Source organism: Microbispora rosea (assembly GCF_900156315.1).
GTDB classification, from domain to species: Bacteria; Actinomycetota; Actinomycetes; order Streptosporangiales; family Streptosporangiaceae; genus Microbispora; species Microbispora rosea.
The window spans coordinates 1-56,900 of sequence record NZ_FTNI01000004.1 but is presented as its reverse complement, the minus strand read 5'-3'; the positions used below and the strand labels follow the sequence as shown (position 1 = coordinate 56,900).

General features: G+C 71.9%; 50 protein-coding genes and 2 tRNA genes. 32 read left to right on the top strand and 20 right to left on the bottom strand.

Translation table 11 applies throughout. The features are described 5' to 3' along the window. Positions 1-25: 25 nt before the first annotated feature. A complete protein-coding gene (locus tag BXA11_RS07510; RefSeq protein ID WP_076433866.1) occupies positions 26-658 on the bottom strand; it encodes a TetR/AcrR family transcriptional regulator in 633 nt (210 codons plus the stop codon). A gap of 46 nt (positions 659-704) precedes the next feature. Here BXA11_RS07510 and BXA11_RS07505 point away from each other — a divergent pair, with 46 nt between their 5' ends. Both BXA11_RS07505 and BXA11_RS07500 read left to right on the top strand, forming a co-directional pair. Then, positions 705-1,556, top strand: coding sequence for an ABC transporter ATP-binding protein (locus tag BXA11_RS07505; protein ID WP_076433865.1), 852 nt, complete (start codon positions 705-707; stop codon positions 1,554-1,556). Continuing rightward, positions 1,543-2,340, top strand: coding sequence for an ABC transporter permease (locus BXA11_RS07500; RefSeq protein WP_076433864.1), 798 nt, complete (start codon positions 1,543-1,545; stop codon positions 2,338-2,340). The genes BXA11_RS07505 and BXA11_RS07500 overlap by 14 nt, the downstream gene beginning before the upstream one ends. Here the strand turns inward: BXA11_RS07500 and BXA11_RS07495 are convergent. Continuing rightward, complete coding sequence (locus tag BXA11_RS07495; RefSeq protein ID WP_076433863.1) at positions 2,337-3,044, bottom strand: Uma2 family endonuclease; 708 nt, start codon at positions 3,042-3,044, stop codon at positions 2,337-2,339. The genes BXA11_RS07500 and BXA11_RS07495 overlap by 4 nt on opposite strands. A gap of 441 nt (positions 3,045-3,485) precedes the next feature. On the opposite strand from BXA11_RS07495, the gene BXA11_RS07490 reads away from it, so the two are divergent. Next, positions 3,486-4,217: a hypothetical protein gene (locus BXA11_RS07490; protein ID WP_143734137.1), complete on the top strand. Its 732-nt coding sequence runs from the start codon at positions 3,486-3,488 to the stop codon at positions 4,215-4,217. 4 nt (positions 4,218-4,221) lie between these two features. Here BXA11_RS07490 and BXA11_RS07485 read toward each other — a convergent pair whose 3' ends face one another. From BXA11_RS07485 to BXA11_RS07470, 4 genes are read right to left on the bottom strand one after another with little or no spacing between them, the layout of a single operon-like run. Next, positions 4,222-5,316: a type III PLP-dependent enzyme domain-containing protein gene (locus BXA11_RS07485; protein WP_076433861.1), complete on the bottom strand. Its 1,095-nt coding sequence runs from the start codon at positions 5,314-5,316 to the stop codon at positions 4,222-4,224. Continuing rightward, positions 5,313-6,944: an IucA/IucC family protein gene (locus tag BXA11_RS07480; RefSeq protein WP_076433860.1), complete on the bottom strand. Its 1,632-nt coding sequence runs from the start codon at positions 6,942-6,944 to the stop codon at positions 5,313-5,315. Before BXA11_RS07480 ends, BXA11_RS07485 begins: the two co-directional genes overlap by 4 nt. Positions 6,945-6,947: 3 nt before the next feature. Further along, positions 6,948-8,582 carry an IucA/IucC family protein gene (locus BXA11_RS07475; protein ID WP_239105223.1) on the bottom strand — a complete coding sequence of 545 codons (1,635 nt, stop codon included), beginning with the start codon at positions 8,580-8,582 and terminating at the stop codon, positions 6,948-6,950. Beyond that, on the bottom strand, positions 8,567-9,724 hold the full coding sequence (locus BXA11_RS07470; protein ID WP_076433858.1) for an ATP-grasp domain-containing protein: 1,158 nt from the start codon (positions 9,722-9,724) through the stop codon (positions 8,567-8,569). The genes BXA11_RS07475 and BXA11_RS07470 overlap by 16 nt, the downstream gene beginning before the upstream one ends. A gap of 129 nt (positions 9,725-9,853) precedes the next feature. Between BXA11_RS07470 and nudC the strand changes: the two genes are divergently transcribed. Next, the gene (gene nudC / locus BXA11_RS07465; protein ID WP_373320661.1) at positions 9,854-10,753 is read left to right on the top strand and encodes an NAD(+) diphosphatase; all 900 of its coding nucleotides are present in this window, start codon (positions 9,854-9,856) and stop codon (positions 10,751-10,753) included. Between the two features lies 1 nt (position 10,754). Here the strand turns inward: nudC and BXA11_RS07460 are convergent, their stop codons facing one another. After that, the gene (locus BXA11_RS07460) at positions 10,755-10,994 is read right to left on the bottom strand and encodes a mycoredoxin (protein WP_030507399.1); all 240 of its coding nucleotides are present in this window, start codon (positions 10,992-10,994) and stop codon (positions 10,755-10,757) included. A 76-nt stretch (positions 10,995-11,070) separates the two neighbouring features. Next, the gene (locus BXA11_RS07455; RefSeq protein WP_076433857.1) at positions 11,071-12,072 is read right to left on the bottom strand and encodes an alpha/beta hydrolase; all 1,002 of its coding nucleotides are present in this window, start codon (positions 12,070-12,072) and stop codon (positions 11,071-11,073) included. Between the two features lie 147 nt (positions 12,073-12,219). Between BXA11_RS07455 and BXA11_RS07450 the strand changes: the two genes are divergently transcribed. The 5 genes from BXA11_RS07450 to BXA11_RS07430 all read left to right on the top strand — a co-directional run bounded on the left by BXA11_RS07450 (position 12,220) and on the right by BXA11_RS07430 (position 16,864). Continuing rightward, positions 12,220-14,274 carry an ATP-dependent DNA helicase UvrD2 gene (locus tag BXA11_RS07450; RefSeq protein WP_076433856.1) on the top strand — a complete coding sequence of 685 codons (2,055 nt, stop codon included), beginning with the start codon at positions 12,220-12,222 and terminating at the stop codon, positions 14,272-14,274. Between the two features lie 24 nt (positions 14,275-14,298). Further along, positions 14,299-15,195 carry an acyl-CoA thioesterase gene (locus BXA11_RS07445; RefSeq protein ID WP_076433855.1) on the top strand — a complete coding sequence of 299 codons (897 nt, stop codon included), beginning with the start codon at positions 14,299-14,301 and terminating at the stop codon, positions 15,193-15,195. Between the two features lie 524 nt (positions 15,196-15,719). Continuing rightward, complete coding sequence (locus BXA11_RS07440) at positions 15,720-15,983, top strand: WhiB family transcriptional regulator (RefSeq protein ID WP_030507395.1); 264 nt, start codon at positions 15,720-15,722, stop codon at positions 15,981-15,983. Positions 15,984-16,024: 41 nt separating this feature from the next. Next, positions 16,025-16,207 carry a hypothetical protein gene (locus BXA11_RS07435; RefSeq protein WP_030507394.1) on the top strand — a complete coding sequence of 61 codons (183 nt, stop codon included), beginning with the start codon at positions 16,025-16,027 and terminating at the stop codon, positions 16,205-16,207. A 261-nt stretch (positions 16,208-16,468) separates the two neighbouring features. Then, the gene (locus BXA11_RS07430) at positions 16,469-16,864 is read left to right on the top strand and encodes a hypothetical protein (protein WP_143734135.1); all 396 of its coding nucleotides are present in this window, start codon (positions 16,469-16,471) and stop codon (positions 16,862-16,864) included. 16 nt (positions 16,865-16,880) lie between these two features. Here BXA11_RS07430 and BXA11_RS07425 read toward each other — a convergent pair whose 3' ends face one another. Continuing rightward, a complete protein-coding gene (locus BXA11_RS07425) occupies positions 16,881-18,224 on the bottom strand; it encodes an ABC1 kinase family protein (protein ID WP_030507392.1) in 1,344 nt (447 codons plus the stop codon). A gap of 112 nt (positions 18,225-18,336) precedes the next feature. Then, positions 18,337-19,434 (bottom strand): ThiF family adenylyltransferase, encoded by a 1,098-nt coding sequence (locus BXA11_RS07420; protein WP_076433853.1) that lies wholly within the window; start codon positions 19,432-19,434, stop codon positions 18,337-18,339. A 200-nt stretch (positions 19,435-19,634) separates the two neighbouring features. Here BXA11_RS07420 and BXA11_RS07415 point away from each other — a divergent pair, with 200 nt between their 5' ends. Next, the gene (locus BXA11_RS07415; protein ID WP_051761612.1) at positions 19,635-20,150 is read left to right on the top strand and encodes a M48 metallopeptidase family protein; all 516 of its coding nucleotides are present in this window, start codon (positions 19,635-19,637) and stop codon (positions 20,148-20,150) included. Continuing rightward, positions 20,147-20,734 carry a glycosyltransferase family protein gene (locus tag BXA11_RS07410; RefSeq protein WP_083744037.1) on the top strand — a complete coding sequence of 196 codons (588 nt, stop codon included), beginning with the start codon at positions 20,147-20,149 and terminating at the stop codon, positions 20,732-20,734. Before BXA11_RS07415 ends, BXA11_RS07410 begins: the two co-directional genes overlap by 4 nt. A gap of 15 nt (positions 20,735-20,749) precedes the next feature. On the opposite strand, the gene BXA11_RS07405 is transcribed toward BXA11_RS07410, so the two are convergent. The 3 genes from BXA11_RS07405 to BXA11_RS07395 all read right to left on the bottom strand — a co-directional run bounded on the left by BXA11_RS07405 (position 20,750) and on the right by BXA11_RS07395 (position 23,671). Further along, entirely contained in the window at positions 20,750-21,757 is a 1,008-nt protein-coding gene (locus BXA11_RS07405; RefSeq protein WP_083744036.1) for an endonuclease/exonuclease/phosphatase family protein, read from the bottom strand. 64 nt (positions 21,758-21,821) lie between these two features. Further along, on the bottom strand, positions 21,822-22,364 hold the full coding sequence (locus BXA11_RS07400; protein WP_076433852.1) for an NUDIX hydrolase: 543 nt from the start codon (positions 22,362-22,364) through the stop codon (positions 21,822-21,824). 41 nt (positions 22,365-22,405) lie between these two features. Beyond that, positions 22,406-23,671 carry a zinc-dependent metalloprotease gene (locus tag BXA11_RS07395; RefSeq protein WP_373320653.1) on the bottom strand — a complete coding sequence of 422 codons (1,266 nt, stop codon included), beginning with the start codon at positions 23,669-23,671 and terminating at the stop codon, positions 22,406-22,408. 82 nt (positions 23,672-23,753) lie between these two features. On the opposite strand from BXA11_RS07395, the gene BXA11_RS07390 reads away from it, so the two are divergent. From BXA11_RS07390 to BXA11_RS07345, 10 genes are all read left to right on the top strand, one after another. Then, entirely contained in the window at positions 23,754-24,824 is a 1,071-nt protein-coding gene (locus BXA11_RS07390) for an NAD-dependent epimerase/dehydratase family protein (RefSeq protein WP_030507385.1), read from the top strand. Positions 24,825-24,851: 27 nt separating this feature from the next. After that, positions 24,852-25,277 carry a molybdenum cofactor biosynthesis protein MoaE gene (locus BXA11_RS07385; protein ID WP_030507384.1) on the top strand — a complete coding sequence of 142 codons (426 nt, stop codon included), beginning with the start codon at positions 24,852-24,854 and terminating at the stop codon, positions 25,275-25,277. Positions 25,278-25,320: 43 nt separating this feature from the next. After that, on the top strand, positions 25,321-26,367 hold the full coding sequence (locus BXA11_RS07380; protein ID WP_076433851.1) for a YlbL family protein: 1,047 nt from the start codon (positions 25,321-25,323) through the stop codon (positions 26,365-26,367). Positions 26,368-26,571: 204 nt separating this feature from the next. Further along, entirely contained in the window at positions 26,572-29,532 is a 2,961-nt protein-coding gene (locus BXA11_RS07375) for a UPF0182 family membrane protein (RefSeq protein ID WP_308441088.1), read from the top strand. 97 nt (positions 29,533-29,629) lie between these two features. Then, positions 29,630-29,706: transfer RNA gene (locus tag BXA11_RS07370), tRNA-Met, on the top strand. 218 nt (positions 29,707-29,924) lie between these two features. After that, positions 29,925-30,587 (top strand): DUF433 domain-containing protein, encoded by a 663-nt coding sequence (locus BXA11_RS07365; protein WP_204053948.1) that lies wholly within the window; start codon positions 29,925-29,927, stop codon positions 30,585-30,587. Next, positions 30,568-30,954: a hypothetical protein gene (locus tag BXA11_RS07360; RefSeq protein WP_076433849.1), complete on the top strand. Its 387-nt coding sequence runs from the start codon at positions 30,568-30,570 to the stop codon at positions 30,952-30,954. The genes BXA11_RS07365 and BXA11_RS07360 overlap by 20 nt, the downstream gene beginning before the upstream one ends. A 221-nt stretch (positions 30,955-31,175) precedes the next feature. Continuing rightward, a tRNA-Met gene (locus BXA11_RS07355) sits at positions 31,176-31,252 on the top strand. Positions 31,253-31,356: 104 nt separating this feature from the next. Further along, entirely contained in the window at positions 31,357-32,886 is a 1,530-nt protein-coding gene (locus tag BXA11_RS07350; RefSeq protein WP_076433848.1) for a PucR family transcriptional regulator, read from the top strand. A gap of 116 nt (positions 32,887-33,002) precedes the next feature. Further along, the gene (locus BXA11_RS07345; protein ID WP_030507379.1) at positions 33,003-34,256 is read left to right on the top strand and encodes an NAD(P)/FAD-dependent oxidoreductase; all 1,254 of its coding nucleotides are present in this window, start codon (positions 33,003-33,005) and stop codon (positions 34,254-34,256) included. Between the two features lie 48 nt (positions 34,257-34,304). Here the strand turns inward: BXA11_RS07345 and BXA11_RS07340 are convergent, their stop codons facing one another. Genes BXA11_RS07340 through BXA11_RS07325 form a run of 4 tightly spaced genes read right to left on the bottom strand, consistent with a single transcriptional unit; the run spans position 34,305 to position 37,733 of the window. After that, positions 34,305-34,964, bottom strand: coding sequence for a hypothetical protein (locus BXA11_RS07340; protein ID WP_076433847.1), 660 nt, complete (start codon positions 34,962-34,964; stop codon positions 34,305-34,307). Positions 34,965-34,984: 20 nt separating this feature from the next. Further along, complete coding sequence (locus BXA11_RS07335) at positions 34,985-36,220, bottom strand: hypothetical protein (RefSeq protein ID WP_076433846.1); 1,236 nt, start codon at positions 36,218-36,220, stop codon at positions 34,985-34,987. A gap of 20 nt (positions 36,221-36,240) precedes the next feature. Beyond that, the gene (locus BXA11_RS07330; protein ID WP_076433845.1) at positions 36,241-36,960 is read right to left on the bottom strand and encodes a hypothetical protein; all 720 of its coding nucleotides are present in this window, start codon (positions 36,958-36,960) and stop codon (positions 36,241-36,243) included. Next, complete coding sequence (locus BXA11_RS07325; RefSeq protein ID WP_076433844.1) at positions 36,957-37,733, bottom strand: hypothetical protein; 777 nt, start codon at positions 37,731-37,733, stop codon at positions 36,957-36,959. Before BXA11_RS07325 ends, BXA11_RS07330 begins: the two co-directional genes overlap by 4 nt. Positions 37,734-38,085: 352 nt before the next feature. Between BXA11_RS07325 and BXA11_RS07320 the strand changes: the two genes are divergently transcribed. The 10 genes from BXA11_RS07320 to BXA11_RS07275 all read left to right on the top strand — a co-directional run bounded on the left by BXA11_RS07320 (position 38,086) and on the right by BXA11_RS07275 (position 51,327). Further along, positions 38,086-39,168, top strand: coding sequence for an S-methyl thiohydantoin desulfurase family protein (locus BXA11_RS07320; protein WP_231513835.1), 1,083 nt, complete (start codon positions 38,086-38,088; stop codon positions 39,166-39,168). Further along, positions 39,165-40,727, top strand: coding sequence for a hydantoinase/oxoprolinase N-terminal domain-containing protein (locus BXA11_RS07315; protein ID WP_076433843.1), 1,563 nt, complete (start codon positions 39,165-39,167; stop codon positions 40,725-40,727). Before BXA11_RS07320 ends, BXA11_RS07315 begins: the two co-directional genes overlap by 4 nt. Positions 40,728-40,744: 17 nt before the next feature. Further along, positions 40,745-42,379: an ABC transporter substrate-binding protein gene (locus BXA11_RS07310; RefSeq protein WP_076433842.1), complete on the top strand. Its 1,635-nt coding sequence runs from the start codon at positions 40,745-40,747 to the stop codon at positions 42,377-42,379. A gap of 2 nt (positions 42,380-42,381) precedes the next feature. Then, positions 42,382-43,398, top strand: coding sequence for an ABC transporter permease (locus BXA11_RS07305; RefSeq protein ID WP_076433841.1), 1,017 nt, complete (start codon positions 42,382-42,384; stop codon positions 43,396-43,398). Next, positions 43,395-44,252: an ABC transporter permease gene (locus tag BXA11_RS07300; RefSeq protein ID WP_030507370.1), complete on the top strand. Its 858-nt coding sequence runs from the start codon at positions 43,395-43,397 to the stop codon at positions 44,250-44,252. Before BXA11_RS07305 ends, BXA11_RS07300 begins: the two co-directional genes overlap by 4 nt. A gap of 73 nt (positions 44,253-44,325) precedes the next feature. Then, entirely contained in the window at positions 44,326-45,123 is a 798-nt protein-coding gene (locus BXA11_RS07295) for an ATP-binding cassette domain-containing protein (protein WP_076433840.1), read from the top strand. Beyond that, positions 45,120-46,103, top strand: coding sequence for an ABC transporter ATP-binding protein (locus tag BXA11_RS07290; protein ID WP_076433839.1), 984 nt, complete (start codon positions 45,120-45,122; stop codon positions 46,101-46,103). Before BXA11_RS07295 ends, BXA11_RS07290 begins: the two co-directional genes overlap by 4 nt. Beyond that, complete coding sequence (locus BXA11_RS07285) at positions 46,087-47,565, top strand: helix-turn-helix domain-containing protein (RefSeq protein ID WP_076433838.1); 1,479 nt, start codon at positions 46,087-46,089, stop codon at positions 47,563-47,565. The genes BXA11_RS07290 and BXA11_RS07285 overlap by 17 nt, the downstream gene beginning before the upstream one ends. Before the next feature lie 43 nt (positions 47,566-47,608). Continuing rightward, positions 47,609-49,621 carry a hydantoinase/oxoprolinase family protein gene (locus BXA11_RS07280; protein ID WP_076433837.1) on the top strand — a complete coding sequence of 671 codons (2,013 nt, stop codon included), beginning with the start codon at positions 47,609-47,611 and terminating at the stop codon, positions 49,619-49,621. Continuing rightward, a complete protein-coding gene (locus BXA11_RS07275) occupies positions 49,618-51,327 on the top strand; it encodes a hydantoinase B/oxoprolinase family protein (RefSeq protein ID WP_076433836.1) in 1,710 nt (569 codons plus the stop codon). The genes BXA11_RS07280 and BXA11_RS07275 overlap by 4 nt, the downstream gene beginning before the upstream one ends. Positions 51,328-51,403: 76 nt before the next feature. Here BXA11_RS07275 and BXA11_RS07270 read toward each other — a convergent pair whose 3' ends face one another. Together BXA11_RS07270 and BXA11_RS07265 are read right to left on the bottom strand one after the other, a co-directional pair. Beyond that, entirely contained in the window at positions 51,404-51,775 is a 372-nt protein-coding gene (locus tag BXA11_RS07270; protein ID WP_231513834.1) for a DUF742 domain-containing protein, read from the bottom strand. After that, positions 51,772-53,784 carry a sensor histidine kinase gene (locus BXA11_RS07265; protein ID WP_076433835.1) on the bottom strand — a complete coding sequence of 671 codons (2,013 nt, stop codon included), beginning with the start codon at positions 53,782-53,784 and terminating at the stop codon, positions 51,772-51,774. Before BXA11_RS07265 ends, BXA11_RS07270 begins: the two co-directional genes overlap by 4 nt. A 175-nt stretch (positions 53,785-53,959) precedes the next feature. Between BXA11_RS07265 and BXA11_RS07260 the strand changes: the two genes are divergently transcribed. After that, positions 53,960-55,555, top strand: a complete 1,596-nt coding sequence (locus BXA11_RS07260) for an ABC transporter substrate-binding protein (RefSeq protein ID WP_076433834.1) — start codon at positions 53,960-53,962, stop codon at positions 55,553-55,555. Positions 55,556-55,560: 5 nt separating this feature from the next. On the opposite strand, the gene BXA11_RS07255 is transcribed toward BXA11_RS07260, so the two are convergent. Next, positions 55,561-55,956, bottom strand: coding sequence for a hypothetical protein (locus tag BXA11_RS07255; protein ID WP_231513833.1), 396 nt, complete (start codon positions 55,954-55,956; stop codon positions 55,561-55,563). Between the last annotated feature and the right edge of the window lie 944 nt (positions 55,957-56,900).

Here is a 56,900-nt window from a genome sequence, read left to right as displayed (position 1 = left end):
CTTGCACGCCGGCGGGAGCCCGCGGTCAGTCCTGCCCGCCCGCGACCGCCTTGATCAGACGCAGCAGGTCGTCCAGGTCGGCCTCGAACTCCGTGTCGAGGTCGGAGGGCAGGTCAAGCCACGGCGCGAGCCTGCTGTGGCCGGGAAGTTCGCCCTCGGGCAGCAGGCCGCGGCGGCCGCGCGGATCGACGGAGCCGGAGCCGAAGCGGCCGGAGGCCTCGGACGCGGCGAAACCGATCACGAAGGTGGCGATCAGGCGCTCCAGCCGGGGCACCTCGCGGTCCGGAACTCCGGCCTCGAGGAGCGCGATGTAGATGAGGTCCACCACCCGCACGGCGTCCGGTGTGACCGCCGGCCGGGAGAAGAGCAGTTGGGCCGCCCAGGGATGTCGCCGGGCCATCGTACGGACGGCGTGCCCGAGGGCGGCGAGCCGTTCGTCCCATGCCCGGGCCTTCCCCGCGTCCGGCGGCAGGAGCCCGGCGAGAAGCCGGCCGACCATGCCGTCCAGGAGTTCGGCCTTGTCGCTGACGTGCCGATACAGCGCCATCGGCGTAACTCCGACGCGCTCGGCCAGCGCGCGCATCGAGACTTTGCCGATGCCGTGCTCGTCCGCGATCGCCAGTGCGGCGTCCAGGATCTCTTCCCTCCTGCCACTCATATGTATACATTGTAGACGTATACAGTGTAGACCTGGTGGAGGCGGGATGCTCGTCGCGGAGGGGTTGGTCAAGCGCTACGGTCGGCGCAACGCGCTCGACGGCTTCGACCTCGCGGTCGTGTCCGGCGAGATCGTCGGCCTTGTCGGGCACAACGGAGCGGGCAAGACGACCTTCGTCGAGGTCGTCACCGGCCTCGTGCGCCCCGACTCGGGTCATGTACGCATAGCAGGTCGTTCCGGTCGTGCCGTACGTCGGCTGCTCGGCGTGGCTCCGCAGGAGTTCGCGCTCTACAACAGCGTCAGCGTGCGCGACAACCTGCGACTGTTCGCCGGACTGGCCGGGCTGCGCGGACGGCGGCGGGACACGGAGATCGCCCGCGTCCTGGACGACCTTCACCTCACCTCACTCGCGGATCGGCCCGCCGGCGTCCTGTCCGGCGGCCAGCGCCGCCGCGTGCAGGCGGCCACCGCCATGGTGGGCTCGCCGCCGTTGCTGCTGCTGGACGAGCCGACCGCAGGCGCCGACCCGGAGACTCGCTCGGCCCTGCTGGCAGCGGTCAAGGCCCGCGCCGAGGCGGGGGCCGCGGTCCTCTACACCACGCACTACCTGCCGGAACTCGTGGATCTGGACGCGACCGTGGCGCTCGCCCGAGCCGGTCGGGTCGTCGCCCGCGGCACCCAGCAGGAGCTGACCCGTGGGCTGCCGGGCGAGCTCAGGGTCACCTTCGCCGACCCCGCCGAGCCCGAACTGCGCCTGCCGACCGTCGATCCCGGCGCCGACCTCGCCGCGTTGCTCGCCGCGGGCCGTACGCCCACCTCCGTAGACGTACGCCGTCCCAGCCTGGACGACCTCTACCGCGCGTTGGAAGCAGGGAAGGCTCGTGATGTCGCCGCGTGAGTCCGTGTTCCGTACGGGTGTCCTGGTCCGTCACAACCTGCTGCTGATGCTGCGCGAGCCCGGCCCGCTGCTGAGCCGGATGATCCTGCCGCTCGCCTTCCTCACCCTGCTGCGCCCGCTCTACGTGGCCGCACAGGGGCGGGCCGCGGGCACGGAACAGGCCGTCCTCGGCACCCTGGTCACCTTCTCGCTGCTCGCGCTGAGCATCTCGGGCAACTCGATCCTCACCGAACGGCTCGGCCGGACCTGGGACCGCATGCGCGGCACGGCCCTCCACCCTGCGGAGATGCTCGTCGGCAAGACCGTGCCCGTCTTCGCCGCTCTGCTCGCCCAGCAGGTGCTCATCGTCGGCTTCGGCGTGTGCGCCCTGGGCCTGAGCGTTCCCCATCCAGTCCCGCTGCTGGGCGTCCTGCTCTGCTGGAGTTGCACCCTGCTCGGCATCGGCGCGCTGCTCGGCGTGCTTGCACGGAGCACGGGCGAACTGTCGGCGGCGTACGACATCGGCGGCATGCTGCTCAGCAGCCTGGGCGGTGCGCTCGTCCCTCTCGACGCCCTGCCGGGGTGGGCCGCCGCCGTGGCGCCGCTCTCTCCCGGGTACTGGGCCGTCCAGGGCCTGCGCGCCGCCGTCGCCGGGGATACGCACACTGTGGCCACGGCCTGCGGCGTGCTGCTCGTGGTCGCGTCGGCCTCCGGCGCCCTGGCCGCTGTCCGTCTCCAGGGGCGCGGCGGGCCTGGTCGCGCTGTGATCCGGAGGCCTCCAGCGGCCTCCGGACAGGATCTCTAGTCGAACAGCGCGCTCGTCTCGATCTTGATCCCGAACGGCTCGGGCAGTTCCAGGACCGCGCCCTCCTCGACGGTGACGATCCGCTGGTACGCCTGCCGGTGGTAGTCGAAGGGCTCCAGGTCGAGGAGAGGATCGCTCATCAGCGTCACTCTGCGCGGAGACGCCACGGGGTCCACGATCAGGTAGAGCGGCACGCCCGCCCGCGCGTAGTCGAGCGGCTTCTCCTTCCAATCGACCTCGTGGTTGCCCGGAGAGCACACCTCCACGGCCAGCAGGACGCTGTGCCCGTGCACCCGCATCCGATCGAGCCGCTCGGCTTTCATCGGCAGGACGAGCAGGTCGGGTAGCCGATGGTCGAGCATGGGCGGGATGTGGACCGCCCAGTTGGAGAAGAAGCGCCAGCCCTTCGCCGTTATCAGGGGCAGCAGGAGCTTTGTGAGCCGGTAGACGATCTCGTTGCTCTCCTCACTCATCCACGGGCTCACGACGACCTGCCCGAGACGAATTTCCGCCCGATAACCGGAGGCGTTGAGTTGCATACACAGGTGCAGCACCTCGTCAGGGAGCTCTTGGGACTCTTCGGGCTGCCTGGCCTCTGGGGGCTCGTGCTCGTCCGAATCGAGATCGCCGGGGACGGGGTCGTCCTGCTTGTGCGGGACCGGATGGTCGTGCCCGCCGTGCTTGGTCGGCTTCGTGAGGGCCATGCCGCCATCCTCTCCTGCTCCTCCACCGATAGTACGGAAGGTTTCCGGATCGTCACGGAAAGTAACGGGGAGGTGATGGGAGGGAAATTCCCTGGAAAGGGCGGCGAGGTGAAGGAAAGCCCTACCGGGTGAAGGAAAACTAGCTCTGTGAATCGGTCATGGGCGACGTACCTGCCGCAAACGTCTCGCGCCGGGATCGGGATTATCCGCGGGAGCGATTCTCTATTCCGCCGACGCCGACCATTGATGATCGGCTATTAGTGTCCTATGTCGGTTGTGCGGATGGCGATGGCGGCGGCCTGCGTCGCGGCGGTGACCGGGTGTTCGGCGTCGGCAGCGGCGAATCCTCCGGATCTCGCCCTTCCCTTGGACGCCTACAGTCTCGGCGCGAAGGATCGTGCCCAGGTGATACGCGCCCGGTTCATGCTGATGGAGGAATGCATGCGCCATATGGGGCTGGATTTCCGGTTGCCCGCCGTCGAACCGGTGACCGACCTGCGCAATGTCGATCTCCTCGGGTGGCTTGATCCTCGCCAGGCGGCCAAATCCGGATATGTGCAGGCCGGGCGGAGCCCGGATGAGATGACCGGTATTCCGTCGTACTCCGTCACCGATGATGAGTTCTATGTGCTGGAAGGGAAGGTCCGGCGATACCACGGGCGTACGGTGCCGCCCGGAGGCTGCATGGCCAAGGCGGACGCCCTGCTGAACCGGGGAGCGCGGGGCGTGACCCCTGCCGATGCCGGCAAGAGATTCGACGAGGACGAGGTGCCGCGTTTCGTCGACAGCGCGGCCGATCTCGCCTACAAGGACCCGCGGATCGCGGCGGCCGAACGCGAGTGGAGCGACTGCATGCGGTCGGAGGGCTTCGACTATCGGAGCACCGTCCACGCCGTCGGCGACCGGCGCTGGGCGGCGACCGTCAACGACGACTCGATCGGCCACACTCCCAAGCCGCGCGGCACGAGGCCCGAGATCGACACCGCGGTCGCGGACGCGCGATGCCGGGCCGAGACCGGCTACACCGACGTTCGCCGTGAGGTCGTCGCCGAGGCCGAGAACCGGATCATCGGCCGGAACCGGGCCCGGCTCGACGTCATCAGGTCGCTCAACCAGGCCCGCCTCGCCAACTCCGCCAAGGTCCTCGACGGCACGCTCACGCTGTCCTGGTAGCCCGTCACCTCAGGTAGTGGAACGCGGGCTTCGGGTGCATGAGGAAGTCGTGGTGCGAGATGTTCCAGGCGTACGCGCCGGCCATGGCGAAGGCCACGACGTCGCCGACGGCGAGTGAGGCGGTGACGCGGCGGGCGAAGACGTCCTTGGGCGTGCAGAGCCGCCCCACCAGGGTCACCGGCCCGTCCTCGCCCTCCCCGCCCCCCGGCAGCACCGCGAACGGCTGGTCGTGTCCCTTCGTCACCGGCGTCCGCAGGTGGTGCGTGCCGCCGGACAGGACGGCGAAGCGCTCCCCGTGGACGCGCTTCACGTCGAGCACCGTCGTGAGGTACCACCCGCAGTAGGCCGTCATGGCGCGTCCCGGCTCCACGCGCAGCGTCTCGCCCGGCCGGGCCAGCGCCCGCAGGCCCACGCCGTACGCTGCCCAGTCGAACCGTTCCTCCGGGCGGGTGTAGAAGACGGCCATGCCGCCGCCCAGGTTGAACTCGCGCAGCCCGAGGCTCCTGCCGTACGCCAGGACGGCCTCGGCGAGTGCGAGCAGATCGGGGGCGGCCAGGCCGCTCGCGAGGTGCGCGTGGAGGCCGCGCAGCCGCACCGGCGAGGACCCGAGCAGGGCCAGGCACTCGGCGACGCCGCCGGGGTCCATGCCGAACGGCGTGGCGCCGCCGCCCATCGCGAGCGCCGCCCCGGTGACGGGCACGTCGAGGTTGACCCGCAGCAGCACGTCCGCCGGTTCCCGCATCCGCCGCAGCTCGGCCGGGCTCTCGACGTGCCAGCGGTAGGCCGAGGGGGCGAGGGCCAGCTCGCCGCCGGTCTTTCCCGGCCCGCCGAAGCTCAGCGCGGCCTCCGGAAGAACCGCCCTGACGTGCGCGAACTCGCCGCCGGAGGAGACCTCGAAGCCGTCCACGTGCGGCGCGAGCACCCGGAGCACCTCCGGGTCGGGATTGGCCTTGACGGCGTAGCAGATCTCCGTCCCGGCCAGGGCGGCCCGTACGGCGGCCGCGTGGCGGTCGAGCCCGGCGAGGTCGTAGACGTAGGCGGGGACGTCGTCCAGAGACTCGGCGACCTTCCGAACGCCGGCCGGGACCTCGATGCTCATCGGTGCTCTCCTTCCGCGAACCCGAGCGGATTCGGGACGGGGACGTATCCGGCGGCCCGGTCGGCGGCCCTCGCCCAGCGCACGCCCAGGTTGGCCTTGGCCGGCAGCGGCGCCCCGGCCAGCAGCCGCGTCAGCGGCTCGGCGGTGTCGACGGCGGTGTCGACGGCGGTGTCGACGGCGTGGTCCGCCACGTAACGCTCCAGGGACTCCCGGGCGACCGCCCACAACGCGCGCAGGACGCCGCCGGCCGGGCCGGCCACCGTCGCGGCCACCTCCGCCAGGTGGTTGACGAACAGGCAGTAGGCGACCCGGTTCCAGCCCCGCGTGGCGTCGTACGAAAGAGGGGCGGCCACCTCGCCCGGCACGCCGGTCAGGTCGTGCCGGCCGGCGACCAGCTTGGTGCCCTCCAGGTCGCGGAAGACCGCCTCGACGGGCCATCCGGCGGCGTCGAAACCGACGAGCACGTTCTGCACGTGCGCCTCCAGCGCGACCCCGTGCCGGAAGAAGGCGTCGAGCACCGGGAACGCCACCCGCTCGACGTACGCCTCCCACCACCCGACGGGGTCGGCCGCCCGGCAGGCCAGGACGGTCTCGGGCACCCCGTCCTCGCCCGCGGCCAGAGCGCCGGCGAGGACCGGCGTGGTCCCCGGTCCGCACACCGCCCACGGGCCGGTACGGACGATCACCCCGAGCCCTTCCAGCAGCCGGGCGCCGAGCGCGGCCGACCGGTAGCCGGGCTCGGGCAGCCACCGCGTGCCGGGGAAGCGGCGGGCCAGCCGCTCGAAGACGGGAGCGAGCCGCCGGGTCAGCTCGACCGCGCCGGACAGCTCATACCACGCGTTCTTCCGCACGCAGTTGGTGATCCGCACGTTCAGGCTGAACTTCAGGCACATCCCGGTGCCGGGGTCGTACACGGTCCGGACCGAGGACGTGGGCACGACCGCGCGGGGGGCGGGCCCGAGGTCGGCCAGCCGCCCGTCCGCGAGCGGCCCGCGCAGCTCGGCGGCCAGCAGGTCGAGCTGCCAGGGATGGGCGGGCAGCGGGACGTACCCCGCAGGCGCGCCGACGAACGCGTCGAGCGCCGCCGTGTCGCCCTCCTGGCTGACCAGGTCGGCGCGCACCCCGAGCAGCCGCGGCGCGAACCGCGCGTGCGTCTCCGGCGCGTAGTCCAGCCAGTCGTCGCCCGAGCGCGCCTTGGGAGCGGGGTGGAACGGGTGTCCGGCCACGAGAGCCTGCTCGGAGGCGAGCCACGGGTCGGCGGGCGGGACGGCCCGTTCGCGGGCGGCCAGGATCGCGGCGACCGCCTCCCGCCCGGCTCGCACCTGGGCGGCGAACTCCTCGTTGCCCCCGTCCAGCTCCCGTTCCACCAGCGCGACGAGCGAGGACAGGTCGAGGGGCCGCCAGCGCCCCTCCGCCAGGTGCTCGGGCGGGCCGTCGAAGCGCAGCGCGATGCCGCCGCGGACGCGTACGCGCACCGGCGTGCCCGCGACCCGCAGCGTCAGGTGGGGCCCGGCGGCGTGCACGTGCCCACGAGGGCCGCCGACCTCGCGCAGCCAGCAGCGCAGCAGCGCCCCGAGCGCCGCCTCCTCGGCCAGGGCGGCGTGCGGGTCCAGCAGCAGGCCGTCCACGGGTCAGGCACCCCTCAGGTAGTTGGGGCCGGTCGTGCCGTAGAACTTGTTGACGTCCCTGGCCCCGGTGCGGTCCTTGGCGACGAGCGTCCCGGCGACGACCATCGACTTGCCGGTGAGGCGGGCGGCCTCCAGCGTGCGAGCCCGCAGCAGCCGGGCCATCGGGTCGTCCCCGTACGGCTCCAGCGCGGCCGTCAGCGCCCGTCCGACGAGCCTGGCGGCGGAGCCGGGCAGCGCGCCGTGGGCCACGGCCATGGCGGCCAGGTGCAGGGTGATCGTCACGAAGACGTCGGCGAGCGCGTACGGGTCGTCGGTCAGCATGCGCTCGTCGCCGAAGCCGGGCGCCTCGATCCCCGCCGCGTGCAGCCTCCGGGGTGAGGCCAGCAGCCCGTCGTTGTCCTTGACCAGCAGCCGCATGGGCCCGTCGCCGAACACCAGCGCGAGGTTCTGCTGGTGGGCCTCCAGCGCGACGCCGTACCGGACGAACAGCGTGACGTTCCACGCGAGCAGCGCCGTGAGGTAGTCGCGCAGCAGCGCCTCCACGTCGCCGCCGTGGCGGCGCTGGGCCACCTCGTGCAGGACGAGCCGCCGGCCGCCGCCTCCCTCCGACGGCTGGGGCAGCGGCGCGAGCAGGGCGGCGACCGGCACGATCTCCCCTTCGGGCAGGTCGCGGACGAGCCAGCCCAGGTATTCGTGCTCCGCGTGCCCGTAGGTCTGCTCGCCGGCCAGGCAGACCCGCAGGCCGGGTTCGCGCGCCAGGATCGCGCGCAGCAGCGACTCGGCCAGCGCGCCGTCCCGCAGGGTGCCCGGTCTGATCGACCGCCGGTTGCGCAGGCCCAGCGTGCTGGCCGGGAGCGGCACCTTGAGATGGACGCGCTCGGAGACCTCGACCGTCCGGGTCGACAGGGTGGGCCGCACGACCAGGTGGGACGCGGGCGCGGCCAGCAGCCCGGGAAGCCCGGCCATCAGCGGCTCCGTCAGCGGGTGGACGGGGAGGAGCACGTGCGTGCGGGCGAGATCGGGCGGCAGCCCCACGTCACGCGGCGTCGGCCACCAGCCGGGGAGGTCCGGCCGCGAGAGTGTCACCCGCTCGCGCGGCGCCGCCGCCCACCGCATCGTGAACTCCGGGGCGAACTCGGGCGCGTACGCCGCCAGGTGGCCCGGGGAGATCCCGAGGCGGCAGCGGGCCGTCGGATAGAGCGGGTGGTCCACCGACGCGGCCAGCGACTCATAGCGGATGAGGCCGCGACGCCCGCGCAGCCGCCGGGCCACCTCGCCGCGCATCCGGTGGTGGGCCTCCAGGGCCGCGAGCGCCTCGTGGCACTCCCGCTCGAAGGCGGCGACCCCCTCGGCGTCGGCGGGGTGGGCGACGGCCCGGAGCGTCTCCAGCACCTCCGCCAGGCGGAGGCGCTCGTACGGGGCCGTGGCGAAGTCCTGGAACGGGCTGCCCGCGGCGAGCCCCACCCGCCGTCCCGACGCGAGGACGATCGCGACCCCGTCCTTGTCGTGGGTGACCCTGGCGGAGATCCCGGCGTAGTCCTCCCGCAGCAGGGCGTTCAGCACCCGCGCGGCCAGGTAGTGCTCCCCGCCCGTGGACTCACGGTGATCGCGCGTCGCCGGGATCATGCGAGCACCCAAGGGTGCTCCTTCCTGAAGGCGTCGATCACGGTGTCGACGCTCGCGTGGTCCGGGCCGACGGCGCGGAGCAGGCCGAGGTAGTCGCGGTTCGTGCCCGTCACCTCGACGTGATCGCCGATCCGCCGCAGTGCCCGGTGCCAGAGCCGTACGCCGTCCTTGTGCGTGGAGAGGTCCGGCGGCGCGCCGGCGACCGTGCCGGAGCGCTCGGCCACGAGGCTCACCACGGATCCGTACGCCGCGCACAGGCCGTCGAGATCGAAGGAGGACACCGGTTCGCCCGCGTGGACGCGCAGGATCCACTGGTGCAGGGGCACCCCGAGCAGGTCGGCCAGCAGGAAGTCGCAGGTGTCGCCGATCAGCCGATAGTTGATCTCGATGACGCGGGGGCCGTCCCGGGTGACGGCATACTCGGTGTGGCACACGCCGAAGCCGGCCCCGGCCGCGTCGAGCGCCGCGCCCAGGTGGGCCAGGTGGGCCGTGTCGGGAGGCCGCCAGTCGAGGCGCTCCTCCACGAAGTGCGGCAGCGGGCCGAGTGTGGTGGCGAATCCGCCCAGCATGCGCCGGGTGCCGCCGTCGCCGAGCGTCTCCAGCGTGCGCACCGGCCCGTCGAGGAACTCCTCCGCGACCAGGACCTCCTCCGGCCGCCGCTCCCTCGTCGCCGCGACGGCGGCGGCCAGCGCGTCCGGGCCGTCCACCAGCACGACGTCCTCGCTGGCCACGCCCTGCGCGGGCTTGACCACCACCGGGTACGGCAGACCCTCCGGCAGGCCCGCGCCGGGAGGGATCCGTACGGACCTGACCGGTTCGACGGCGGCGAGGGCACGGCGGGTGAGCGCCTTGTTCTTGGCGGTGACGCAGGCCCGCCAGTCCTTGCCGGGCAGGCCGAAATACTCGGCGGCGAGCGCGGTGGCGGCCTGGAGGTGGTCGGAGTTGGAGAAGATCACGTCGGGCCGGTGGTGGGCGGCCACCGCGTCGACCACCGCGCGGAAGTCGCGGACGTCCACCGCCACGACGTCGTGGCCCGGATACCGATCAGGCTGGTCGGTGAGTATCGTCACGTCCCAGCCCAGCGCGGCCGCGGCGGGGAGGAACCCGCCGGTCACCGAATCGGTCGGGTTGAGCGTGGTGAGGTACAGCCGCACCGGCCCTCCATAGGTAAGGCTAACCTAAGTAAGCGCATCCTAGCCGGGACTCCGATCATTTTGACCGGCGAACGGAAAAGGGCGGGGAGATTGCCGGGGCGGCGCCAGTGGAAGGATGACGGCGTGGAAATCGCGGACGGACTGCTCGGACCCCTGCTCCTGGCGCGCAGCGCCATCGACCGATCGGCGGCCCTGCGCGGCGACGAGGAATGGCTGCGACAGGCGTGGGAGGCGGAGAAGACGCGCGTCCTCCTCATTCACGACGGCCGCACGCTGGTCCGCCGCTTCACCGACGGCGCGGCCCTGGTGCTCACCTCGCCGGCCGAGGCGCCGGAGGGCATCCGCTACCTGCTGGGCGTGGACGAGGACGGTGTGGCCTACTTCGCCGTTAACACGCCGCTCCCGGAGGGCGACGTCGCGGGGCTCAGGGAGGCCGCGGTGCTGCTGGACGACCGCGACGCCGGGCTGCTCGTCTACGCGGTGGCCCTGGAGGCGTGGCACTCGACACATGAGTACTGCCCCAGGTGCGGCAGCCTCACGGACATCACCGCGTCGGGCCACATGCGGGTGTGCCCGCGCGACGGCAGTCAGCACTTCCCGCGCGTCGACCCCGCGGTGATCATGCTGGTGCACGACGACGAGGGCCGGATCCTGCTCGCGCGCGGCCCCGAGTGGCCCCGAGGCCGGATGTCGGTGCTCGCCGGGTTCGTCGAGCCGGGGGAGTCGCTGGAGCACGCGGTGGCCCGCGAGGTCCTGGAAGAGGTGGGCGTCGCCGTCACCGCGCCGCGGTATCTCGGCAGCCAGCCCTGGCCGTTCCCGCGCAGCCTGATGCTCGGGTTCTTCGCCCGCGCCGTCACCACCGACCTGCGTCCCGACCTGGAGGAGATCGCCGAGGCCCGCTGGCTCTCCCGGGAGGAGCTGGAGACCCAGGTGCGGTCGGGCGACCTGGTGCTGCCCGGCCAGGTCTCGATCGCCCGGAGGCTGATCGAGACCTGGTACGGCGCGCCGATCCCCGACACCGACTGGTGAGTCAGCAGGCGCCTTCGAGGTGCCGCTTCACCTCGGCGACCGAGGGGTTGGTCATGGTGTGGCAGTCCGCGACCACGGTGGGGACGACCTGGTTGCCGTTGTTCACGCTCGCGACGAAGTCCGCGGCGTCCGGGTGGCGCTCGATATCCACCTCGCTGAAGACGATGCCCTCCCGGGTGAGCTGGCTCTTCAGCCGCTTGCAGGGGCCGCACCAGCTCGTGGTGTAAACCGTCAGCGCCATCTGTCGTCCCTTCCGTGCGCATCACTGTTGCCGAGAGCAGTCATGGCAACATCGTGAGCGCGCCGCATGTTCCCGGCTATCCGGCGACGCGGCCCAGCCGGGCGACGATCCAGGACTGGACGGTCTCGGCGACCCCCGGCTCCCGGTACAGCGGGGAGCTGTGCTGGGTGCCGGCCATGGTCTTGACGATCATCCGGACCCCGACGCTCGCCAGCGAATCCTTGAGCATCTCGCTCTGGTACGGCGGGACGAACTCCTCCGAGGAGTGGAAGGCGAGCATCGGCGGGTCGCCGGGCGAGGCGTGGAACGGCACCTCCATGCTCGACCAGATGCGCGGGCACTTGGCGGGCGTGCAGCCGCCGGCCAGCTTGATGGCCGCCTTGCGCAGCTTCTGCTGCTCCTTGGTGCCGAACGCGCTGCCGTCCGCGAACGCGGAAAGCGGCGAGACGGGCGGGGAGATCCCGACGACGCCGCGCAGGCCCGGCCGGCCGTCGCCGTACGCGCCGACGGCGGCGGCGAGGTGGCCGCCGGCGGAGAACCCGACCAGGACGTAGCGGCCGGGGTCGGTGTTGAAGGACGCGGCGTGCCTCCGCACGGCGCTGACGGCGGCCAGGACGTCGGTGCGCTGCGCCGGCCAGGCCGCGTCACCGGACAGCCGGTAGTCGAGGTTCACGACCGTGTAGCCGAGCTCGGAGTAGCTGCGGCTGATCGACTTCATGTACTTCTTGTCGCCCCCGGACCACCAGCCGCCGTGGATGACGAACACGGCCGGGCGCCGCGGTCCGGTGGTGTGCCACCACACGTCCATGGTCTGGCGCGCGTGCGAGCCGTAGGCGTAGGTGTGGATCCGTACGTCGGGCGGCGCGAGAGCCGACGACGGCGAGGCCGACGGAGACGGCGAGGAGGAGGGCGACGGGCTCGCGGAGGGCCGAGCCGGGGGCCGAGCCGAGGGCCGCGCGGAGGGCGTCGCGGACGGGTTGGGGGAAGCGGAGGGACGGTGGACGGGGGCGCCCGCCGAGGTGGCCGCCTGGGCGTCCGGCGGGGCGAGCATGAGGGTGGCGAGGGCGGCGGCGCCCATGCCTAAGACAGTTCGGACCGCGGTGGCCACGGTGTGTTCCTCCCCGATGTCGCGTCGTGCGCCGACCGGTCCCCGGGACACGCTCGGTCGGCTGCTGGAAGGATGATGCCAGTAACAACGTCCGCAACGCATGTTGGGAGCCGTTCCTTGGACGTCCTCGACGGTCTGGATCCCGAGCAGCGCGAGGTCGCCCAGGCGGTGCGCGGACCGGTGTGCGTGCTCGCCGGCGCGGGGACCGGAAAGACCCGCGCCATCACCCACCGCATCGCGTACGCCGTGCAGACCGGGGTCGTCGAGCCGCAGGGTGTGCTCGCCGTGACCTTCACGACCCGCGCGGCGGCCGAGCTCAAGCAGCGGCTGCGCGGCCTCGGGGCGGCCGGCGTGCAGGCCCGCACGTTCCACGCGGCGGCCCTGCGCCAGCTCAGCTACTTCTGGCCGCGGGTGATCGGCGGCGACCCGCCGCAGGTGGTCGAGTCGAAGCTGCCGCTGCTCGTGGAGGCGGCCAGGCGCCTGCGCAGGAACCCCGACCGCGGCGAGCTGCGCGACGTCGCGAGCGAGATCGAGTGGGCGAAGGTCACCCAGGTCGGTCCCGAGGACTACCCCGCCGCCGCGGTCAAGGCGCGGCGCACGCCGCCGATCGCGCCCGAGGAGGTGGCGCGGCTGTACGAGGGGTACGAGAGCGTGCGCCGCCAGCGCAACCTGATCGACTTCGAGACGATCCTGGAGCTCACGGCTGCCGTGATGACCGAGCACCGCGAGGTCGCGGCGCAGATCCGCCAGCAGTACCGCTATTTCGTGGTCGACGAGTTCCAGGACGTCAACCCGCTGCAGAAGCTGCTGCTCGACACCTGGCTGGGCGGGCGCGACGACGTGTGCGTGGTGGGCGACCCCAACCAGACGATCTATTCGTTCACCGGCGCGACGCCCCACTATCTGACCAACTTCGCCGTCGAGCACCCCTCGGCGGCCGTGATCAGGCTGGTGCGCGACTACCGCTCGACCCCGCAGGTGGTGACGCTGGCCAACCGCGTCATGGCGCGCTCGCCCCACCGGCTGGAACTGGTCGCCCAGCGGCCGGACGGTCCCGAGCCGGTCTTCACGGAGTATGACGACGAGCAGGCCGAGGCGCTCGGCGTCGCGCTCACGGTCAAGAAGCTGATGGCCGACGGCGTGCCCACCCGCGAGATCGCGGTGCTGTTCCGGGTCAACGCCCAGTCGGAGGCGTACGAGCAGGCGTTCACCGACGCCGGCGTGCCCTACCTGCTGCGCGGGGCGGAGCGGTTCTTCGAGCGGCCCGAGGTGCGCCAGGCCGTGGTGCTGCTGCGCGGCGCGGCCCGGTCGTCGGCCGACGAGCCGCTCGCGCCCGCCGTGCACGCGATCCTGTCGGGCATCGGGCTCACCGCCGAGCCGCCCGGGGGCGGAAAGGCCAGGGAGAAGTGGGAGTCGCTCAAGGCGCTCGCCGACCTGGCCGAGGACATGGCGGCCGACGGCGCCGACCTGCCCCGGTTCGTCGGCGAGCTGGAGCGCAGGGCCATGGAGCAGCACGCGCCGCCGGTCGAAGGCGTGACGCTCGCCTCCCTGCACGCCGCCAAGGGCCTGGAGTGGGACGCGGTCTTCCTCGTCGGCCTCACCGACGGCATGGTCCCGATCGTCTACGCGGAGACGCCGGACCAGATCGAGGAGGAGCGGCGGCTGCTGTACGTCGGGATCACCCGGGCCCGCGAGCACCTGCACATGTCGTGGGCGCTCGCCCGGTCGCCGGGAGGCCGCCGCGCCCGCAGGCCCTCGCGCTTCCTCGACGGGCTGTCCCCGCGTACGGCGAGCGTGGCCCGGGCCGACCGGCCGGGAGGCGCGGGCGGACGGGCGAAGCGGTCGGCGGCGCCGCTGCACTGCCGGATCTGCGGCAAGACGCTCTCCGCCGCGGCCGAGCAGAAGCTGGGCCGCTGCGCGACGTGCCCCGCGGACTACGACGAGGCCCTGCTCGAACGGCTCAAGACGTGGCGCACGGCGGCGGCGAAGGAGGCCAAGGTGCCGGCGTACGTCGTCTTCACGGACGTCACCCTCCAGGCCATCGCCGAGCGGGCGCCCGCCTCCGAGGAGGACCTGCTCGCGATCGCCGGAATCGGACGCGTCAAACTTGAGCGGTATGGCGACGCGGTCCTCGAGCTCTGTCGCGGCGCCGATAGTGTTACCGACGAGTAATACCCCCGTGCGCTGGAGGTTTCCGTGAACTCGGCCCTGAAGGAGCTGCTGGACCTGCTCGACCTCGAACCGATCGAGCTCGACATCTTCCGGGGGCGCAGTCCGGAGGAGCGCATCCAGCGGGTCTTCGGCGGTCAGGTGGCGGCGCAGGCGCTCGTGGCGGCCGGCCGTACGGTGCCGTCCGACCGTATGGTCCACTCGCTGCACGCCTACTTCATCCGGCCGGGGGACCCGGCCGTCCCGATCGTCTACAACGTCGAGCGGGTGCGCGACGGGCGGTCGTTCACCACCCGGCGCATCACGGCCATCCAGCACGGGAAGGCGATCTTCTCGATGTCGGCGTCGTTCCACATCGATGAGCCGGGCGTGAGCCACCAGGCCGTGCGCATGCCGCAGGTGCCGGATCCCGAGACCCTGCCGACCTTCCAGGAACGGATGCTCGACGTCGTGGGCGACGAGCCGGGCTGGCGCGAGCTGCTGTCCAAGCCGCGCCCGGTGGACGCGCGGTACGTGAACGCGCTGACGTGGGAGGCCGCCCACGACCCCGCCCTGATCACCCCGGAGAACAACGTCTGGTTCCGGTACGACGCCGACCTGCCCGACGACCCGGTGCTGCACGTCGTGCTCGCGGCCTACGCCAGCGACTTCACGCTGGTGGACACCGTGCTGCTGGCCCACGGGCTCGCCTGGGGGTCCTCGGCGGTGTCCGGCGCGTCGCTGGACCACGCGATGTGGTTCCACCGGCCCTTCCGGGCCGACGAATGGCTGCTGTACGCCCAGGAGTCGCCCTGGTCGGGGGCGGCGCGCGGGCTCGCCCGCGGGCAGATGTTCACCGCCGCCGGGGAGCTCGCCGTATCCGTGGTCCAGGAGTGCCTCATCCGGGTGTCGCCCGCGCTGCACGCCGGTGTCACGAAGTCGTGAAAATCGCAGGTAGAAAATAGGTTGCCCACCCTGCCGCGGCGGTTTAGGGTCTTGGACAAGTCAGCCGGACGCTTCGCTCCGGCACGATCGCACTGAAATGGAGGTGAGTCCAGTGAGGAACATAACGACATCCCGCACGCTGTGGCTCGCCTCCGCATGCCCGGCCGCCATTGTCATGCCGACGAAACTGCGGCGTGGCGGGGCCGCCTCTGCCCAGACTCCGGTGACCGGAGTCCCGGGCTCGGCCGCCTTCGGCGCGTTCGCCCGCCTGGCCAGCCACCGCAACCCCGTCCAGCGTCCGGTCTATGTGCACCGGCCGATGGGCGATGAGCAGATCCGCGCCGCCGCTCGCGGCGGTGCGCAGGGTCCGCACGATGCCTGGAGAGGACCAGTCATACCCTGACCGGTCTCCACCTCCAGGCCGCGGATCCGCACTAGGATCCGCGGCCTTCTTGTTTGTCGGCCACGAATCCACACCCCAGAACGAGGACACCCAGACCAATTCATTCAAAGAGGTGACGCAGATGGCGGCCCCGGTCATGGACCTGATCGAAGCCGAAATCCCCTGTCGTACCGAGCCCGACCTGTGGTTCGCCGAGTCTCCCGAGGACGTGGAGTTCGCCAAGGCGCTCTGCGGCGGCTGCCCGATCCAGAAGGCCTGCCTGGCCCGCGCGCTGGAGCGCGAGGAGCCGTGGGGCGTCTGGGGCGGGGAGCTCATCCTGCGGGGGGTCGTCGTGCCCCGCAAGCGTCCCCGTGGGCGCCCGCGCAAGTCTCCTGTCGCCGCCTGACCAGCAGCAACCACAGCAATTCCGGAAGGAACCGATTTCAGATGAGCATCTCCCCGACCACCGCCCTGTATCTGCACCAAGAACTGGCGCATGAGCGAATACGAAACCTCCACCGCGAGGCTGCGGAGGAGCGGCTGGCCGGCCGTATCAGGAGCGTGCAGAGGGCACGCCGGCAGGCCGAGCGCGCGTCCCGGCGGCTGAGCTCCGCGCTGGCGCGTATGTGACGCGCGCCTGACGCGACAAGCGGCGAAGTGAACCGATGACGAAGGCCCGGGCCCGGCTGACGGCCCGGGCCTTCGGCCGTCCTCGTAAAGATGAGATCACCGAACGCACAGGAGATCGCCTGCCGCGGGAGCGGGCGAGGACCACGGGGTATGAGCCGGAGCGCCGCCCCAGGCCGGATGGTCACGGGCGGCGGGCGAAGTGGTGCACGAGCGGTGGGTGGGACTCGGATGGGCGACCGTACGTCAGGCGCACGTGATCTCGTGGCGGGTGCGCGACGGCTCGCCGTCACCGCGCTCGTCGTCGGACTGTGGGGTTCGGTCACGCCGGGGGCCGAGGCCGCGCCGATCACCGGAACACTCCGGGTGGCCCGCCACGGCAACGGCAACGGGGACGGCCACGGCGCGACGCAGGTCACCGGGGGCACCAACACGTCGAACTCGCCCACCATCAAGAGCCCGCCCAAGCAGATATCGGGGGGCCGGCGCAACGTGAACGCCCCCGCGGCCAACAGCGCCGTCACCTTCGCCGGCGTCCAGCAGGTGTCGAGCGTCAGCGTCTTCACCAACACCCTCAACGGCAACTGCAAGCGAGGGATCAAGAGCTGCGTCATCAACCAGAACCTGCGGACGGTCGAGAGCCGGGGCGGCGGCCGATAGCGCGGAGCGCGCCGGCTCAGGTCAGGGCGAGCGCGCTGTCCTCGGATTCGCCCGTCTCGTCGGCGAAGCCCGGCACCCAGCGCACCACCTCGTCCCGGAAGCGGGCGGTGGCGCCGAGCTGGCACAGCACGCCGACGCCGGCCGCGTGCACGCGGTGGATCAGCACATACGACGCGGGCAGGTTGAGCTGGCGGACCACGCTGTTCGACCGCAGGTCGGCCACGGTCGCCGCCTGCTCCCGCAGCCACTCCCTGCTGAAGGCGAACTCTTCGACCCGGGTCGGCTCGACGTACGGCGCGAGGAAGGCCCGCAGGGCGTCGACGTCGACCTCGATGTGGGGGCGGATGAACCCTTCCGCACGCAGCCCGCGCTCGACGGCGTCCATGTCGCCCTGGTTGAAGATGCGCGTGAGCCTGCCGAAGGCGACGGGGTAGCCGTCGGGCATGCGGTTGACCGCCCCGAAGTCCAGCACGCCGAGCCGCCCGTCCTCCAGCAGCCAGAAGTTGCCGGGATGCGGGTCGGCGTGCAGCATCCCGACCCGGGCGGGGGAGCAGAACAGGAAGCGGACGAACAGCAGGCCGGCGTGGTTGCGTTCCTCCTGGGTGCCGTCGGCGATGATCCTGGAGAGCGGGGTTCCCGTCATCCACTCGGAGACGAGGATCTGCTCGTTGGCCGCGATCACGGCGGGCACGTGGAAGTCCGGGTCGTCGCGGAACTCCTCGGCGAACGCCTGCTGGGCCTCGGCCTCCTTGAGGTAGTCGAGCTCCTCGGCCACCCGCTCCTTCAGCTCGGCCAGCACCGGCTTGATGTCCAGGCCGGGCAGCAGCGCGCCGAAGAGCTTGCCGAGCCGCGCGAGCTGGTTGAAGTCGGAGATGAGCGCCTTGCCCGCCCCCGGATACTGGATCTTCACGGCGACCGGGCGGCCGTCGTGCCACACGGCGCGGTGCACCTGCCCGATGGACGCCGCGGCGCTCGGCCGGTCGTCGAACTCCAGGAAGTTCTCCCGCCAGTCGTCGCCGAGCTGCTCGGTCAGGACCCGGTGGACGGTGGCGGCCGGAAGCGGCGGCGCGGCGTCCTGCAGGCGTGTCAGCGTCGCCCGGTACGGCCCGGCGATCTCGGGCGGCAGCGCGGCCTCGAAGATCGACAGGGCCTGGCCGAGCTTCATCGCCCCGCCCTTGAGCTCGCCGAGCACCTTGAAGACCTGGTCGGCCGTACGTTTCTGGATCTCCTGGGCGACGATCTCCGCGGAGGCGCCACCGAGCCGCCTGCCCAGTCCGAGCGCGGTGCGGCCGGCGAACCCGAGAGGGAGTGTCGCGAGCTTCGCCGAGCGGGTCACGGCGCGGTGGGGAAGGTCACTCACACGACCATTGTCGGCGATGAAGAGTGCTTTCGACCACAATTTCCGATCGAGCGGGCACCCGGGCTCCGGCGGGCGCGACCCTCCCGGGGGAATAGGCCGTCTATGAGATTGGTCACATCGTCACTGCCGTGACGGGAGTATCCGCCGGTGAGAGGCGTGCCGCGCCGGTCGGGTCGCTCAGGACGCAGCCGCAGTCGGCGTGCGGCTCGCAGGCGCGGTGCCGCCAGCGCCACCCGGGCGACACCTCCAGCAGGCCGCCGGGCACGCGTCCCTCGTCGAGATAGGCCAGAGCCTGACCGGCCGCCTGCGCGGCGACCAGGCAGGACAGCACCGCGTCGCAGGCGATCTCGCCCGCCGGGTAGCCCCCGAGCCGGGCGCCCACGAGCGGCCAGGAAGGATCCCGGTCACGGCGGCTGAGATCGAGGCAGCGCAGGCAGGGGGTGAGCCCGGGGACGACGAAGGGCCCCACCGAGCCGTGTCCCTCGAAGGCGCAGACCAGCAGGTGCGGCACCCCCTCGGTGACGATCTCGTGGACCAGCGTGGCGTCGAGCGGGGCGGCGGGCGCGAGGATCACGAGGTCGGGGCGCACCCCGCCGTCGGACAGGCGGGAGGCGGCCCGCCCGGGCCAGGCGTTGACGGCGGGGGAGATCCGCCGGGCCGCGAGCACGGCGGCCTCCTCGCGGGTCATCCCTGCCTCAGCGCGGCCGAGCCCGCCGGGGACCACGTCGCCCGCGGTGGCCGTGCCGGGATCGACCACGCAGATGTGGCCCACTCCCGCCGCGGCGAGCAGGGTGACGACCCGCGCGCCGACCCGGCCGGCGCCGTACACGCGGACCCGGGCCGCTCTCCGCGCGGACAGGGCGCCCATGCCGCCGTCGGTGGAGGTCAGCGCCAGCCTGTCCAGGTCGGGGCGGAGGCGGTCCCGCTCGGCGAGCGGCAGGTCGGCGAGGGGTTCCGGCCGGGCCGCTGCGTCCTCGATCAGGCCGTGCGCGGCGAGCCGGGCGACGACCTCCCGGGCGGACGCCTCGTCGAGGCCGCTGCAGGCCACCGCCTGCCGGAGGGTGCGGGCGCCGTCCAGGCCGTCGATCAGGCGGCGCACGGGCGGCTCGACGCCGGTCAGCACGACGGCCCGGAGCGGGTGGACGCCGAACTGCAGCGTGCGGCCGTCCCGTTCTACCCGGCGCAGGACGGGCTTGAGGCGAGGTCTCATAGTCGCCAGACCTTGCCATACACCGGGAAGGCGCGGCGTCGGTACCTGCGGGGCTGTGGATAATTACCGGGGTGATCGTGGCCGGTGAATATCCGCAACCCCGTAGTTTTCACGCCCGCAAGGTCACGTTCGCCCGATTGACCAGGGAGAACGTGTACCACCCCCTGTGGAATTCGGCGCGTGTCGGCTACCTTTCATATGTGCCCCCCGAGACAGTCGAGGTTCGTCGGAGCGCACGACGGCGGCGAACCGTTTCCGCGTACCGCGATGGAGACAAGACCATCGTGTTGCTTCCGGCTGGTTTGAGCACGACCGACGAGGAGCAGTGGGTACGCCGCATGCTCGACCGCCTTGCGGCCAAGGAGCAGCGAAGACGCCCGAGCGACGACGACCTGCTCGAGCGGGCGGCGGAGCTGTCGGCGCGCTACCTGGACGGCAAGGCTTTGCCCACCAGTGTCCGCTGGGTGGAGAACCAGATGCACAGGTGGGGCTCGTGCACCCCCGACCACGGGACGATCAGGCTGTCGGTCCGGCTGCGGGGCATGCCGGCCTGGGTCGTCGACTACGTCATCATGCACGAGCTCGTCCACCTGCTCGTGCCGAGTCACGGCCCGCGCTTCTGGGCCCTCGTGGAGCGCTACCCGCGGGCGGAACGTGCCAGGGGTTTCCTGGAGGGCTTCTCGATGGCCGCCAACGGCTCACCGGAGGAGTGTTGACCCGGATCGCCGCGGTGCTGGTCACTCCGGGCATGGCGGACGCGGCTCCGCCCGGCGTGGACCCGGCCGAGTTCCTGACGGCGATGGCCGAGGACACCTACGAGATGGTCGCCGGGCTCGAACTGGTGCGGCCGGTGATCCTGTCGGCCGGCGTGCCGGGGCTCGAGGACATCGCCTGGCCGGGCACGCCCGTCCTGCGCATCGCCTCGCCCGCCGACGCATTCGCCGCGCTGCCCGCCGGCGACGAGACCGCGGAGGAGGGCGTGATCGTCAGCGCCGACGCCCCCGACCTGCCGCCGCTGCTGATCGGAAAGCTCTTCCGGGAGCTCGGGCGGGCGCACCTCGCGGTCTGCCCGGCCGATGGCGGAGGCGCCGTCGCCGTGGCGGCGCGCCTGCCGGTCCCCGGGTGGGCCGCGCCCGATCTCGACGAACCCGACGCCGTCGCGGCGATGCGCCGCCGGGCGCCGGGTCCCCGCATGGTCGCCACCGGCCCCGGCTGGCACCGGCTCAGGAAACCGCAGGACGTGGCCCGACTCGATCCCGGCCTCGAGGGCTGGGACAACACCCGCGCTCTGCTGACCTGAGTCCCGCTCGGGGACTCACAGGCGTGCGGGCAGGCGAAGCTCGGCGAAGAACGCCCGGTGGTCGCTGCCCGGGACCCGGTGAACGCTTGTGCTCACCGCCGAGGCCCGCTGGTCGTACAGCACGTGGTCGATCGTGATCAACGGCGGGAACCGCCGGTTGGCGGGCCAGGTGGCGGTCAGGCCGTCGCCGGTCGCGTCGGCCGCGTCCGCGTAGCCCCGCCCGAGCACCGCGCGCAGGGCGGCGTGATCGAGGCTCGCGTTGAAGTCGCCCGCCAGGACGCGTACGACGCCGGGGGACGCGGCCGGGAGCGCCGCCAGCTCAGCGGTCCACCGGGCTGCGTGGGGACCGTTCAACGGGGCGAGGGTATGTACGTCGACGATCTCCACGGGCGGCCCCGAGGGCAGGGCGAGCCGGGCCCTCGGCATCTTGTGGCCGCCTTCGGGCACGAAGTCGGGCGCCTCGGTGAGGGGGTGGCGCGCGTAGATCCCGCTGCCCGAGGGGCCGGGCCCGTCCTCCAGGTGCCGGTAGGGCAGCAGGCTCGCCACACCCGCCGCGTCCAGCGCCTCGACGGCCTCGGGGGTGAGCTCCTGGGTGTTGAGCACGTCCGGGTGGAGCCTGCGTACGAGGTCCACCACGGTCGTGGCGTCGCCCGCGCCGAAGAGGAGGTTGACCGTGAGGATCCGCAGCGACGGCCCGGTGGCCGTGGAGGCCGAGCCGGCCGCGCGCGGCAGGACCACGGCCGCCAGGAGGACCGACGCCGCCACCGCCACCGCGATCACTGTCGCACGGCGGGCGGCCAGCGCGATCAGCACCGCCAGGAGCGACGCGGCGGCGACGTAGGGCGTGCCCGTCATCAGTGCGACGCCCACTTCCCCAAGGGGGACGGCGCCGTCGGCCCCCGTGAGGCGGGCCGCCGCCCAGATCGCGAACGGCGCCACCGCGATCCACGCCAGGAGCGGAGGGACCCGGAGCCTGCGGCGCGGGGGAGAGACGATCTCACCGCCCACGTCCACCTTGGTCATGTGGCGACACTAACCACCGGATGCGAAACGCGATGTAAGGAGCACGTGCACGAACCGTGCGGAGTCAGGCGCGGCACAGCGACCGGGCGCGGCGGGCCAGCCGCCGCGTGGCCTCGTCGCTCAGCTCCGGGATCTCCTCCAGCGGGAACCAGCGCAGGTCGAGGGACTCCTCGCTGATCACGGCCTCGGCCCCGGGAGGCGCGACCGCGCCGTACTCGACGTCCAGATGCCAGCTGTGCGGCGGGTGGCACCAGACCTTGTGCCGGTCGAGCGCGAGCGGCCCGTCCAGCAGGGTCAGCCCGGGGATGCCCGACTCCTCGGTGGCCTCGCGCAGGGCGACCCGCGCGAGCGTGGTGTCGGACGCCTCGCAGTGCCCGCCCATGGGCAGCCACATCCCGGCCTTGGGGTGCAGGGTCAGCAGCACCCGCTCGCCGTCGTGCGACAGGACGGCCGTCGTCGCCGTGAGGTGGCCGGGAGCGCACTCGCGCCACATGGCGTCCTCGTGGCTGCGCAGGTGCGACAGGAACTCCTCGCGGAGCCGCTCCTCCTCGGGGGTGGGCGCGACCCATCCGGCCAGTACGGCTTGCGCGTCACGATGCAGGCTCACCGGCGCAGCCTACCGACAGCCGGTGAACCTCGCGGCCGCTGCTACTCGCCGCTCTCCCCGCCGGAGCCGGGCTCCTTGGGCTCCTCCAGAGCCGACAGGTCGAACTCGGCCTCGCCCTTCACGAACGACTCGGGGTTGTCCAGGTCGTCAGCGGTGGGCATCAGGTCGGGGTGACCCCAGACGGCGTCCCTGCCCTCGATCCCGCGCTCGTCGCCCAGGGCCTTCCACAGGGCGGCCGCCTCGCGCAGCCGTCTCGGGCGCAGCTCCAGGCCCACCAGCGTGGCGAAGGTCCGCTCGGCCGGACCACCCGTGGCGCGGCGGCGCCGTACGGTCTCGGCCAGCGCCGCGGCGGACGGGAGCTTGCCCTCGGCGGCGGAGTCGACCACCGTGGCCACCCAGCCCTCGACCAGCGCGAGCGCGGTCTCCAGCCGGGTGAGCGCCGCCTTCTGCCGCTCGGTCTCCTCGGGCTTGAGCAGCTCGCCGCCGCCCAGGACCTCCTGGATCCGCTCGGGGTCGCTGAGGTCGAGGCCCTGGAGCTTGTCCTGCAGAGCGGACACGTCCACCGTGATGCCCTGGGCGTACTCCTCGACCGCGCCGAGCAGGTGCGCCCGCAGCCACGGCACGTGCTGGAAGAGCCGGTGGTGCGCCGCCTCGCGCAGCGCCAGGTAGAGACGGATCTCGTCGGAGGGCGTCTCCAGGCCGCTGCTGAAGGCGGCCACGCCGCCGGGCAGCAGGGCGGCGGTGTCCGACAGGGGAAGGCCGATGTCGGAGGAGCCGACCACCTCGCGGGCGAGCGAGCCGAGGGCCTGGCCGATCTGCTGGCCGACCATCATGCTGCCCATCTGCCTGAGCATGCCCATGAGCGGCCCGGCCATGGCCTGCGCCTCGGGCGGCAGGCCCGACCCGCCGAGCGTGCCGCCCATCGTCTCCACCATCTGGGCGGCGACGGGATCGCACAGCTGTTTCCAGACCGGGATCGTCTTCTCGATCCACTCCGACCGGCTCCATGCCTGCGGGGTGGTCACGCCGCTCGGCAGCGTGGTCACCTCGTTGAGCCACAGGTCGGCCAGGTTGAGGGCCTCGACGATCTGGCGTCGCTCGCCCTCCATGACGCTCGGATCGCCCTCGGCGACCACGGCGTGCCGTGCGATGTTCTTCGCCATGTCCCAGTTGACGGGCCCGGCCTCCGGTGAGGCCGACAGCATGTCGGCGAACTGCCGCATGGCCGCGGCGATCTGCTCCGGGCTGCCGAACATGGCGAACGGGTTGTCGTTGGGGTCGTTTTCGCGACCTGGCAGGTCAGTCACCGCGCCACCTCGTGCAGGATGGAGGAGTCCACATCCGCCACGTTATCCGCCGTGGGGCGGATCAGTGCAAAGTGAGGACCTCGTGCCTACCTCGAAACGCCTGCGTCCCCCCGTCGTCGCCGTCACCGGCGCCGCCTCCGGTCTCGGCCGGGCGTTCCTCGCGAAAGTGGCCTCGTCTGCGGATTTCCGCCGCGTGGTGGCCATCGACGAGCAGCGCGGCGACACCCCGGACGTCACCTGGCGGGTCCTCGACATTCGGGATCCGCTCTTGGCGAACCGGATCTCCGATGTGGACGTCCTGGTGCATCTCGGCACGGACGAGTCGCTCGACACCGACCCCGCCGAGCGCCGCCGCTACAACCTCCGCGCCGCCCAGACCGTGCTCACGGCCTGCGCCGCGGCCCGGGTGCGGCGGGTCGTGCTGGTGACGAGCGCGATGGTCTACGGCGCCGCCGCAGACAACCCGGTGCCCCTGCCCGAGGACGCCCCGGTCGCGGCCGAGCCCGACACCGGCCTGGTGGGCGACCACCTGGAGATCGAGGCCCTGGTGCGGCGGTCGCTGCGGGCGCACCCCGGCCTCGAGGTCACCGTGCTGCGGCCCGCCGCCCTGGTCGGGCCCGGCGTCGACACCGTCATCACCCGCCACTTCGAGGCGCCGCGGCTGCTCGTGGTGAAGGGCTGCCTGCCGCGCTGGCAGTTCTGCCACATCGAGGACCTGGTGTCCGCGCTGGAGGCCGCCGCTCTGGGCAGGGTCGGCGGGGTCGTGGCGGTCGGCTCCGAGGGCTGGCTGGAGATGGAGCAGGTCGAGGAGATCTCCGGCCTGAAGCGGTTCGAGCTGCCGGCGGGCGTGACGTTCGGCACCGCGCAGCGGCTGCACCGGCTCGGCATCACGCCGACCGCCGCGACCGACCTGCACTACGTGGTCTATCCCTGGGTGGTCGACGGCGTGGCGCTGCGGGAGGCGGGCTGGAAACCGGCCTGGACCAACGACGCCGCCCTGCGGGAACTGCTCGAACTGTGCGAGGGCAGGCACGCGGTCGTCGGCCGCCGCCTGTCGGGCAAGGAGGCCACGATCACCGCCGCGGGCGCGACCGTCGCGGTGATCGGCACGGCCGCGATCGTCCGTGCCGCTCGCCGCAAGCGCCGCACCTGATCCGCCGCAGGCACTACCCTCGGTGACGTGGACGTCATCCGATTGCTGGGCATTCGCGACACCCCGCTGTCCGTGGACGAGGTGCTGGGCGCGGTGGAGGACCACGCCGCCGGAGGCACGGCGGTCTTCGTCGGTACCGTACGCGAGCAGGACGGCGGCAGGCCGGTGACGCTCCTGTCGTACTCGGCGCACCCGTCCGCCGAGGAGCACCTGCGCAGGGTCGCGGAGAAGGTGGCGGCAGACCACCGGGTGACGGCGCTCGCGGCCGTCCACCGGGTGGGCGACCTGCGCCTCGGGGAGATCGCCGTCGTCGTGGCGGCCGCCTGCCCCCACCGCGGCGAGGCGTTCGAGGCGTGCCGCAGGCTGATCGACGACCTCAAGCACGAGGTGCCCATCTGGAAGCACCAGGTGTTCGCCGACGGGGACACCGAGTGGGTCGGCGCCTGCGACTAGTGCACCCGAATTGCCCGGAGCCCGGAACGCATAGAGTTCGTCCATGTCCCGACGCGCTCTGACCCTGCTGGTCGCGGGTTTCCTCGCGCTCGCGTTGGCCGTGATCGGCGCCATGCTGCCGGTGCCGTACGTCGTGCTGAGCCCCGGCCCCACCGAGAACACGATCGGGGACGTCAGCGGGAAACCGGTCATCGCGATCTCGGGCCACGAGACCTATCCCACCCAGGGCAGGCTGAGCCTGGTCACCGTCGCCTACCAGGGCGGGCCCGACAACCGACTCGACCTGCTCACCGCGCTGCGCGGCTGGCTCGACCCGACGGTCGCCGTGGTGCCGGAGGAGACGCTGTTCCCGAAGTCCACCTCGGCCCAGCAGGTCGAGGAGCAGAACACCCAGGAGATGACCGACTCGCAGCAGTCGGCCACCGCCGCCGCGCTGAACGCCCTCAAGATCCCGATCGAGAAGGTGGTCACGGTCGCCGAGACCGACAAGGGGGCGCCGGCCGACGGGAAGCTCAAGCCGGGCGACGAGATCACGGCCGTGGACGGCACGACGGTGGGCGAGCTCGCGTCCGTCGCGACGTCCGTGCAGAGCCGCAAGCCCGGCGAGCAGGTGACGTTCACGGTCAGGCGCGCCGGCGCCTCGGCGCAGGTGCAGGTCGGCACCGTGGCGGGCAAGGACGGCAAGGCCAAGGTCGGCGTCCAGATGCGTTCGGGCTACCGGTTCCCGTTCAAGGTCGACATCAGCGTCGGCGAGGTCGGCGGGCCGAGCGCGGGCCTGATGTTCTCGCTGGGCATCTACGACAAGCTGACGCCGGGGGCGCTCACCGGAGGCATGTCGATCGCGGGCACCGGGACGATCGACCCGGCCGGCCAGGTCGGTCCGATCGGCGGGATCGAGCAGAAGATGGTCGGCGCGCGCAAGGCCGGGGCGACGGTCTTCCTCACGCCCGCCGGCAACTGCGCCGACGCCGTCAAGGCCGTGCCCGCCGGGCTGCGCCTGGTGCGGGTCGAGACGCTGGACGGCGCCATCAAGGCGGTCGACGCCCTGCGCGATCACGCGGGCGAGGTCCCCGCCTGCCCGGCCGGTTGACCGTAAGCCGCGGGCGCGGGGCCGTGACCTGCTCGTCTTGCCCGCACGTGGCGTCGTGATAACGATCAGATCTGTTACCACGACCACGCCGGTCGCGGTGTAGGTTTCCAAGCACGGACCGTTGCCCTCTGACAATCAGGGCCCTGCCAATCTGAGACAAGGGGTTGAGCGTTGAGCTTCCGGAGCCCCGGAGCCGGACGGGCGGTGCGCTTGCCCCGACGGCCGCGCCTTCTGATACCTGTGCTGATCGCCGTCGTGGCGATCGTCGTATTACTGCTGGTCTTCTCGGGGATCTACACCGACTACCTCTGGTATGACTCGGTGCATTTCTCCTCGGTGTTCTCCACGATGCTGATCACCCAGGTGGTGCTGTTCATCGTGGGCGCCGTCCTGATGATCGCCATCGTGGGCGGCAACATGGTGCTCGCGCACCGCACCCGCCCGATGTTCGGACCGGGGATGTTCGGGGCGCCGCAGGGCGCCGACCGCTACCGCGTCGCGCTCGACCCGCACCGTCGGCTGGTCTTCCTGGTCGGCATGGGCGTCCTGGCCCTGTTCACGGGCTCGTCCACGGCGGGGCTGTGGAGGACCTGGCTGCAGTTCGTGAACCGCACGCCCTTCAACGAGAAGGACGCGCAGTTCGGCCTCGACCTGTCGTTCTTCGTGTTCACGATTCCGTTCCTGCGGATGCTGCTGAACTTCCTGTTCACGGCCGTGGTGCTGTCGATCATCGCGGCCGTGATCGTGCACTACCTGTACGGCGGGTTCCGCATCTCCTCGCCCGGCGGGGTGCACGCGACCCGGGCCGCGAGGGCGCACCTGTCGGTGCTGCTCGGCGTGTTCGTCCTGCTCAAGGCCGCGGCCTACTGGCTCGACAGGTACAGCCTGGTCTTCTCCGACCGCGGCAAGACCTTCGGCGCGTCGTACACGGACGTCCACGCGGTGCTCCCGGCCAAGGGGATCCTCGCGGTCATCTCCCTCATCTGCGCGCTGATCTTCTTCGCCGGCGTCATCCGGCCGGGCGGGATGTTCCCGGGCGTGGCGTTCGGGCTGCTCGTGCTGTCGGCGGTCCTGATCGGCACCGTGTATCCCTCGCTGGTCGAGCAGTTCCAGGTCAAGCCGAACCAGCAGAGCAAGGAGCAGGCGTACATCCAGCGCAACATCGACGCGACACGAAAAGCCTACGGAGTCGATACGGCGAAGGTCACGGAGTACAGCGCCAAGACCGACACCGACGCCTCCGTGCTGCAGACCGAGGCGTCGGCCATCCCCGGCATGCGCCTGCTCGACCCGAGCCTGCTGTCGCCGACGTTCCAGCAGAAGCAGCAGATCAAGGGCTACTACCAGTTCCCCGAGCAGCTCGACATCGACAGGTATCCGGTCGACGGCAAGCCGCGTGACACGGTGGTGGCGGTCCGCGAGATCGGCCGCCCGCCGGACGGGCAGCGCAACTGGATCAACGACCACCTGGTCTACACGCACGGTTTCGGCTTCGTCGCCGCGCCCGGCAACAAGGTGGACAGCAGCGGCCTGCCGGAGTTCAGCGAGCGCGACATCCCGCCGGTCGGCGACCTCGGCGACTACGAGCCCCGCGTCTACTTCGGCGAGAACTCGCCCGACTACTCGATCGTCGGCGGTCCCAAGACAGGCAAGAAGATCGAGCTCGACTACCCGCAGCAGGGACAGGCGGGCGACGCACAGCAGAACAAGACCGGCCAGGTCAACAGCACCTACGAGGGCAAGGGCGGCGTCTCGGTCGGGAACTTCTTCCGCCGCCTGCTCTACGCGGTGAAGTACGGCGAGACCAACCTGCTGCTGAACTCGAACATCAACGCCGAGTCCCGCATCCTCTACAACCGCGAGCCGGTGCAGCGCATCCAGCAGGTCGCGCCGTTCCTGACGCTGGACCGCGACCCGTACCCGGCCGTGGTGGGCGGGCGGATCGTGTGGATCGTGGACGCGTACACGACCTCCGACTCCTACCCCTACTCCGAGCGCAAGAGCCTGGAGTCGCTGACCACCGACGTGCAGTCGAGCCGCCTCGGCGTGCCGCAGGTGCCCAGGGACGAGATCAACTACATTCGCAACTCGGTCAAGGCGACCGTGGACGCTTACGACGGCACGGTCACCCTGTACGCCTGGGACGAGTCCGACCCGGTGCTCAAGACCTGGGAGAAGGCCTTCGGCGGGGTCGTCAAGCCGGCCTCGCAGATCAGCGGGGAGCTGCGCGCCCACCTGCGCTACCCGGCCGACCTTTTCAAGGCCCAGCGGGAGATCCTCACCTCCTACCACGTCACCGACGCCAACGCGTTCTTCGGCGGTCAGGACTTCTGGAAGGTCCCCGAGGACCCGGCGACCGGCAAGAGCAAGCAGCCGCCGTACTACGTGACGATGAAGATGCCCGGCAGCGACACCGAGCGCTTCTCGCTGACGACCACGTTCGTGCCCAACCAGCGGCAGAACATGGCGGCGTTCATGGCGGTGGACGCGACGGCCGCCACGCCGAACCCGTCACTGGAGATCCTCCAGTTGCCGAGCACGACCGCGATCCAGGGCCCGCCACAGGCGCAGAACCTGTTCGAGTCGAACACCACGGTGTCGACCGAGCTCAACCTGCTGCGCGGCGGCGGCACCGACGTGCTGTACGGCAACCTGCTCACGCTGCCGTTCGGCAACGGCCTGCTGTACGTCGAGCCGGTCTACATCCAGCCGCGCGCGGAGACCTCGGGCAAGTATCCGACCCTCCGCCGGGTGCTCGTCCTGTACGGCGAGAAGGTCGGCTTCGGCCCCACGCTCAGCAACGCGCTGGAGCAGGTGTTCGGCGGCACCGTGGCGACGCCGCCGGACCAGATACCCGACCAGACGGCGAACCAGCCGCCCGATCAGGTGAGTCCGCCGGAGAACTCGTCCGCGCTGACGTCGGCGCTCGACCGGGCCCAGCAGGCGTACGACGCTTCGCAGAAGGCGCTGTCGTCGAACCCGCCCGACTGGAAGGCGTACGGCGACGCCCAGACCTCGCTGAAGAAGGCGCTGGACGACCTGGGCAAGCTCAAGGGCGGGACGCCCGCCTCGACGGCGTCCCCCGCCCCGAGCGCGAGCGCCAGTCCGAGTGCGAGCGGGAGTCCACCGGCCGGTGCGACTCCCAGCCCGGCACCGAGCGGCTGAGACACGAGCGGCTGAGCCTTCCGGAGCCCCGCGTCCCCACGGGCGCGGGGCTCCGGTTTGCCTCCCGCGCGATGCCGGGATAGCCTTACAGAGCCGACGCGGGGTGGAGCAGCTCGGTAGCTCGCTGGGCTCATAACCCAGAGGTCGCAGGTTCAAATCCTGTCCCCGCTACCAAGAGATGTCGCGAGACATCGGAGAAACCCCCGGACCCACAGGTCCGGGGGTTTCTTTTCGTCCAGATTCGGCGGGGGGAGAGCCCGCCGTCTTGAAGGACGGCCCATTTCTCCCGGAAGGGCCGCGACATGACGATGTCGAGCGTGCGATGAAGGCCATGCAGGTTTGCGAGGCGGCCTGAGCGAATATGGCCTGGGCCTCTGGCCGGTAGGGAGAAGGTGAAGTGGTTGTCCTACAGTCCGAAGCTCGCCGCGGCGCTGTCGGGTGCCACGCTTCGCCAGCTCGCCCACTGGCGAAAGGCCGGCTCAGGTCGCGGGGCCGTGCTGGTTCCCGAGATCTCCGCCGTCCGTCCTGTCCTGTACTCCTTCCGGGACGTTATGGCGCTGCGAACCTGCGTCAAGCTGCGCAACAACGCCTCGCTGCAGAAGATCAGAAGAGCGCTGGACACGCTCCGCGATGATCTGGGAGAGCGTGACCACCTTTCGGCCAACCGCCTCGTGGCTGACGGCAGCAGCATCTATTTGGTGGAGCCCGGTCAGGCCGTCGACCTGGTTCGCAGCAAGAGGAACGTCGTCATCCACGAGATGGTGGACGTCCTGCGGCCGTTCTACCGCGACGGTCGTCATATCCCCGATCTCCTGCGCCCGCGTGATCACGTCACGGTGGATCCGGCGGTCAGAGGTGGAATCCCGGTGATCGAGGGCACGAGGGTGCCTTACGACGAGGTCACCGCGCTCCTCCGCGACGGTGTTCCCGCTGAGCGGATCCCTGCCTATTACCCGAGCGTCACCGCGACTGCCGCGATCGAGGCCGCGGATTTCGCCGACTACGTCGACAGCTACGACCCCCCCAGAGGAACGCGTGAGGCTGCTGCTGGATGAGAACGTCCCCAAGCCGCTCTACCAGGCCCTCGCCACCTTCATTCTGAATCACGAGATTGAGGGATTCCACGTGGTTGTGACCAACGATGGGCGGCAGATGCAGCGCCCGCGGGAGGTCGCGGCGATCGCAGCCTCGGGCCTGCACCGAACCGAGTATCCACACAAGCACCATGGCCTGGCGGGTATGGGGATTGCCATCGCGACAGTCGCTGCGGGTCTCCCCGGTGCCTTGGCCGTATTGCAGGAGGCGAACGGCCAGCGACTGATCGCTCTGCGCGGCATCGACCCGACGTCGAAGGCCCGATTGCATGTGATCGATCCTCTGGTGGATCCGCCGAAGTTCTGGGTCTCCTTCTCCCCGGACTGAATCTGATTCCGGCCGCTGAGCATGAGGCGACAGTGGGGGTGAAGAGCAGCTTGGGTCGTCGACGCGGATCAAGCCGAGCGCGCCGGCGACGTCGCAGGCTCGTTGGACCTTGCCGATTGCGCCTCACGTCGAACTTGCCCGTTCGGTTCGGAAGCTGGGCGGGATCCTGAGAAACGATTTGGCACTTGTCCGTGGGACGGGTAAGGTTGTGAACACAACGACGCGGGGTGGAGCAGTTCGGTAGCTCGCTGGGCTCATAACCCAGAGGTCGCAGGTTCAAATCCTGTCCCCGCTACCAAGAGTCGAAGGCCCGGCCTCCGGAAACGGAGACCGGGCCTTCGGTGTTTCACGGGTCCGGTCCGGTGCGGGCACAGCCATCAGGGCCTCGGGCGGGAGTAGCGCATGATCACGTTGGATCGCCTGGTCAACGTATTGGGCGCGTACGGCGTGCGGCTGTGCGGGCGGCCGGAGAGGCGCTCGGCGCGGCTGCGCAGCGTGGCGATGCCGGACGCCACCGACGGCCGGGTCGCCGGTGACGTGCTCCTGGCGGTGGGCGCCGGGTCGGTGACCGAGGCGGTGCGGTGGGCGGTCGCGGCGCAGGCCGCGGTGGTCCTGGTGCGGGCGGGCGCCGAGACCGCGCGCGAGGCGGCCGTGGCCGGCGAGAGCAACGACGTGGCGGTGATGCTGGTCGATCCCGCGGTCTCGTGGAGCCACCTCGTCGGAGTGGTCTACGGACTGGTGCTGGAAGGGCGCGAGACCGAGTCGGGGCGGGGGCCCACGGACCTGTTCGCGCTGGCCGACAGCCTGGCGGACGCCGTCGGGGGCGCCGTGACCATCGAGGACCCGCTCTCGCGGGTGCTCGCGTACTCCCGGTCCCAGCAGGCGGGCGACCCGGCCCGGCTGGAGACGATCCTGGTGCGGCAGGTGCCCGAGCGGCTGCGGGAGACGTTCCGGGCGCGTGGGGTGTTCGCCCGCCTGACGGCGACGGACGAGCCGATCTTCGTCGAGCCGGACCCGTCGCACGGTATGACCGGGCGGATGGCGGTGGCGGTGCGAGCGGGCCGCGAACTGCTCGGGTCGCTGTGGGTGACGTGCGGCAGCCCGCTGACCGGGACCCGGCACACCGCGCTGGCGAACGGCGCGCGCACCGTGGCGTTGCATCTGCTGCGCTCCAGGGCGAGCGCGGACCTGGAACGGCAGGTGGAGTCCGACCTGGTCGTCCGGCTGCTGGAGGGCACCGCCGACGCGGCGACCGTGGTCAGCCGGCTGGGGCTGGCGGCCCGTGAGACGCGGGTCGTCGCGGTGCGCACGCACACCTCGGAGGAGCCGCACGCCATGCTCCTGCTGGCCTTCGAGCGAGCCACCACCGGTTTCGGCTGGTCCAGGCCCGGCAGGAGCGCGCTGCTCGGCGACACGCTCTACACGGTCCTGCCCGACGCGGGGGCGCCGGCGGCACGGCAATGGGTGGCCGCCCTCGCGGCCGGGCTGCCGCCGCGCGTGCGCGTCGTGGCGGGGATCGGGGCGGCGGCCCAGGCGGCCGAGCTTCCGGCGAGCCGCCGGGAGGCGGAGGAGTGCCTGGCGCTGCACGAAAGGGACGCCTCCCGCACAGAGTCGCCGGCGTACGACGAGTCCTGGGACGACATCCTGCTCCAGCGGTTGCGCGCCGCGGCGCGCGCGGGCCGCGTCCCCGCACGGGGACCGGTGAGCGCGCTGCGCCGGCACGACGCCGTCCACGACACCCACTTCGTGGCGACGTTGCGGGCCTGGCTGGAGGCTCAGGGCGATCTCGTGGCCGCCGCCGAACGGCTCGGCGTGCACGCCAACACCGTCCGGAACCGTCTGCGCAGGATGAGCGAGGTGACCCCGCTGAACCTGGACGACCCGCGCAAGCGCCTCGCCATGGTCATCACCCTGGCGGCCGAGGACGAATAGCGGGTTGTCCGAAATCCACAACAGGAGCGCCGCGATTGTGCGGCCTCTACAACGGTGCGCGGCGCCGTACGGGCGATCCTGGCAGGGCAAACAGTCGCCTGGTGTGGAGGTGGGGCATGTCCGAGCGCGTCGACGACTGGCCGCGGTCGGTCGTCGTGGTGGGCGCGGGGATCGTGGGCCTGTCCACGGCGTGGTTCCTGCAGGAACGCGGTGTGGAGGTCACCGTGGTCGACCGCCGGGGCGTGGCGGCCGGCGCGTCCTGGGGCAACGCGGGCTGGATCGCGCCCGGCCTGGCCATCCCGCTGAACGAGCCCTCCGTGCTGCGGTACGGCCTGCGCTCGCTGCTCAACCCGGCCGCGCCGCTGCACGTGCCGGCGACCGTCGATCCGGGACTGTGGGCGTTCCTGACCCGCTTCGCCGCCAACTGCCGGTGGTCGTCGTGGACCCGGGCCGTGCGTGCCAACCTGCCACTCAACGACGAGTGCATCGAGGCGTACGAGGTGCTCGCCGCCAACGGCGTGGCCGCCCCCGTGGAGGACGCGCCGATCACCGCCGGGTTCCGGACGCCGCGCGAGGCCCAGGGCCTGCTCCGCGAGTTGCGCAGGATGGCCGAGGCCGGGCAGCCGGTCGACCACACCGCGCTGGACGGGCGGCGGCTGGCCGAGGCCGTGCCGCTCGCCTCGGAGGCGCTGACCGCGGGCGTGCGGATCGACGGGCAGCGCTACGTCGACCCCGGCCGCTTCGTCCACGCGCTGGGCGAAGCCGTGGTGGCCCGGGGCGCCACGGTCGAGAAGCACGAGGTCGCCGACGTGCGCACCGACGCCGGGAAGGTCGTCGTCGTGGGCCGGGACGGCGCCAACCTGTCCGCGGACGCGGCGGTGCTGGCCACCGGTGCCTGGCTGTCGCGGCTCGCGGGCCGCCGGGGCGTACGCGTGCCCGTGCGGGCCGGCCGCGGCTACTCGTTCACCGTGCCGGTGGACCACCCCGTGCCCGGCCCGATCTACCTGCCGGACGTGCGGGTGGCGTGCACGCCCTACCAGGGCGGGCTGCGCGTCGCGGGCACGATGGAGTTCCGCGACCCGGACGCTCCGGCCGTCGAGGCCCGGCTGCGGGCGATCATCGCCTCGGCCCGTCCCCTGCTGCGGGGCGTGCGCTGGGAGGAACGCACCGACGTCTGGGTCGGCCCCCGGCCGGTCACGCCGGACGGGCGGCCGCTGATCGGCGCGACCGACGCCCCGGGGATCTACGTGGCCGGCGGGCACGGCATGTGGGGCCTGGCGCACGGCCCGGCCACCGGACGGCTTCTCGCCGAGCAGATCACCACGGGCAAGCAGCCCGACGCCCTCCGGGAGTTCGACCCGCTGCGCTGACCGCCGTACCCGGCCGCCGTACCGGGTCCGCAGGAGGCGGGACGCGGCTCAGGCGGGAGGTGTGCCGCGCATCGGGCGATAGCGGCTGACCGTGCCGCTCGCCTGGGCCATGTCGGAGGCGGTCAGGGCGAGCCGCAGGACGTCGTAACCGGGCGTGCCCTCCAGGAGCAGCTCGCCGCCGTCCAGGTCCCGGCACACCGGGCCGCCTCCGTCCGGCGGTAGGGACATGGCGAACGACATGCCGTCCGGCTCGGCCTCCAGGCCGAAGACGCAGGCGCCGTTGCCGAGGTCGATCATCAGCTGCCCGGTGCGCGTGTATCCGGGCGTGACCGGCTTCACGTACAGGGTGACCTCGCGGCTTCCCACCTCCCCGTAGTCGACCCGGCCCTGCCACCTGCCGCTGAGCGAGGGGCCGGCGAGCTTGTGCGTCGAGATCGCGACCGTGCTCGTCAGGTAGACGACCACGAGGCCCGCAAGCCCGCTTGCCACCGCGCCGGTCACGTGCCACAGCCGCAGGCCGTCGGCCTGCCTCTCAAGCAGCAGGCACCCGGCGAACAGCACGGCGCCGATGACGATCAGCTCGAACCTCGTGCCCGCGTCGGTGGGGTCGATCGACACGGCGTTCATGACGGTGATGGGCCTGGCGAACACCCCGGCCAGGATCATGGCGAGCCCCAGGCCCGCCGCGAGGACTCGAACCTTGTCCACGTGTGTCGCTCCGCTGGGGATCAGAGGGCCGGGGTCTTCAGCCACTGGCTGGCCGACTCGGTGAAGGCGGGGTTGCGCATCGTCTCCGCGACCGCCTGGAGGTAGAGCGCGCTGCACACCTCGAACGTGCTGGCGCGGGCGGCGATCCTCGCCTCCCAGCGCTGCGCGTGCCGCTCCTTGAGCGTCGTCTCCAGCCCGACCAGATGCTGGTTCTTGTCGCGCTCGCCCACGGCTCGGTCGAGCGACTTCTCCAGCTTCGCGCGCACGCGCTGGACGTCGGCGAGCTTGGCGGCGTACGGGTTCTCCGCGAGGTAGCCGAAGGAGAACGTGACGACCCCGCTGAGCAGGAGCAGGGCGGTGAACAGCAGAGTCACGGTGGTGTGCCCGAGCCCCAGGCCCTCGATCGCCGACGCCGCCTTCTCCAGCGTCACCGAGTCGACGGTGGGGGCGAACAGGACGTCGGTCCGCAGGGAGGCCAGCAGGACGACACCGGTGACCCAGGCGAGGGCGACGAGGGCGGTGGTCACCAGGAGCACCGACCGCCGGCCCTCCACGCACAGCCGTCTCGTCCAGCCGCCGGCCAGGTGCGGGGCCACCATCATCGCGCCGACCGTGCCCAGGACGAATGCCCAGGTCATCTCCCGGCTCTCGCCGAAGGAGAGGAAGGTGGCGTACTGGATGGGCAGTTCCACACCGGCGAACAGGGCGATCACGAGGGCGCGGGCGGCCGCGCCGGCACGCCGCCTGCCGACGCTGCGGGTGGCCTCGGCCCATCGGCCCGCCCCGGTTCCGCCCTCCTCGGGCGCGCCGTCCAGCATCCTCTCGAGTCGCTCTTCCGCCTCCCGCACCGTGGCCAGTCGTTCCTGGGTCCGCCGCGCGCGTTCCTCGTACAGCTTGAGGTCCTGCTTGGCCGCCGCGATGCGCTGGTCGAGCCGGTGGGCGTCCCTGAGCTTGCGCACCTCCTCGTCGGCGACGACCTGCCTGCATCGCGCGTCCAGCATCATCAGGTAGGGCGGGCGGCTCCCTGTCGCCAGGCTCCACTCGTCGTACATGCCGGAGGAGCCGTCGCGGGAGCCGTGCCGCCGCGCCTCGTCGCGCAGCCGCCGCAGCTCCTTCTCGGGAACCGGTACGGCCGGCACGGGCCCGCCGTAAGGGTCCTGCTCCATCTCCAGTTCGAGGTCGAGCGCCTCGTTGCGCCCGCCGCCGAGGTACGGCTGTATCCGCCACCACCGGGCGCGCCGCTGGTTGGATCCCATGTGATGTCTCCTGTCGGGTCTCAGAGGTAGGCGGGCGGCAGAGAGCCGGATTCACGGAACAGCAGCTCCCAGAAGTCCCGGAACTGCTGCTGCCGCACATGGTCTGACTTCACCCCGACGCCGAAACCGAGGATCTGGATCTCGGCGCCTTCCAGACGGGGCATGCGGTCCGACAGGCTCGAAATGATTGACTTTCGCGCTTCTTCGGTGGATATGTCCGCCGTATAAAGGTTCAGTTCCGGCGCGCGCTGTGCCATGTCGCTGATGAGAAGAATTCGCGGTGGGGGCTCCAGCCCGCGCGTTTTCTGCGCGATGTCGAGAAGGGCGCCGACGACATCGGAGCCGTTGCGGGTCGAGCGCTCGGCGCGGGCGCAGGAGACGAGGTCGTTCAGCGTCTTGACCGCGAACGCCCGCCTGGCGAGGCTGATCCGCTCGGCGGTCTTCGGGTTGTCGTTGGGGTTGTCCTCCGCGGTCGGGGTCAGCGGGATCGGGGCGCGCCGGCAGTCGGACTGCTGCACCGAACCGGTGATGACGGTGATGGCGACCGTGTCGCAGCCGGTGAGGAACCGGGGCACGGTGTCGTGGATCTTCTTCGGCACGTCGGTGTTCTCGGCGAACGACGTCGCGTCGGCGGCGATGCCGCAGAATCGGTGCCCCGAGGGGCCGGAGCAGGCGGTCGCGGCGGTCGCCGCCAGGCACAGCGCGGCGGCCGCGGCGAGGGCCCGCCCGGCGGCGATCATGCCCGGCCTCCCTCTCCCGCCAGGCCGCCGAGGTGGCGCAGCGCCTCGTTCACGACGTCCGCGACCCCCGTGGGCAGCAGGCTGACGATGTCCTTCGACAGCACCGCTCGCTCCTCGGCCTCGTGCTGAGCGATCGGCGCCGGGTTCCACGCCGGGACCGGTGCGGTGCCGCCCTGTCTTCTGGCACGTTCCAAATACGCGGCGTCGAGCGCCTGCCGGTAGTGGGCCGCCACCTCGTTGGCCCAGCTGGTGATCTGGGCCATGTCCGTGCGCATCTGCCGTACGGCGGCCTCGAAGGCGGACACGGCCGCGGAGAGCGCCTGGCGGGCGTCCGCGAGCTCGCGGCCGGCGGCCTGCCTGCGCTCGTGCCGCCGCCGGGCCTGCCGGGCGGTCTGCACGTCGGCGTAGGAGAGGGGATAGGAGGCGGGCCCGCCGTCCGGGGCGGGGGCGGGTCCGTCCTGCGCCAGCCGCCGGGTCAGGTCGATCACCGCGCCGGCCGCCCGGAGCATGGCGCCCCGGTCGCGCTCGGCGCCGCGGACGAAGCCTCGCATCACGCGGGTGCGGCGGCGCTCGGCCCGCGCCGCGAGCGTCCGCATGAATTCGGTCGTCCGGACCCCGTCCCACTGAGCCCCGTCCCGCTGAGCCCCGCCCGACTGAGCGGTGCCGCCGGCGGGGCCGATGGCGATGTCGTACGGAATGCCGAGCCGGCCGTCGCGGCGGCCGGTTCTGGCCGCCCAGAATAGTTCGAGGGCGCGCCAGATAAGGGTCGGCATCCCTGAATGCCCATTTTTAGCCATATTTGCCGATCCTTCCCGGCTTATGTTCGGTAAGGCAGCTTCCTAGATGAACATCACTGTTCGTATTGGAGGCTCCTTACGTTCGTTTTGCTGTGTGCCGGTAGAACGTACCGCATGAGGGTGGTGGTTCCCGGGATGTCAAAGTTCCAAAATGAACAACATTTCCGGATTCCTTCGCCGGGGATATGCCCTCTAAAGGAATAAAGCGTTGATTGTCGCATTGATGGGGGCTTTTGCCTGGTCATCGTGTGTCGGGCACCTTGTCGTGGCACGACAACAAATCGGCAGTTGATGTCGTAGGGCGACATTGAGGCCGGACCGTCCGGTGGTGAAGGCTCCCCGCATGCAGGCCCGCATCACACTGGAGGACGTCGCCGCGCTGGCCCGTGGCTGCGCCGTGCTCGGCACCGGCGGCGGCGGGGACGTCCGGCCGGGCGCCATCGCCGCCCGGCGCGCCATACGCGAGCACGGCGAGGTGCCGCTGGTCACCCTGGACGAACTGCCCGATGACGCCCTCGTGCTGCCGTTGTCCGGTATCGGCGCCCCGACCGTCAGCAACGAGATGGTCCACGGCACGGACGAGCCGGTCAGGATCGCCGAGGAGATCGAGCGCATCTTCGGCCGGCCGCCCGCCGCGGTCATGTCCTCGGAGATCGGCGGCGGCAACGGCGTCGCCCCGGTGGCCTGGGCGGCCAGGCTCGGGTTGCCGCTGCTCGACGCCGACGCGATGGGCCGGGCCTTCCCCGAGGTCCAGATGGTCTCGATGTACGTGGCCGGCATCCCGGCCAACCTCGTGGTCATGACCGACGTCGTCGGCAACGTCGTGACGATCCGGCCGATCGACGGCCTGTGGTCGGAGCAGATCGCGCGGGCCGTCTGCGTGGCGGCGGGGTCGAGCGCCCTGATGGCCGATTACGTGCTGACCGCGCGCGAGTGCGCGGGCGCGGTGATCGAGGGCACGGTGAGCCGGGCCATCGCCGTCGGCCGGGCGACCGAGGGCGCCGCCGACCCGCTGGCCACCCTGACCGCGGAGCTCGGCGCCGTACGGCTCATCTCCGGCAAGCTGGCGGACCTGGAGCGCAGGACCACCGGCGGGTTCGCCCGGGGCACGGCGACGATCGAGGGCACCGGCGACGACCGGGGCAGGACGCTGACCCTGGAGATCCAGAACGAGAACCTCGTCGCCGTCGAGGACGGCCGGGTCAGGGCGATGGTCCCCGACCTGATCACGGTGGTCGACAGCCAGACGGCGACGGCGATCCAGACCGAGGGGCTGCGGTACGGCCAGCGGGTGACCGTGCTGGCCTGGCCCTGCGACCCCCTGTGGCGTACGCCGAAGGGCCTGGAGACGGCGGGCCCGCGCGCGTTCGGCTACGACATGGACTACCTGCCGGTGGAGAAGATCGCATGAGTGGGATGCTGCGGGTCGGCATCGACGTGGGTGGCACCAACACCGACGCCGTGGTGCTGGACGACGACGACCGGGTCCTCGCCACAGCAAAGCGGCCCACCAGCCCCGACGTGACCGGGGGCCTGCGCGCGGTGCTCGACGCGGTCCTCGCCGAGCTGCCCGAGCCGGGCATGGAAAAGCGCGTGAAGCGGGTGATGCTCGGCACCACCCACGCGACCAACGCCATCCTGGAGCGGCGCGCCCTCGGCAGGGTGGCCGTGCTGCGGCTCGGCGCCCCGGCGACCACGTCCGTGCCGCCGCTCAGCGAGTGGCCCGACGACCTGCGCGACACGGTCGCGGCCGGAACCGCGATCGTGCGCGGCGGGCACTTCGTCGACGGACGCGAGATCGCGCCGCTCGACGTGGACGCGGTCAGGAAGTTCGTGGCCACGACGCCCGCCGACGCGATCGCCGTCGCCGGCGTGTTCAGCCCCGCCGGCGCCGACCAGGAGAACCGGGTCGCCGAGATCGTCCGCGCCGAGGTCGGCGACGTGCCGGTGAGCCTCAGCCACGAGATCGGCTCGCTCGGCCTGCTGGAGCGCGAGAACGCGACCGTGCTCAACGCCGCCCTGTACGGCGTGGCCCGCGACGTCACCGCCGCGCTGCGCGAGGCACTGACGGCGAGGGGCCTGGAGGTCGAGACGTTCTTCGCGCAGAACGACGGCACGTTGATGGCCGTCGACTACGCGGCTCGCTACCCGGTGCTGACCATCGGTTCCGGTCCGGCCAACTCGCTGCGCGGCGCGGCGTACCTGTCGGGCGTGGCGGACGCGATCGTGGCCGACGTCGGCGGCACCTCGACCGACCTCGGCGTGCTCGTGGGCGGCTTCCCCCGGGAGTCGGCCGCGGCGGTCGAGATCGGCGGGGTCACGACCAACTTCCGGATGCCCGACATCCTGTCCATCGCGCTCGGCGGCGGCACGATCGTCGGGGCTGAGCCGCGCTCGGTGGGCTACCGCATCGGCACGGAGGCACTCGTCTTCGGCGGCTCCACGCCGACCATGACCGACGCCGCGGTGGCGGCCGGGCGGGGAACGGTCGGCACCCGGCCCGTTCCCGAGGAGTGGCGCGAGCGGCTGGCCCTGGCCGTGCGTGCGGCCGACGAGGCCGTCGCGGACGCGGTGGACCGGGTCGCGCTCGGTCGTTCGCGTTCCGGGCGGGCCGAACGGCCGCTTGTGGCGGTCGGCGGCGGCGCGTTCCTGCTGGCCGACGAGGTGCCGGGCGCCCGCGAGGTGATCCGCCCCGCGCACGCGGAGGTGGCCAACGCGGTGGGCGCGGCCATCGCCCTCGCCAGCGGCAGGATCGAAACGATCGTGCCCGCTTCTGGTGGTGGGAGCTCCAGGGCTAGATTGATCGACAACGCCAAGGAGGAGGCGGCCGCACGGGCCGTCGCCGCCGGGGCCGACCCCGCAACCGTTCAGATCGTCGAGCTCAGCGAGATTCCTCTCAGCTACCTTCCTGAGCCCGCGGTGCGCCTGCACGTCAAGGCCGCCGGCCCCCTCGCCCGGCAGGCCGGATAGGAAAGGAACTCCCTCACATGCGCTGGCACATGCGTCTTCTCGCCGCGGGGGCCGTGGCCGCCGTGACCGTCACCGCCGCGGCCTGCTCGGGCGGGCAGGTTCGCGGCGCCGCCGACTCCTCCCCGGAGCCCGGCTCCTCGGCGGGCTCGGCCGCAGGCACGGCCGACAGCACGTTCGTGTACGTCCCCAACCTGGACGTCGTCACCGACTGGGACCCCGCGAGCTCGTATTCCAACGAGAACATCGCGATGGAGAACATCTACGAGTCGCTGACCCGCTACAACCCGCAGACGAAGAAGGCGGAGCCGCGGCTGGCCGCCTCGTGGACCTCCTCGCCGGACGGCAAGAAGTGGACGTTCACGCTGCGCGAGGGCGCGAAGTTCCACACCGGCAAGCCGGTGGACGCCGCGGCGGCCAAGGCCGCGATCGAGCGCACGATGAAGGAGGGGCAGGGCGCGGCCTACATCTGGGGTGCGGTCAAGAAGATCGACGCCAAGGACGCCACGACGCTCGAGTTCACGCTCAAGTACCCCGCGCCGCTCGACCTGATCGCCTCGGCCGGCTACGCGTCGTACGTCTACGACACCACGGCCGCCTCCGGCGACCTGAAGAAGTGGTTCGGCGAGGGACACGACGCGGGCTCCGGGCCGTACACGATCGACAGCTGGCAGAAGGGCAAGGAGACCGAGCTCACGCTCAAGGCGTTCGACGACTACTGGGGCGGCTGGGACGGCCAGCACTACAAGAAGATCGCCTACCGGGTCACGCCGGAGCTGACCACCGCCTGGCAGCTGCTGCAGCGTGGTGAGGTGTCGTTCGTCCAGCGGCTCAACGCGCAGTTGTTCGCCCAGGCGGGGAGCACGGACACGGTGCAGACCTCGCAGACGCCGTCGTTCCAGAACCTGCTCGTGCTGTTCAACACGGCCGACGGCCCGCTCAAGGACGTGAAGCTGCGCCAGGCCCTGCAGAAGGCGATCGACTACGACGGCCTCGTGGCGGCGATGAAGGGCGCGGGCGTGGCCGCCAGCGGCCTGGTTCCCGAGGGCCTGCTCGGCAACATCCCCGGCATGACCCCCAAGCAGGACCTCCCGGGCGCCGAGGCGCTGCTCAAGGAGGCCGGGTACGGCCCCGGCGGCAAGCCGCTCGACCTCACGCTGACCTACGCCCAGGGCGACGCCGACCAGGAGTTGCTGGTCACGCTGCTCTCCTCGGCGCTGGACAAGCTGAACGTGAAGCTGTCGGCCAAGCCGCTGCAGTGGACCACGCAGTGGGACCAGGGCAAGGCGAAGGACCCGTCGAAGCGCCAGGACATCTTCGTCATGTACTGGTTCCCCGACTACGCCGACGCCTACTCGTGGTTCGTCAACGTCTTCCACGGCGAGAAGGACGTGCAGTTCAACCTCTCCTACCTGAAGGACGCGGCGATCGACAAGGAGATCGACGAGCTGCCCGCGCTCACGGCGACCGACAAGGACGCCGCCGAGAAGGCGTACTCCGACCTCCAGAACAAGATCATCAATGAGCAGGCGGCGGTGGCCGTGCCGTACGTGCAGAACTACCAGCGGGCCTTCGCCAAGTCGGTGCAGGGATACGTGGACAACCCGGCCTATCCCAACGTGGTGTTCGTCTACGACCTGAAGCCCGGCGCCTGATCATGCCGAGGTATCTGATCCGCCGGCTCGGCCAGGCCTTCCTGGTCGTGGCCGGCGTGATCGTCCTCACGTTCGCCATCATGCGCCTGGTGCCCGGCGACCCCGCCGTGGCGTACGCCGGGCCGAAGGCGACGGCGGCCGAGCTCGCCGCGGCCCGGCAGCGGTTCGGCCTGGACGACCCGCTGCCGGTGCAGTTGTGGAACTACGTGCGCGACCTGCTCGGCGGCGACTGGGGGACGAGCCTGCACACCCGGCAGCCCGTGCGCGACGACCTCTTCCAGGCGTTCCCCGCCTCCCTGGAGCTCGTGGGCGCGGCGCTGATCATCGCGCTGGTCGTGGGGATCCCGCTGGGGATCGCCGCGGCCCGCTACAAGGGCCGGCTGCCCGACCTGTCGGTGCGGCTGTCGTCGATGCTGGCCGTGTCGGTGCCGGTGTTCTGGCTGGCGCTGGCCCTGCAGACGGTCTTCGCCAGCGGGCTCGGCTGGTTCCCCGTCGCGGGGGAGTACGACGCGTCGCTCGACCGGACCAGCCCCCTGCACCTTTACACCAACATCACGGCCGTGGACGCGCTGATCACCGGCAACTGGCCGATCCTCATGAGCACGCTGGCACACCTCGTGCTGCCCGCCCTGGTGATCGCGGCGTATCCGGCCGGGGTGGTGGCCCAGATGACCAGGGCCGCCCTCATCGAGGAGTCGTCGCGCGACCACGCCCGGCTGGAGCGCGCGCTCGGCTTCGGCGAGACCGCCGTGCTCACCCGGTTCGCCCTGCGGCCCGCGCTGAACCCGGTGCTGTCGCTCATCGCGCTCGTCTTCGCGTACTCGATCGTGAACGGCTTCCTCGTGGAGGCCGTGTTCAACTGGCCGGGCCTCGGACGGTACGCCGCCGACTCGATCCGCTCGCTCGACACTCCCGCCATCGCCGGGGTCACCCTGCTGGTCGCCGTGCTGTACGTCGTCGCCAACCTCGCCGTGGACCTCCTCCAGGGCGTGGTCGACCCGAGGGTGAGGGCGCGATGACCGCTCCGGCCCTGACCACGTTCCGCCGTACGCCGCTGCGGCACCTGGCGGGGGTGGACCGCCTCGCGGTGGCGGGGGGCGTGCTACTGGGCGTCGTCGTGCTGGCGGCGCTGCTCGCGCCGTGGATCGCCCCCTACCCGGACGACGGCGGCTCGGCCACGCATCCCCTGGAGTCGCTGCTGCCGCCGAGCGGCGCCCACTGGTTCGGCACCGACCAGGTCGGCCGCGACGTGCTCAGCCGGGTCCTGTTCGGCGCCCGCACCTCGCTGCTGATCGCCGTCGCGGTGCTGGCGATCTCCGGGGTGGTCGGCGTCGGCCTGGGAGTGGTCGCCGGGTACGCCGGCGGCTGGGCCCGCGACGTGATCATGCGGGTCACCGACGTCTTCCTCGCCTTCCCCGCACTGCTGCTGTCGCTGGCGCTCGCCGTGGTGCTCCAGCCGAGCGTGACCACCGTGATCGTCGCGATCGCGGTCACCTGGTGGCCGTGGTACGCCCGGCTCACGGCGTCGGTCGCCGCGTCCGTGGCCACGCGCGGGTTCGTCGACTCCGCGCGGTGCCTGGGCGTGCCCGCACCGCTCATCGTGCTGCGGCACGTGCTGCCGAACTCGCTCACGCCGGTGCTGGTGCAGCTGTCGCTGGACGGCGGCGGGGTCATCCTCACCGCCGCCGCGCTGTCGTACCTCGGGCTGGGCGCCCACGAGCCGACCTCGGAGTGGGGGCTGATGGTCCAGCAGGGCCAGTCGCTGTTCACCACCGACTGGTGGGTGGTGACCTTCCCCGGCCTCGCCATCCTGGTCACCGCGTTCTCGTTCAACGTGCTCGGCGAGGGACTGAGGGCGAGGCTGTCGCGATGAGCGAGCGTAGCGAGCGAATCAATAAACACAGCGTCTGGCGAATGCCACTCCGAGCCGAAGGCGAGGAGGGCGCATGAGTTTGGTCAGCGTGAGGGACCTGGTCGTGCGGATCGGCGACCGGGTGATCGCGTCGGTCCCCGAGCTCGACGTGGCCGCGGGGGAGTGCGTGGCGATCGTCGGCGAGAGCGGGTCGGGCAAGACGACCACCCTGCTCAGCACGCTCGGCCTCGTTCACGGCGCGGACGTCTCCGGCAGGATCACGGTCGGCGGCCTGGACGTGCTCACGGCGAGCCAGGCCCGGCTGCGGGAGATCCGCGGCTCACGGGCCGCTTTGGTGATGCAGAGCCCGCAGGCCGCGCTCAACCCCACCATGCGCCTGGGCACGCTGATGCGCCGGGCGCTCGCCCGCCACGGCGTCAAGGGCGCGGACGCGCGGGAGCGGGCCGAGGAGGGGGTCCGCGCGGTGCTGCTCGACCCGGGCATCCTGCGCCGCTACCCCCACCAGGTGTCCGGCGGCCAAGCGCAGCGGTTCGCCATCGCGCTGGCCCTCGCGCTCGGCGCGCAGGTCGTGCTGGCCGACGAGCCGACCAGCGCGCTGGACGTGACCGTGCAGGCCGAGGTGGTCGGGGTGCTGCGCCGCCTGCGTGACGAGCGCGGCCTCGCCGTGCTGCTGGTCTCCCACGACCTCGCGCTGGTCTCCACGATCGCCGACCGGGTCGTGGTGATGCGCGACGGCGCCGTGGTGGAGAGCGGGCCCGCCGCCGAGGTGTTCACCCGGCCGCGCGACCCCTACACCCGCGAGCTGATCGCCGCCGTGCCTGCACTACCGGAAGCAGCGCCCGCACTACCGGAAGCCGAGGAGGGGGCATGACGCTGCTCGCCGCCGAGGGGGTCACCCTCGCCTACGGCACGACGGCGGTGGTCCACGACGTGAGCCTCGCCGTGGACGAGGGCGGAGTGGGACTGATCGGGGAGAGCGGCTCGGGCAAGACCACGCTCGCCCGCGCCCTGCTTGGTCTGATGCGTCCCCGCTCCGGCGTGGTCCGGTACGGCGCCGGCGACCTGGCCGGGCTCGGCAGGGCGGGCCGGGCCGAGTTCCGCCGGGCCGTGCAGCCGGTCTTCCAGGACGGCAGCGAGGCGCTCGACCCCCGCATGACGGCCGGAGCGTCGATCGCCGAGGCGCTGACCACTCACCACCGCATGTCGAGGACCGAGCGGGCGGACCGGATCGCCGCGCTCCTCGCCGACGTGGGACTCGACCCCGGGCTCGCCGCCCGCAGGCCGCACGAGATGTCCGGCGGGCAGCGGCAGCGCGTGGCCATCGCCCGTGCCCTGGCCGTGGAGCCGCGACTGCTGGTGCTCGACGAGCCCACGAGCGCGCTCGACGTCACCGTGCAGGCCAGGATCCTCGACCTCCTGGAGAGGCTGGCCGCCGAGCACGGGCTCGGCTACCTGCTCATCACGCACAACCTCGGCGTCGTGGGGCGGCTGTGCCGTACGTCGTCGGTCATGTTCGCCGGGCGGGTCGTCGAGTCGGGCCCGACCGGGGAGCTGCTCACCCGGCCCGCCCACCCGTACACCCGGGCGCTGCGCGACGCGGTGCCGCGCCTCGGCGGCGAGCCGCCGCGCGCTGCCGGGCGGACCGAGGCGGCCGCGGCGGAGACGGGGTGCCCGTTCCGGCTGCGCTGTCCTCTCGCGGTGGACCGCTGCCGGGAGGAGACGCCGCAGGCGCGTGAGGTGGAGGGGCGTAGGGTGGCATGTCATCGCGCGGAGGAGGTGCTGCAGACCCCGGCCGCCTCGGCTCCGCGCGTCCCCCATGGAGGTGAGACCCCCGATGCGCCGCGTCAGTGACCTGCTCAGGACGCCCGCGGGCCGCAGGCTGACGCTCGTCGCCGGACCCTGGGACGCCCGGGAGGTCGGCAGCGTGGTCCTCGTCGACGAGATGCGCGAACTGACCACGGCGGCCCCCGGCGCGCTGGCGATCCTGTCCCGTCACGCCATGCGGTCGTGCGACGTGCTCGACGCGCTGCGCCTGGCCGGACGCGGCGGCCTCGCCGGGATCGTGCTGCCCGGCCCCTCGGGCACGACGCCGGAGATGGTGGAGCTGGCCAGGCGGGAGCGGGTCGCGCTGCTCGCCGGCGCCTCCGACCACTCGCTGTCGGACACCGTGCTCGGTCTCAGCGCGGCCGTACGCGCCGATCCCGGGTTGCTGCTGCGCCGTACGCGCGAGGCGATCGACGGCATCGGCGCGATGGAGGGCGCGGGAGAAGAGGACATCCTGCGCGCGGCGTCCGCCTCCGTCGGCGTCGCGTACGTGGTCGCCGGCCTGGCCGGCCCCGGGGCGAACGCGACGGTGATCCGGGTCGGCGGCCGGCCGGACGGCTACGTGTGCTGGGAGGGCGAGGACCCGGCGGCGGCGATCGTCGCCCAGGTCGTCGCGACCACGCTCGGCCGGGTGCGGGCGGCCGCGCGTGAGGCGGAGGCGGCCCGCGAGCGCGCGCTGCTGGCCCTGCTCGGCGCCAAGGACACCCGGATCGCCGCCCGCCGCGCGCGGCACGAGGGCGTCCCGGTGGACGGCTGGCACGTCGCTGTCTTCCTGCGTGACCCCGGCGGCGACGCGCCCCCGGGGGCGGCGGATCCGGTGCTCCGGGAGGCACGCGGGATCGCCGCCGCGTTGCCCGGCGCGCTCGGCGGGACGGCCGAGCTGTCCGCGCCGCCGCTGGTCACTCGGTGGCAGGACGGTGTGCTCGTGCTCCTCACCGCCGACGAGCGGACGACCATCGACCTTCCGCCGGCGCAGCGGTCATCGGCGCTGTGGCCGTCGGTCGTGGGGGCAGGGGGTTCGGCGGCGGGAGGCACGGGAGCAGGGCTCGGCACCTGCCAGGCGGGGCCGGACGGGCTGCGCCGTACGGCCGCGCAGGCGCGGGCGGCCGCCGCTCGCGCCGCGGCCGGGGAGGTCGTGCGGTTCGACCGGCTCGGGGTGCACGCGCTCCTCGCGGAGTTGAGCGGCAGCGAGAGCGCGCTGGTGGCCGCCAGGGACATGCTCGCCCCGTTGGAACGCCTCGGGGCGCTCAGCGCCCACGCGCTGCCCACGCTGAAGGCCTACCTGGACAGCTGGGGCTCCCGCACCAGGGCGGCCGAGCTGCTCAGCCTGCATCCCAACGCGGTGGCCCACCGGATCAGGCGCATCGCCGAGGCGCTCGACGCCGACCTGTCCGACCCGCAGACCCGCTTCGCGCTCCAGCTCGCCTGCCACGTGGTGCTCGACTACGACTGTCTCCCCGGGACAACAACGACGATCTCGTCGTCGTGAGGACACATCGACGCGGCGCGCGGCCGCATCTACGTTGCCAGGCATGACAACGGTCATCGGAGTGGACGTCGGCGGCACCTTCACCGACCTCGTCCTGCACGACGCCGCGACCGGCGAGATCAGGGTCGCCAAACAGCCCACCACGCCGTCCGCGCCCGAACGCGGGGTCCTCGCCGCGGTCGACGCGGCGGTGCCGCCGGAGCTGCTCGCGCGCTGCCGGCACTTCGTGCACGGCACCACCGTGGGCCTGAACGCGCTGCTCGAACGGCGGGGCGCGACCGTCGGCCTGATCACCACGGCCGGGTTCCGCGACGTGCTGGAGATCCGCAGGGGCGACCGCGACGACCCCTACGACCTGTTCTGGACCCCGCCGCCGCCGCTCGTGCCCCGGCGGCTGCGCCTGGAGGTGGCCGAGCGGGTGGCCGCCGACGGCTCGGTCGTACGCGACCTGGAGCCGGAGGACGTGCGGCGGGCCGCCGAGACGTTCGCCGCCGAGGGCGTGGACGCCGTCGCGATCGTGCTGATGAACTCCTATGCCAACCCCGCGCACGAGGCGCGGGCGGCCGAGCTGCTGAGGCAGGCGGGGTTCGCCGGGCCGGTCTCGCTGTCGCACGAGGTCTCGGGGGAATACCGGGAGTACGAGCGCACCTGCACCACGGTCGTGGACGCCTTCGTCCGCCACCGCATGGGCCCCTACCTGCACAACCTCGACCACGAGCTGCGGGTGAGGGGGTTCGCGGGCGAGCTGCTCGTGACCCGGTCCGGCGGCGGCGCGCTGGCGCTGGCCGAGGCCGCGGCCCGGCCGTTCGAGACGATCCTGTCCGGCCCGGTGGCCGGAGCCGCCGCCACCGCCCGCCTGGCCGCCTCACTCGGCCCCTCCCTCGGCATGGGCACGGCCGTCGCCGCCGATGTGGGCGGCACCAGCTTCGACACCGCGCTCATCGAGGACGGGCGGCTCCCGCTGCTCTACCAGGGCGAGGTCGTCGGCCTGCCGCTGCAGAGCCCCTGGGTGGACGTGCGGTCGGTGGGCGCGGGCGGCGGCTCGGTGGCGTACGCCGACGCGGGCGGCCTGCTGCGTGTCGGCCCCCGCAGCGCGGGCGCCGACCCCGGGCCCGCCTGCTACCAGCGCGGCGGGACCGAGCCCACGGTGACCGACGCCGCCCTGCACCTCGGCATGATCCCCCGCGGGCACATCTCCGGCGGCATCGAACTGTCCGAGGACGCGGCGGCCCGCGCGCTGGCGCCGCTCACGGGACCGACCGGCATCGACGGCGTGGACGCGGTCGCGGTCGGCGTGGTCAGGATCGCCGCCGCGCACATGGCCCAGGCCGTACGCGGCGTGACGGTGGAGCGGGGCGTGGACCCGCGCGGCGGGGCCGTGGTCGCCTTCGGCGGCGCCGGACCGGTGTTCGGCTGCCTGCTCGCCGACGAGCTCGACGTGGACACCGTGGTCGTGCCGCCCAACGCGGGCAACTTCTCCGCCGTCGGCCTGGTACAGGCCGACATCGTGCGGACGGCGGCCCGCACCATGGTGCGCCCCCTGGACGACGAGGCGCTGCCGCTGGTCGAGCGGGTCACGGAGGCGCTGTTCGAACGGCTCGCGCAGCCCGGAGCCGTACGCGAGGTGGACCTCGACCTGCGTCACCGGGGACAGGAGCACACGCTGACGATCCCGGTGCGGCTGGGCGAGGACGACGTGGCTTCCGTGTCGGCCCGGTTCTCCGAGGCATACCACCGGGCGTTCGGCCACACCCTGCCCGACCCACTGGAGATCGTCACCGTACGCGCGACCGGCAGGGTGGTCCTCGACGCGGACCGCCCGATGGTGCCGGCCCCGCCGTCCGGCGGGAGCGGACGGGGGACGACGCGGCTGTGGTCGTTCCGCCGGGGCGCCTGGACCGAGGCCCCGGTCATACGGCGGGAGGACCTGGACGGCGTGGCCGAGGGCCCGCTGCTGGTGGTGGAGCCGACCGCGACGACCTACGTGGACGCCGGATTCGCGGCGGAGACGCACGAGAGCGGCTGCCTCTTGATCACACGGAAGGACAGCGCATGACCATCGTCCGCACCCGATACGCGGAGGCCCACCCCGGCCTGGGCGACGGCGCCGACCCCGTCACCACCGAGATCATCCGGCAGGGCCTCAACGCGGCCGCCGACCAGATGAAGCAGTCGCTGATCCGCACCGCGTTCTCACCGATCATCTACGAGGCGCTGGACTTCGCCGTCGCCTTCTACGACGCCGACATGTGCATGCTGGCGCAGGCCCCGACACTGCCGGCGTTCATGGGCACCCTCGGTTTCTGCGTGCGGGAGGCCGTCGAGGGCGTCGGCGGTCCGGCCGCGCTCAGCCCCGGCGATGTGATCCTCTACAACGACCCGTACGGCACCGGCTCCCATCCCCAGGACGCCGCCATGGTCGTGCCGATCTTCCACGAGGACACGCTGGTCGCCTACTCGGCCATCAAGGCCCACTGGCTCGACATCGGCGGCAAGGACCCCTACTGCACCGACACGGTCGACGTCCACCAGGAGGGCACGATCTTTCCCGGCGTCAAGCTGTACGACGCCGGGCGGCTGGTCAGCGACGTCTATCGGATGATCCTGGCCAACAGCCGGATGCCGGAGATGGTCATCGGGGACATCAACGCGATGGTGGCCGGGGCGCGGACCGGGGCGGAGGCCCTCGGCGCGCTGGTGCGCAGGCACGGCCTGGACACCTTCCGCCGCTGCGTCGCCCGCATGTACGCCCATGGCGAGGCGCTGGTGCGCGGCTGGTTCGAGCGCCTGCCCGACGGCGTCTACCAGGAGTCCAGCGTCATCGACTCCGACGGCGTGAACGGCACGCCGATCCCGTTCGGCGTCCGGGTCGTCGTGGAGGGCTCGTCGGTGACCGTCGACCTGACCGACTGCCCCGACCAGGTCGGCGGGCCGGTCAACTGCCCGCTGCCGTCCACCGTGGCGGCCGTCAGGATCGCGGTCGCCTTCCTCGCCGGGGCCGGCGAGCAGCCCAACGAGGGCCACTTCCGCCCGCTGGAGCTGGTCACCAGGCTCGGCTCGCTCTTCCACCCCGTACGGCCCGCGCCCTGCTTCATGTACGGCATCCCCTCCGACCACGCCATCGAGCTGATCATCAAGGCGCTGGCCGAGGCCGTGCCGGAATCGGTGCCGGCCGCCAGCGGCGGGGACATCAACGCCCTGGTGTGGTGGGGCAACCGCGAGGCGACCGGCGAGCCGTGGGCCGACGGCGCGCCCCACCCGGTGGGCCAGGGCGCGGGGCCGTCGGCCGACGGCGCGAGCGCGCTCATGTACATCTCGGAGTCGGCCACCCGCTTCACTCCCGCCGAGGTGTGGGAGGCGCGCAACCCCTGGCGGATCGAGCGGCTCGCCCTGGCCGAGGACTCCGGCGGCCCGGGCCGTCACCGCGGGGGCCTGGGGCTAGACCTGTCCTTCCGCATCCTGGAGGACCAGTACCTCACCGCGGGCCTGGCCAGGACCGCGCTCGCGCCCTGGGGCCTGGAGGGCGGCCTGGCCGGCCGGCCCAACCGGCTCACGGTGGAGTATCCCGACGGGCGAGCAGAGGACTTCTCCCTGAAGACGCGGATCTTCCTGCCCAAGGGCGCGGTCGTGCACCTGCGCACCGGCTCGGGCGGCGGGTACGGCCCGCCCGCCGAGCGCGACCCCGAGGCCGTGCGCGCCGACCTGCGGGAGGGATACATCACCCCCGAGCACGCCGCGCGGCACTACCCGCACGCGCTCTGACCCACACGCGCTCCAACCCATACGCGCCAGGACCCGCACGCGCTCTGATCCGGCGACGGCTACCGCCGAAGAAGGATCAGAGCGCGCGCAGGCCGCTGATCACCTCGGTCAGGATGCCAGGGGTGGGGAAGCGCGCGACGTTGGCGGGTGGGCGCACCTGCACGAGACCCTGCTCGTGGAGGTCGCCCACCAGCACGCGTACGACGCCGAGCGGCAGGTCGATCGCCGCGGCGATGTCCGCCAGCGACGCCGGGCGGGCGCACAGGCTGAGGATCATCCACTGTTCGGGACCGAGGCTCACCGGAGTGGGCCCGCCGGTCGCGGTCACGATGGCGACCAGGTCGATGTCCTGACTGGAGGGCCGCACGCGTCCGCGGGTCAGGGCGTAGGCCGGCACGACCGGGCCGGCCTCCTCGTCCAGCCACTGGTCCTGCATGCGTTCCGTCACTTTCGGTCCTCCTCGCCGGTGTTCTCGTTCTCCTGAGGCCCCCGCTGCAGCGAGGCGAGGATGATGTCCTCCGGGGTGACCTCTCCCGCGGCGAGACGGGCGAGATCGGGGTCCTTGGGGCCGACCATGAGCACGGATGGGATCAGCACGATGGCGGTAGTTCCTCCGTAGGGCGAGGGCCGCAGGGTCACCCGGACGTCCCGCCGCGCGGCAAGGCGCGCGACGACGAACAGCCCCATGCGGTCGGTGTCCGCGATGTCGAACTCCGGCGGGTTGGCCAGACGCTCGTTCAGCTCGGCGAGCCGCTCCTTGGTCATGCCGAGTCCGCGGTCCTCGATCTCGACCACGAAGCCCGTGCCGACGAGCTCGCCGCGCACCGCCACGGTGGTCTGCGGCGGCGAGAAGATCGTGGCGTTCTCGACCAGCTCGGCGATGAGGTGGATGACGTCGGCCACCGCGGCTCCGTCGAGCCCGTGGTCCTCCATCGGCAGCACGTTCACCCGGGCGTAGTCCTCCACCTCGGCCGCGGCCCCGCGTACGACGTCGTACATGGGGACGGGCTTGCGCCAGGCGCGGCCGGGGGCGTTGCCCGACAGGATGATCAGGCCCTCGGCGTGGCGGCGCATGCGGGTCGTCAGGTGGTCGAGCCGGAACAGCTCCTCCAGCATGTCCGGGTCGGTCGTGTGCCGCTGCATGCCGTGCAGCTGGGTCCGCTGGCGGTGCAGCAGCGTCTGGCTGCGCCGCGCCAGGTTGAGGAAGACCTGGCTCACACCCCGCTGCAGGCGGGCCTGCCCGATCGCGGCCTCCACCGCGGTCTCCTGCACCGTCGAGAAGGCCCGGCCCACGTCCTGGATCTCGGCGGTCCCGCCCGCGGTCTGCAGCGGGGGCGCCTCGGTGGCGACGTCGACGTCGTCGCCCTGCTTGAGCTTGGCCAGCACGCCCGGCAGCCGCTTGTTGGCCAGGTCGAGCGCGGCCTGCCGCAGGTCGGCCAGCTCGCGGGCGAGACGTCCACCGACCCGCAGCGAGATCAGGATCGAGGCGACGACCGCGAGGAGACCGAAACCTCCGACCAGCACGGCCCGCCGCAGGATCGAGTCGGCGATCGGCGCGGCGCGCTCGGCGAGCAGGGCCGCCGCCTCCGTCTGCGCCTTCTGGAACGACTCGGCCAGGTCGTCGGAGGTCGACTGCCACACCCGCTGCGTACGCGCCGAGAGCCTGGGCGCGGCGATGATCTGCTCCTCCTGCAGCCGCAGCCGCTGGTAGAGCGGAGTGGTGATCAGGTTGACGTGGAGCTGCCGCAGGCCGGTGTCCAGCTCGGGCAGCGCCTGGTCGATGAGGAACCGGCGGTTGCCCACGAGCTGGGTGAACAGCTTGCGTTCCTCGTCGGTGAAGCCGCCCGACGCGCCGACCGACGCCTCCAGCGCCTGCTCCCGGGTCAGCAGCTCCTTGGCGTACCCGAGCGAGATCACCACACGCGACTGCTGGTAGATCGGGATGTCGTCGATCAGCGCCAGGCTGTAGTGCATGCGGTAGATCGAGTCGCTGACCAGGTTGTAGGTCTCGATGGCACGCAGCCGCTCGGAGAGTCCCTCGTCGACCTCCGCCCGGATCTCGTCGATCCGGCTGAGCCCCGCCAGCATCTCGTCGACCTGCGTGCGCATGGCCGGAGTGGTGGCCGAGCGGGAGGAGCTCGACAGGGCGAGCGTGCGGACCTGCTCCCTGGTCTTGTCCGTCCGCTGGCGTTGCAGGACCATGGCGTCGCGGTCGGTGGTGCTGCGCGTGCCGAGGTAGCGGGCCGTGGTCAGGCGCTCGGCCTGCAGGTCGACGATCAGGGAGTCGGCGGGCCGCCGGAGCGTGGACCACAGCGTGTTGTAGGTGCGCAGGCTCAGGCTCTCGCCGATCGTGACGCCGGCGGTGACCGCCCACAGGGCGATCAGCGAGAAGAGCGGTACGAGCAGCAGGCCGATGAGCCGGGACCTGATCGGCCGGTCACGCCTGCGCGGACTCATGGCACCTCGCCCAGTGAGGGACAAGCCTCACATAAAACCTTTTTGCGACAGGGATAGAGACTAGCAGCGAGGTGGGTCGGATGAGGGGTCTGTGATCGGTTAGCCGGAAATATCGTGTCCAATCGTGATCTTGCAGTAGCGTCGATCATGGTAGACACGGAAAGGACCCGCACGCATGCGCCGTTTACTCGTGCTGGGAGTGATGGCCGTGCTGGCCCTGGCGGGCTGCGGCGGAGGTGAGGTCCGGGAGATCTCGGCCGCGAACCTCCCCTCGACGAAGGACTCCACCTTCGTCTACCTGTCGAATCTCGACGTCGTCACCGACTGGGATCCCGCGAGCTCGTACTCCAACGAGATCATGTCGATGCAGAACGTCTACGACTCGCTGACGATGTACAACCCCCGGACGCGCAGGGCCGCGCCACGCCTGGCAGAGCGCTGGCAGAGCGCGTCCGACGGCAAGGTCTGGACCTTCACCTTGCGGTCCGGTGTGGTCTTCCACACCGGACGGCCGGTGGACGCCGCCGCGGTCAAGGCGTCCGTCGAGCGCACCAAGCGGATGGGCGCCGGCGCGGCCTACATCTGGGACTCCGTCCAGCAGATCACGGTCAAGGACCCGCTCACCGTGGAGTTCCGGCTGAAGTACGCCGCGCCGCTCGACCTGATCGCCTCCGCCGACTACGCCGCGTACATCTACGACACGCAGGCGGCGGGCGCGGGCGACCTCAAGAAGTGGTTCCAGGCCGGCCGGGACGCGGGCTCGGGGCCGTACACGGTGGCGAACTGGAAGAAGGGCCGCGAGAAGGAACTGGTGCTGCGCGCCTTCGACCGCTACTGGGGCGGCTGGGAGGGCCCGCACTACCGGAACATCGAGTTCCGCGTGACGCCCGACCTCAACAGGGCCTACCAGCTTCTGCTGCGCGGCGAGGCGAGCTACGTGCAACGGCTGAACCCCGCGCTGTACCGCCGGGCCCGCACGACCGCGGGCGTGCGGACCCTCCAGGTGCCGTCGTTCCAGAACATGCTCGTGCTGTTCAACACCGCCTCGGGCCCGCTGACCGACGTACGGCTGCGCAAGGCGGTGCAGAAGGCGATCGACTACGACGGTCTGATCACCGCGCTCAAGGGCGCCGGGGCGCCCGCCTCCGGGCTCGTCCCCGAGGGCCTGCTCGGGCACACGCCCGGCTTCCCCCAGAAGCAGGACCTGACCGCCGCCGCCACGCTGCTGAACGAGGCGGGGTACGGCCCGGGAGCCAGGCCCCTGCGCCTGACACTGACGTACGCGCAGGGGGACGACGACGAGGAACTGCTCGTGCGCAAGCTCAGGAGCGCGCTCGCCGAGCTGAACGTCCAGCTCGACGCGAAGGCGATGCAGTGGACCCAGCAGTGGGACCAGGGCAAGGCCGCCGACCCGGCCAAGCGACAGGACATCCTCGTCATGTACTGGTGGCCCGACTACGCCGACGCCTATTCGTGGTTCCTCAACGTCTTCCACAGCGCGGATCCGGTGTCCTTCAACCTCACCTACCTCAAGGACAGGGACGTCGACGCGAAGATCGACCGGCTGCCGTCACTGCTGACGAAGGACCGTTCCGCCGCGGAGACCGCGTACGCCGAACTCCAGAAGACGCTCATCGAGGAGAAGGCCGTGGTGGCGGTGCCGTGGGTGTCGAACTACCAGCGGGCCTACCTGGGCAACGTCCAGGGGTACACCGACAACCCGGCCTACCCCAACGTCGTCTTCGTGCACGAGCTCATCCCCGGCGGCTGAGCCGCTCAGCTCCGCAGACTGCGGCTGACTCCGCCGCAGACAGGGCCGCGGGCGCCGCGGGACCGACGGGGTCCCGCGGGCTCGTCGAGGTGGGCGAGCATGGACTGCGCGGCCACGGCGTCCGACAGGATCCGCTGCGCCTGCTCGCCGTCGGGAAGCTGCCCGTGCTCGGCCAGCTCGTGCTGCAGGAAGGTGAGCGCGGCGGGGTGCCCGGCGGAGTCCGCGGCCACGGTGGCGCGGGCGGCGGTCAGCAGAGCGAGGTAGTGCGAGCGCAGGATCGCCTCGCGGGTTCGCAACTGCTCCAGGTCGTCGAGCAGGGAGTGCGCGAGCTCGAGCAACTCGCTCGGCCGCGGCGGCTCGGCGGTGATGTGGGCGCGGATGTCGTCGAACTCCGACCGCATGATGATGGCCACCTCCAGCGACAGAAGTCCGGGCGGCCGGGTTGGCGCCGTAAGGGGACTTCCGCATCGTCTTCGTAGCGCGGGGCGATTGCGAGCGGCTTGACGTTCGGTTGCGTGGGAAGACGGCGGCCACCTGCAGCCGTCGCGGGACGCGGGGAAGACGGCCATGCGCGGCTGTCGTCCTTCACGTCGTGCCTCCCCGATCGTCCATGCCGTGCCGGCTGATCGCCGCGGCGCTAAGTAGATGCCTGAGAGACGGATCTGGTTGTCCCCGCACGCTCGCCCGTTTTGCCACGTATGGCATGCGGGGTGCGCTCCAGGCCCCGACCTGCGGGAACAGCCGCCACGGCCTCGCGTGTCCGACGACCGGTGCCCACGGGCCGAGCCGGCGCAGCGGGGGAATACCCCGCACGGTGAGGGCGTTGTTCTCGAACCGGGTCATGGCGGTGCCGGACCCTGGTAATCTTGTGGTGTCGGCGCGGTTCGGCGCACTCCTCTTCGATCACTTCGGTGGTTGCCTTGTGTGTGTGCGCGGCGGTTGCCGGCGGCTCCTTTGGCTTTTCGATCTTCTGGTTCTCGATGGTTTTGCGTCGGGGTGGGGGTTCGGGTAAGTTAGAGGGGTTGCCCCGGAAACGGGGGGTCGAAATTCCTGTCGGTCGGCGGGTTTCGGGTCAAGAAGTCCCGGTGGGGCGGATTTGACACGAAAGAGCCGGTCGGGAAGAATTAAGACCAGCAAGACAAAAGAAAAACAAACGGTGAAACGCCCCGGAGCGTGGGACCTTCTGAGTGAGGTTTCGGGTGATGGTGGTCGCGTCCGTTTCTTGAGAACTCAACAGTGTGCTAAAAGCCAGTGCATGAAATCATGCATGACCCCGTCTACCGGTGGTTTCATCGGTGACGGATTCCTTTGACGGCATCCTTCCTTAGCCGGGGGGTGCCTGCTG

What these genes read in the sequence shown, in the direction of transcription:
- BXA11_RS07265 (WP_076433835.1), bottom strand. Translation starts at nt 53,784, where the DNA reads ATGAGTCCGCGCAGGCGTGACCGGCCGATCAGGTCCCGGCTCATCGGC.
- BXA11_RS07300 (WP_030507370.1), top strand. Translation starts at nt 43,395, where the DNA reads ATGACCGCTCCGGCCCTGACCACGTTCCGCCGTACGCCGCTGCGGCAC.
- BXA11_RS07405 (WP_083744036.1), bottom strand. Translation starts at nt 21,757, where the DNA reads ATGACCAAGGTGGACGTGGGCGGTGAGATCGTCTCTCCCCCGCGCCGC.
- BXA11_RS07280 (WP_076433837.1), top strand. Translation starts at nt 47,609, where the DNA reads ATGACAACGGTCATCGGAGTGGACGTCGGCGGCACCTTCACCGACCTC.
- BXA11_RS07290 (WP_076433839.1), top strand. Translation starts at nt 45,120, where the DNA reads ATGACGCTGCTCGCCGCCGAGGGGGTCACCCTCGCCTACGGCACGACG.
- BXA11_RS07310 (WP_076433842.1), top strand. Translation starts at nt 40,745, where the DNA reads ATGCGCTGGCACATGCGTCTTCTCGCCGCGGGGGCCGTGGCCGCCGTG.
- BXA11_RS07260 (WP_076433834.1), top strand. Translation starts at nt 53,960, where the DNA reads ATGCGCCGTTTACTCGTGCTGGGAGTGATGGCCGTGCTGGCCCTGGCG.
- BXA11_RS07295 (WP_076433840.1), top strand. Translation starts at nt 44,326, where the DNA reads ATGAGTTTGGTCAGCGTGAGGGACCTGGTCGTGCGGATCGGCGACCGG.
- BXA11_RS07420 (WP_076433853.1), bottom strand. Translation starts at nt 19,434, where the DNA reads ATGAGACCTCGCCTCAAGCCCGTCCTGCGCCGGGTAGAACGGGACGGC.
- BXA11_RS07330 (WP_076433845.1), bottom strand. Translation starts at nt 36,960, where the DNA reads ATGATCGCCGCCGGGCGGGCCCTCGCCGCGGCCGCCGCGCTGTGCCTG.
- BXA11_RS07435 (WP_030507394.1), top strand. Translation starts at nt 16,025, where the DNA reads ATGAGCATCTCCCCGACCACCGCCCTGTATCTGCACCAAGAACTGGCG.
- BXA11_RS07325 (WP_076433844.1), bottom strand. Translation starts at nt 37,733, where the DNA reads ATGCCGACCCTTATCTGGCGCGCCCTCGAACTATTCTGGGCGGCCAGA.
- BXA11_RS07495 (WP_076433863.1), bottom strand. Translation starts at nt 3,044, where the DNA reads ATGGCCCTCACGAAGCCGACCAAGCACGGCGGGCACGACCATCCGGTC.
- BXA11_RS07440 (WP_030507395.1), top strand. Translation starts at nt 15,720, where the DNA reads ATGGCGGCCCCGGTCATGGACCTGATCGAAGCCGAAATCCCCTGTCGT.
- BXA11_RS07255 (WP_231513833.1), bottom strand. Translation starts at nt 55,956, where the DNA reads ATGCGGTCGGAGTTCGACGACATCCGCGCCCACATCACCGCCGAGCCG.
- BXA11_RS07305 (WP_076433841.1), top strand. Translation starts at nt 42,382, where the DNA reads ATGCCGAGGTATCTGATCCGCCGGCTCGGCCAGGCCTTCCTGGTCGTG.
- BXA11_RS07460 (WP_030507399.1), bottom strand. Translation starts at nt 10,994, where the DNA reads ATGGCGCTGACGGTTTACACCACGAGCTGGTGCGGCCCCTGCAAGCGG.
- BXA11_RS07455 (WP_076433857.1), bottom strand. Translation starts at nt 12,072, where the DNA reads ATGGGCGCCGCCGCCCTCGCCACCCTCATGCTCGCCCCGCCGGACGCC.
- BXA11_RS07485 (WP_076433861.1), bottom strand. Translation starts at nt 5,316, where the DNA reads ATGAGCATCGAGGTCCCGGCCGGCGTTCGGAAGGTCGCCGAGTCTCTG.
- BXA11_RS07345 (WP_030507379.1), top strand. Translation starts at nt 33,003, where the DNA reads ATGTCCGAGCGCGTCGACGACTGGCCGCGGTCGGTCGTCGTGGTGGGC.
- BXA11_RS07500 (WP_076433864.1), top strand. Translation starts at nt 1,543, where the DNA reads ATGTCGCCGCGTGAGTCCGTGTTCCGTACGGGTGTCCTGGTCCGTCAC.
- BXA11_RS07490 (WP_143734137.1), top strand. Translation starts at nt 3,486, where the DNA reads ATGCGCCATATGGGGCTGGATTTCCGGTTGCCCGCCGTCGAACCGGTG.
- BXA11_RS07505 (WP_076433865.1), top strand. Translation starts at nt 705, where the DNA reads ATGCTCGTCGCGGAGGGGTTGGTCAAGCGCTACGGTCGGCGCAACGCG.
- BXA11_RS07350 (WP_076433848.1), top strand. Translation starts at nt 31,357, where the DNA reads ATGATCACGTTGGATCGCCTGGTCAACGTATTGGGCGCGTACGGCGTG.
- BXA11_RS07335 (WP_076433846.1), bottom strand. Translation starts at nt 36,220, where the DNA reads ATGGGATCCAACCAGCGGCGCGCCCGGTGGTGGCGGATACAGCCGTAC.
- BXA11_RS07315 (WP_076433843.1), top strand. Translation starts at nt 39,165, where the DNA reads ATGAGTGGGATGCTGCGGGTCGGCATCGACGTGGGTGGCACCAACACC.
- BXA11_RS07510 (WP_076433866.1), bottom strand. Translation starts at nt 658, where the DNA reads ATGAGTGGCAGGAGGGAAGAGATCCTGGACGCCGCACTGGCGATCGCG.
- BXA11_RS07285 (WP_076433838.1), top strand. Translation starts at nt 46,087, where the DNA reads ATGCGCCGCGTCAGTGACCTGCTCAGGACGCCCGCGGGCCGCAGGCTG.
- BXA11_RS07380 (WP_076433851.1), top strand. Translation starts at nt 25,321, where the DNA reads ATGTCCCGACGCGCTCTGACCCTGCTGGTCGCGGGTTTCCTCGCGCTC.
- BXA11_RS07275 (WP_076433836.1), top strand. Translation starts at nt 49,618, where the DNA reads ATGACCATCGTCCGCACCCGATACGCGGAGGCCCACCCCGGCCTGGGC.